The 55,495-nt window shown below is 61.7% G+C and carries 54 protein-coding genes (2 of these 54 cut by a window edge); 27 read left to right on the forward strand and 27 right to left on the reverse strand.

Features of this window, described 5'->3' with window-relative positions; genetic code table 11:
• Positions 1-308: the 5' end (the start) of an aldo/keto reductase gene (locus ABK249_RS10570; RefSeq protein WP_227702362.1), read on the reverse strand. 736 nt of this gene lie to the left of the window's left edge; only the first 308 of its 1,044 coding nucleotides appear in the window; the start codon lies at positions 306-308; its stop codon lies beyond the left edge, outside the window.
• 164 nt (positions 309-472) lie between these two features.
• On the opposite strand from ABK249_RS10570, the gene fabD reads away from it, so the two are divergent.
• The 8 genes from fabD to ABK249_RS10610 all read left to right on the forward strand — a co-directional run bounded on the left by fabD (position 473) and on the right by ABK249_RS10610 (position 8,107).
• Positions 473-1,429 (forward strand): ACP S-malonyltransferase, encoded by a 957-nt coding sequence (gene fabD, locus ABK249_RS10575; RefSeq protein ID WP_037150522.1) that lies wholly within the window; start codon positions 473-475, stop codon positions 1,427-1,429.
• Positions 1,430-1,547: 118 nt separating this feature from the next.
• Positions 1,548-2,285 carry a 3-oxoacyl-[acyl-carrier-protein] reductase gene (fabG, locus tag ABK249_RS10580; RefSeq protein ID WP_037150525.1) on the forward strand — a complete coding sequence of 246 codons (738 nt, stop codon included), beginning with the start codon at positions 1,548-1,550 and terminating at the stop codon, positions 2,283-2,285.
• A gap of 287 nt (positions 2,286-2,572) precedes the next feature.
• Positions 2,573-2,809: an acyl carrier protein gene (locus tag ABK249_RS10585; protein WP_003502080.1), complete on the forward strand. Its 237-nt coding sequence runs from the start codon at positions 2,573-2,575 to the stop codon at positions 2,807-2,809.
• Between the two features lie 123 nt (positions 2,810-2,932).
• Entirely contained in the window at positions 2,933-4,195 is a 1,263-nt protein-coding gene (gene fabF, locus ABK249_RS10590) for a beta-ketoacyl-ACP synthase II (protein WP_037150526.1), read from the forward strand.
• Positions 4,196-4,321: 126 nt separating this feature from the next.
• Positions 4,322-5,518, forward strand: a complete 1,197-nt coding sequence (gene mltG / locus ABK249_RS10595) for an endolytic transglycosylase MltG (protein ID WP_227702364.1) — start codon at positions 4,322-4,324, stop codon at positions 5,516-5,518.
• Positions 5,519-5,570: 52 nt separating this feature from the next.
• Positions 5,571-6,458: a YicC/YloC family endoribonuclease gene (locus tag ABK249_RS10600; protein ID WP_348862834.1), complete on the forward strand. Its 888-nt coding sequence runs from the start codon at positions 5,571-5,573 to the stop codon at positions 6,456-6,458.
• Positions 6,459-6,461: 3 nt separating this feature from the next.
• Complete coding sequence (gene gmk, locus ABK249_RS10605; RefSeq protein WP_348862835.1) at positions 6,462-7,142, forward strand: guanylate kinase; 681 nt, start codon at positions 6,462-6,464, stop codon at positions 7,140-7,142.
• A gap of 104 nt (positions 7,143-7,246) precedes the next feature.
• On the forward strand, positions 7,247-8,107 hold the full coding sequence (locus ABK249_RS10610; RefSeq protein ID WP_348862836.1) for a DMT family transporter: 861 nt from the start codon (positions 7,247-7,249) through the stop codon (positions 8,105-8,107).
• Positions 8,108-8,200: 93 nt separating this feature from the next.
• On the opposite strand, the gene ABK249_RS10615 is transcribed toward ABK249_RS10610, so the two are convergent.
• The 8 genes from ABK249_RS10615 to ABK249_RS10650 form a co-directional block, all read right to left on the reverse strand.
• Positions 8,201-8,821 carry a YdeI/OmpD-associated family protein gene (locus tag ABK249_RS10615; RefSeq protein ID WP_227702367.1) on the reverse strand — a complete coding sequence of 207 codons (621 nt, stop codon included), beginning with the start codon at positions 8,819-8,821 and terminating at the stop codon, positions 8,201-8,203.
• A gap of 160 nt (positions 8,822-8,981) precedes the next feature.
• Complete coding sequence (gene rsmA, locus ABK249_RS10620) at positions 8,982-9,815, reverse strand: 16S rRNA (adenine(1518)-N(6)/adenine(1519)-N(6))-dimethyltransferase RsmA (protein WP_227702368.1); 834 nt, start codon at positions 9,813-9,815, stop codon at positions 8,982-8,984.
• The gene (pdxA, locus tag ABK249_RS10625) at positions 9,815-10,840 is read right to left on the reverse strand and encodes a 4-hydroxythreonine-4-phosphate dehydrogenase PdxA (protein WP_037150544.1); all 1,026 of its coding nucleotides are present in this window, start codon (positions 10,838-10,840) and stop codon (positions 9,815-9,817) included. Before pdxA ends, rsmA begins: the two co-directional genes overlap by 1 nt.
• Positions 10,841-10,854: 14 nt before the next feature.
• Complete coding sequence (locus ABK249_RS10630; RefSeq protein WP_152601115.1) at positions 10,855-11,796, reverse strand: SurA N-terminal domain-containing protein; 942 nt, start codon at positions 11,794-11,796, stop codon at positions 10,855-10,857.
• A 144-nt stretch (positions 11,797-11,940) separates the two neighbouring features.
• A complete protein-coding gene (locus ABK249_RS10635) occupies positions 11,941-14,277 on the reverse strand; it encodes an LPS-assembly protein LptD (RefSeq protein ID WP_348862837.1) in 2,337 nt (778 codons plus the stop codon).
• Positions 14,277-15,365 carry an LPS export ABC transporter permease LptG gene (gene lptG / locus ABK249_RS10640; RefSeq protein WP_037150549.1) on the reverse strand — a complete coding sequence of 363 codons (1,089 nt, stop codon included), beginning with the start codon at positions 15,363-15,365 and terminating at the stop codon, positions 14,277-14,279. The genes ABK249_RS10635 and lptG overlap by 1 nt, the downstream gene beginning before the upstream one ends.
• Complete coding sequence (lptF, locus tag ABK249_RS10645; protein ID WP_037150552.1) at positions 15,362-16,534, reverse strand: LPS export ABC transporter permease LptF; 1,173 nt, start codon at positions 16,532-16,534, stop codon at positions 15,362-15,364. The genes lptG and lptF overlap by 4 nt, the downstream gene beginning before the upstream one ends.
• A gap of 110 nt (positions 16,535-16,644) precedes the next feature.
• A complete protein-coding gene (locus tag ABK249_RS10650) occupies positions 16,645-17,565 on the reverse strand; it encodes a phosphatase PAP2 family protein (RefSeq protein ID WP_348862840.1) in 921 nt (306 codons plus the stop codon).
• A gap of 104 nt (positions 17,566-17,669) precedes the next feature.
• Here ABK249_RS10650 and ABK249_RS10655 point away from each other — a divergent pair, with 104 nt between their 5' ends.
• Entirely contained in the window at positions 17,670-19,160 is a 1,491-nt protein-coding gene (locus tag ABK249_RS10655; RefSeq protein WP_348862841.1) for a leucyl aminopeptidase, read from the forward strand.
• Positions 19,160-19,609, forward strand: a complete 450-nt coding sequence (locus ABK249_RS10660; protein ID WP_037150556.1) for a DNA polymerase III subunit chi — start codon at positions 19,160-19,162, stop codon at positions 19,607-19,609. The genes ABK249_RS10655 and ABK249_RS10660 overlap by 1 nt, the downstream gene beginning before the upstream one ends.
• A 37-nt stretch (positions 19,610-19,646) precedes the next feature.
• On the opposite strand, the gene ABK249_RS10665 is transcribed toward ABK249_RS10660, so the two are convergent.
• The 3 genes from ABK249_RS10665 to ABK249_RS10675 form a co-directional block, all read right to left on the reverse strand.
• Entirely contained in the window at positions 19,647-21,689 is a 2,043-nt protein-coding gene (locus ABK249_RS10665) for a prolyl oligopeptidase family serine peptidase (RefSeq protein ID WP_348862842.1), read from the reverse strand.
• Positions 21,690-21,795: 106 nt separating this feature from the next.
• Positions 21,796-23,679 carry an ABC-F family ATP-binding cassette domain-containing protein gene (locus ABK249_RS10670; RefSeq protein WP_348862891.1) on the reverse strand — a complete coding sequence of 628 codons (1,884 nt, stop codon included), beginning with the start codon at positions 23,677-23,679 and terminating at the stop codon, positions 21,796-21,798.
• A gap of 76 nt (positions 23,680-23,755) precedes the next feature.
• Positions 23,756-24,784, reverse strand: a complete 1,029-nt coding sequence (locus ABK249_RS10675) for a GGDEF domain-containing protein (RefSeq protein ID WP_348862843.1) — start codon at positions 24,782-24,784, stop codon at positions 23,756-23,758.
• Between the two features lie 226 nt (positions 24,785-25,010).
• Between ABK249_RS10675 and ABK249_RS10680 the strand changes: the two genes are divergently transcribed.
• Together ABK249_RS10680 and ndk are read left to right on the forward strand one after the other, a co-directional pair.
• The gene (locus ABK249_RS10680) at positions 25,011-25,700 is read left to right on the forward strand and encodes a glutathione S-transferase family protein (protein WP_037150560.1); all 690 of its coding nucleotides are present in this window, start codon (positions 25,011-25,013) and stop codon (positions 25,698-25,700) included.
• Between the two features lie 80 nt (positions 25,701-25,780).
• The gene (ndk, locus tag ABK249_RS10685; RefSeq protein WP_037150562.1) at positions 25,781-26,203 is read left to right on the forward strand and encodes a nucleoside-diphosphate kinase; all 423 of its coding nucleotides are present in this window, start codon (positions 25,781-25,783) and stop codon (positions 26,201-26,203) included.
• Between the two features lie 142 nt (positions 26,204-26,345).
• On the opposite strand, the gene ABK249_RS10690 is transcribed toward ndk, so the two are convergent.
• Together ABK249_RS10690 and ABK249_RS10695 are read right to left on the reverse strand one after the other, a co-directional pair.
• The gene (locus ABK249_RS10690) at positions 26,346-26,852 is read right to left on the reverse strand and encodes a hypothetical protein (protein ID WP_407720880.1); all 507 of its coding nucleotides are present in this window, start codon (positions 26,850-26,852) and stop codon (positions 26,346-26,348) included.
• Positions 26,849-27,397 carry a CGNR zinc finger domain-containing protein gene (locus ABK249_RS10695; RefSeq protein ID WP_037150565.1) on the reverse strand — a complete coding sequence of 183 codons (549 nt, stop codon included), beginning with the start codon at positions 27,395-27,397 and terminating at the stop codon, positions 26,849-26,851. The genes ABK249_RS10690 and ABK249_RS10695 overlap by 4 nt, the downstream gene beginning before the upstream one ends.
• 65 nt (positions 27,398-27,462) lie before the next feature.
• Here ABK249_RS10695 and ABK249_RS10700 point away from each other — a divergent pair, with 65 nt between their 5' ends.
• The 3 genes from ABK249_RS10700 (at position 27,463) to ABK249_RS10710 (ending at position 29,083) form a co-directional block, all read left to right on the forward strand.
• On the forward strand, positions 27,463-28,359 hold the full coding sequence (locus tag ABK249_RS10700) for a branched-chain amino acid ABC transporter permease (protein WP_037150567.1): 897 nt from the start codon (positions 27,463-27,465) through the stop codon (positions 28,357-28,359).
• 104 nt (positions 28,360-28,463) lie between these two features.
• The gene (locus ABK249_RS10705; RefSeq protein ID WP_227702378.1) at positions 28,464-28,697 is read left to right on the forward strand and encodes a type II toxin-antitoxin system Phd/YefM family antitoxin; all 234 of its coding nucleotides are present in this window, start codon (positions 28,464-28,466) and stop codon (positions 28,695-28,697) included.
• Positions 28,694-29,083, forward strand: coding sequence for a type II toxin-antitoxin system VapC family toxin (locus ABK249_RS10710; protein ID WP_227702379.1), 390 nt, complete (start codon positions 28,694-28,696; stop codon positions 29,081-29,083). Before ABK249_RS10705 ends, ABK249_RS10710 begins: the two co-directional genes overlap by 4 nt.
• Before the next feature lie 22 nt (positions 29,084-29,105).
• Here the strand turns inward: ABK249_RS10710 and ABK249_RS10715 are convergent, their stop codons facing one another.
• The 4 genes from ABK249_RS10715 to uvrC form a co-directional block, all read right to left on the reverse strand.
• The gene (locus tag ABK249_RS10715; RefSeq protein WP_227702380.1) at positions 29,106-29,570 is read right to left on the reverse strand and encodes a molybdenum cofactor biosynthesis protein MoaE; all 465 of its coding nucleotides are present in this window, start codon (positions 29,568-29,570) and stop codon (positions 29,106-29,108) included.
• A 123-nt stretch (positions 29,571-29,693) separates the two neighbouring features.
• A complete protein-coding gene (moaD, locus tag ABK249_RS10720; RefSeq protein ID WP_037150576.1) occupies positions 29,694-29,951 on the reverse strand; it encodes a molybdopterin converting factor subunit 1 in 258 nt (85 codons plus the stop codon).
• On the reverse strand, positions 29,948-30,535 hold the full coding sequence (pgsA, locus tag ABK249_RS10725) for a CDP-diacylglycerol--glycerol-3-phosphate 3-phosphatidyltransferase (RefSeq protein ID WP_037150578.1): 588 nt from the start codon (positions 30,533-30,535) through the stop codon (positions 29,948-29,950). The genes moaD and pgsA overlap by 4 nt, the downstream gene beginning before the upstream one ends.
• 274 nt (positions 30,536-30,809) lie before the next feature.
• Positions 30,810-32,840: an excinuclease ABC subunit UvrC gene (gene uvrC, locus ABK249_RS10730; RefSeq protein ID WP_227702381.1), complete on the reverse strand. Its 2,031-nt coding sequence runs from the start codon at positions 32,838-32,840 to the stop codon at positions 30,810-30,812.
• Between the two features lie 696 nt (positions 32,841-33,536).
• Here uvrC and ABK249_RS10735 point away from each other — a divergent pair.
• Entirely contained in the window at positions 33,537-34,175 is a 639-nt protein-coding gene (locus tag ABK249_RS10735; protein WP_037150588.1) for an outer membrane protein, read from the forward strand.
• Between the two features lie 60 nt (positions 34,176-34,235).
• On the opposite strand, the gene ABK249_RS10740 is transcribed toward ABK249_RS10735, so the two are convergent.
• Entirely contained in the window at positions 34,236-34,832 is a 597-nt protein-coding gene (locus ABK249_RS10740; protein ID WP_037150590.1) for a glutathione S-transferase, read from the reverse strand.
• Between the two features lie 21 nt (positions 34,833-34,853).
• Positions 34,854-35,477, reverse strand: a complete 624-nt coding sequence (locus ABK249_RS10745; protein WP_227705092.1) for a ribonuclease T2 family protein — start codon at positions 35,475-35,477, stop codon at positions 34,854-34,856.
• 191 nt (positions 35,478-35,668) lie between these two features.
• Here ABK249_RS10745 and ABK249_RS10750 point away from each other — a divergent pair, with 191 nt between their 5' ends.
• The gene (locus ABK249_RS10750; RefSeq protein WP_227702382.1) at positions 35,669-36,634 is read left to right on the forward strand and encodes a lysylphosphatidylglycerol synthase domain-containing protein; all 966 of its coding nucleotides are present in this window, start codon (positions 35,669-35,671) and stop codon (positions 36,632-36,634) included.
• 6 nt (positions 36,635-36,640) lie between these two features.
• On the opposite strand, the gene ABK249_RS10755 is transcribed toward ABK249_RS10750, so the two are convergent.
• Positions 36,641-37,489 carry a 23S rRNA (adenine(2030)-N(6))-methyltransferase RlmJ gene (locus ABK249_RS10755; RefSeq protein WP_348862845.1) on the reverse strand — a complete coding sequence of 283 codons (849 nt, stop codon included), beginning with the start codon at positions 37,487-37,489 and terminating at the stop codon, positions 36,641-36,643.
• An 83-nt stretch (positions 37,490-37,572) separates the two neighbouring features.
• Here ABK249_RS10755 and ABK249_RS10760 point away from each other — a divergent pair, with 83 nt between their 5' ends.
• The 3 genes from ABK249_RS10760 (at position 37,573) to ABK249_RS10770 (ending at position 41,186) form a co-directional block, all read left to right on the forward strand.
• Positions 37,573-39,711 carry a molybdopterin-containing oxidoreductase family protein gene (locus ABK249_RS10760; protein ID WP_227702384.1) on the forward strand — a complete coding sequence of 713 codons (2,139 nt, stop codon included), beginning with the start codon at positions 37,573-37,575 and terminating at the stop codon, positions 39,709-39,711.
• Positions 39,708-40,301, forward strand: a complete 594-nt coding sequence (locus ABK249_RS10765) for an NUDIX domain-containing protein (RefSeq protein ID WP_227702385.1) — start codon at positions 39,708-39,710, stop codon at positions 40,299-40,301. Before ABK249_RS10760 ends, ABK249_RS10765 begins: the two co-directional genes overlap by 4 nt.
• A gap of 63 nt (positions 40,302-40,364) precedes the next feature.
• Positions 40,365-41,186 carry an alpha/beta fold hydrolase gene (locus ABK249_RS10770; RefSeq protein WP_037150600.1) on the forward strand — a complete coding sequence of 274 codons (822 nt, stop codon included), beginning with the start codon at positions 40,365-40,367 and terminating at the stop codon, positions 41,184-41,186.
• Positions 41,187-41,281: 95 nt separating this feature from the next.
• Here ABK249_RS10770 and purN read toward each other — a convergent pair whose 3' ends face one another.
• Together purN and purM are read right to left on the reverse strand one after the other, a co-directional pair.
• Positions 41,282-41,956, reverse strand: coding sequence for a phosphoribosylglycinamide formyltransferase (gene purN, locus ABK249_RS10775; RefSeq protein ID WP_227702386.1), 675 nt, complete (start codon positions 41,954-41,956; stop codon positions 41,282-41,284).
• Positions 41,953-43,026, reverse strand: coding sequence for a phosphoribosylformylglycinamidine cyclo-ligase (gene purM / locus ABK249_RS10780; protein WP_227702387.1), 1,074 nt, complete (start codon positions 43,024-43,026; stop codon positions 41,953-41,955). The genes purN and purM overlap by 4 nt, the downstream gene beginning before the upstream one ends.
• A gap of 221 nt (positions 43,027-43,247) precedes the next feature.
• Here purM and ABK249_RS10785 point away from each other — a divergent pair, with 221 nt between their 5' ends.
• The 5 genes from ABK249_RS10785 to ABK249_RS10805 all read left to right on the forward strand — a co-directional run bounded on the left by ABK249_RS10785 (position 43,248) and on the right by ABK249_RS10805 (position 49,316).
• Complete coding sequence (locus tag ABK249_RS10785; RefSeq protein ID WP_227702388.1) at positions 43,248-44,441, forward strand: AI-2E family transporter; 1,194 nt, start codon at positions 43,248-43,250, stop codon at positions 44,439-44,441.
• Entirely contained in the window at positions 44,438-45,157 is a 720-nt protein-coding gene (hdaA, locus tag ABK249_RS10790) for a DnaA regulatory inactivator HdaA (protein ID WP_227702389.1), read from the forward strand. Before ABK249_RS10785 ends, hdaA begins: the two co-directional genes overlap by 4 nt.
• A 61-nt stretch (positions 45,158-45,218) precedes the next feature.
• Positions 45,219-47,411: an RNA degradosome polyphosphate kinase gene (locus tag ABK249_RS10795; RefSeq protein WP_227702390.1), complete on the forward strand. Its 2,193-nt coding sequence runs from the start codon at positions 45,219-45,221 to the stop codon at positions 47,409-47,411.
• A gap of 5 nt (positions 47,412-47,416) precedes the next feature.
• Complete coding sequence (gene ppx, locus ABK249_RS10800) at positions 47,417-48,937, forward strand: exopolyphosphatase (RefSeq protein ID WP_037150615.1); 1,521 nt, start codon at positions 47,417-47,419, stop codon at positions 48,935-48,937.
• A 121-nt stretch (positions 48,938-49,058) separates the two neighbouring features.
• Positions 49,059-49,316 carry a lipoprotein gene (locus ABK249_RS10805; protein WP_227702391.1) on the forward strand — a complete coding sequence of 86 codons (258 nt, stop codon included), beginning with the start codon at positions 49,059-49,061 and terminating at the stop codon, positions 49,314-49,316.
• 259 nt (positions 49,317-49,575) lie between these two features.
• On the opposite strand, the gene ABK249_RS10810 is transcribed toward ABK249_RS10805, so the two are convergent.
• Positions 49,576-50,934, reverse strand: a complete 1,359-nt coding sequence (locus tag ABK249_RS10810) for an esterase-like activity of phytase family protein (protein WP_227702392.1) — start codon at positions 50,932-50,934, stop codon at positions 49,576-49,578.
• A gap of 126 nt (positions 50,935-51,060) precedes the next feature.
• Complete coding sequence (locus tag ABK249_RS10815) at positions 51,061-51,954, reverse strand: AraC family transcriptional regulator (RefSeq protein ID WP_348862847.1); 894 nt, start codon at positions 51,952-51,954, stop codon at positions 51,061-51,063.
• On the opposite strand from ABK249_RS10815, the gene ABK249_RS10820 reads away from it, so the two are divergent.
• Positions 51,953-52,360, forward strand: a complete 408-nt coding sequence (locus tag ABK249_RS10820) for a DUF2000 family protein (RefSeq protein WP_037150622.1) — start codon at positions 51,953-51,955, stop codon at positions 52,358-52,360. The two genes, ABK249_RS10815 and ABK249_RS10820, sit on opposite strands and share 2 nt — an antisense overlap.
• A gap of 9 nt (positions 52,361-52,369) precedes the next feature.
• Here the strand turns inward: ABK249_RS10820 and ABK249_RS10825 are convergent, their stop codons facing one another.
• Entirely contained in the window at positions 52,370-53,374 is a 1,005-nt protein-coding gene (locus ABK249_RS10825) for a DUF2891 domain-containing protein (RefSeq protein ID WP_348862849.1), read from the reverse strand.
• Positions 53,375-53,689: 315 nt separating this feature from the next.
• Here ABK249_RS10825 and ABK249_RS10830 point away from each other — a divergent pair, with 315 nt between their 5' ends.
• Positions 53,690-54,652: a phytanoyl-CoA dioxygenase family protein gene (locus ABK249_RS10830; protein WP_227702396.1), complete on the forward strand. Its 963-nt coding sequence runs from the start codon at positions 53,690-53,692 to the stop codon at positions 54,650-54,652.
• A 267-nt stretch (positions 54,653-54,919) separates the two neighbouring features.
• On the opposite strand, the gene rnd is transcribed toward ABK249_RS10830, so the two are convergent.
• Positions 54,920-55,495: the 3' portion of a ribonuclease D gene (gene rnd / locus ABK249_RS10835; RefSeq protein ID WP_348862850.1), read on the reverse strand. Its footprint extends 570 nt past the window's final position; only the last 576 of its 1,146 coding nucleotides appear in the window; its start codon lies off the right edge, out of view — the gene reads right to left on this strand; it ends in the stop codon at positions 54,920-54,922.

Below are 55,495 nucleotides of genomic sequence, written 5' to 3' on the forward strand. Positions count from 1 at the left end.
ATATCGCGGCCGCCGCGGATATGCGGCCGGCCGCTTCCGGCGATCTTGGAGGCGAGGATGATGTCCTTGCGCTTACCGCTCTTCCCGAGCCAGGTCCCGATGATTTCTTCCGTACGGCCGTAGGTTTCGATGCTGACCGGCGTCGTCGGGTAGAGTTCGGCCGTATCGAAGAAATTCACGCCCTGGTCGAACGCATGATCCATCTGCTCATGGGCTTCCGCTTCCGTATTCTGCGTGCCCCAGGTCATGGTGCCGAGGCAGATTTCGGACACGGTGATATCCGTACGGCCCAGTCTCTTATATTTCATGAAAGGAATCCTGATCTTGGAAGGTCGGCCGGACTTTAAGCGGGATTTGACATAGCGCAAGGGGGACAACCGGGCCTCGGGAACCTTCGAGATTGGCCTTGCCCTTGACTCAGGAAGCCCAAATGTGAATGGAGAGGCAAACATAAGGGAAGGAAATCATCCCCATGGGCACTTCAGCGAGCATCGCATTCACATTCCCCGGTCAGGGCAGCCAGTCCGTCGGCATGGGCAAGGAGTTGGCGGACGCTTATCCCGAAGCCCGCGCGGTTTTCCAGGTGGTCGACGATGCGCTCGGCCAGAAGCTCTCCGATATCATGTGGAACGGGCCGGAAGAGACGCTGACGCTGACGGCCAACGCGCAGCCGGCGCTGATGGCCGTTTCGATGGCTGCGATCCGCGTCATGGAAGCGCGTGGGTTGAACCTTGTCGAAAAGGTTGCCTATGTGGCCGGCCATTCGCTCGGCGAATATTCCGCGCTCTGCGCGGCGGGCACCTTCTCGCTTGCCGATACCGCCAGGCTGCTCCGCATCCGTGGCGACGCCATGCAGACGGCGGTGCCGGTAGGGCAGGGCGCCATGGCGGCAATCCTTGGTCTGGAGCATGGCGATGTGGAAGCCGCCTGCGCCGATGCGCGTGATGCCGGGGTCTGCCAGATCGCCAACGACAACGGCGGCGGTCAGCTCGTGATTTCCGGTTCGAAGGCGGCCGTCGAGAAGGCGGCGGCGCTCGCGACCGAAAAGGGTGCCAAGCGCGCCATCATGCTGCCGGTCTCCGCGCCGTTCCACAGCGACCTGATGGCACCGGCCGCCGATGCCATGCGCCATGCGCTGGACAGGGTGGAAAAGAAGAACCCGGTCGTACCGGTCGTCGCCAATGTCCGCGCGGCACCCGTCTACGATGCAGACGAGATCGCCAAGCTGCTCGTCACCCAGGTGACCGGCCAGGTGCGCTGGCGCGAGACGGTGGAGTGGTTCTCCGCCAATGGTGTCACGACGCTTTACGAGATCGGTTCGGGAAAAGTGCTGACCGGCCTTGCCCGCCGCATCGACAAGAATATTTCCGGCATTGCCATCAATACGCCAGCCGATATCGACGCGGCGCTCGCCGCTATCCTCGGCTGATTGGGAAAAGCGAATAACGAATAGGGAGTGGCGAATAGTAAAGAGATGGCGATGATGCGATGAAAAACTATTCGCTATTCGCTACTGGCTATTCGCTCCAAAAAAGAGGAACACCACCATGTTTGATTTGACCGGCCGCAAGGCATTGGTGACGGGCGCAACCGGCGGCCTCGGCGAAGAGATCGCCCGCATGCTGCACAAGCAGGGCGCCGTGGTCGGCCTGCACGGCACGCGTGTCGAAAAGCTGGAGGCGCTGGCCGCCGAACTCGGTGACCGCGTCAAGATTTTCCCGGCCAACCTTTCCGACCGCGCCGAGGTAAAGGCGCTCGGCGAGAAGGCCGAAGCCGAACTCGGCGGGGTCGACATTCTCGTCAACAATGCCGGTATCACCAAGGACGGCCTCTTCGTGCGGATGAGCGACGAGGATTGGGATTCGGTACTCGAGGTGAACCTGACGGCGGTCTTCCGCCTGACCCGCGAACTCACCCATCCGATGATGCGCCGCCGCCATGGCCGCATCATCAACATCACCTCCGTCGTCGGCGTTACCGGCAATCCGGGCCAGGCGAACTACTGCGCCTCCAAGGCCGGCATGATCGGCTTTTCCAAATCGCTGGCACAGGAGATCGCCACCCGCAACGTGACTGTCAACTGCGTCGCACCGGGCTTCATCGAGAGCGCCATGACCGGCAAGCTCAACGACAAGCAGAAGGAAGCGATCCTCGGCGCGATCCCGATGAAGCGCATGGGTGCGGGTTCGGACATCGCCGCGGCGGTGCTTTATCTCGCTTCCGACGAGGCGGGTTACGTCACGGGCCAGACGATCCATGTCAACGGCGGCATGGCGATGATCTGAGCCGAGCCGGGAAGGTTCCAAAATTCCGTTGCAATCGGTTGTTGGCGGCGGTGGAATGGAACAAATTCTGGCTTTGCGGAACAGTCAAACCGTGTTAAGCGGGCCATGACTGTGAGAAGTCACCCTGAAATGCAGGCCTTCATATTGCGTGAGCAAGACATGATTGGAGCCTGACGAGGGGCGAACAGGTTTGCCGGCATCGGCCTTGCGAAGGCGGCGATTGCAGGCTTTAACAGGATGCGGATGCCAAGCGGGCATCCGATAAGACAAAGGTCGAGGAAACCGACATGAGCGATATCGCAGAACGCGTGAAGAAAATTGTTATTGACCATCTCGGCGTCGATGCCGACAAGGTTGTTGAAGGCGCAAGCTTCATCGACGATCTTGGCGCAGACTCGCTCGACACCGTCGAACTGGTCATGGCTTTCGAGGAAGAATTCGGCGTCGAAATCCCGGATGACGCTGCTGATTCCATTCTGACCGTCGGCGATGCCGTGAAGTTCATCGAGAAGGCCCAGGCCTGATCGATCCGATAGACTAGGGATAAAGCCGCAAGGCAAATCCCGACAACGGCCCGCTCGCACGGGCCGTTTCAGCAACTGGGGGCTTGCCCCTGGAACATGAAAATTCAGGGTGGAACGCTGGCGATGAGACGTGTCGTTATCACCGGTACCGGCATGGTATCTCCTCTTGGGTGCGGAACGGAAGTGAGCTGGCAGCGGTTGCTTGCCAGCCAGAACGCTGCCCGTCTCGTGACCGAGTTCGAAGTCGAGGACCTTCCCGCCAAGGTCGCTTGTCGTATTCCGACAGGCGATGGCTCCGATGGCACCTTCAATCCCGACGACTGGATGGAGCCGAAGGAACAGCGCAAGGTCGATCCCTTCATCATTTACGGCATGGCTGCCGCCGACATGGCGCTTAAAGATGCCGGCTGGCATCCTCAGACGGACGAAGATCAGATCGCCACGGGCGTGTTGATCGGTTCCGGCATCGGCGGCCTCGAAGGCATCGTGGAAGCCGGCTACACGCTGCGCGACAAGGGCCCGCGCCGTATTTCGCCCTTCTTCATCCCCGGCCGCCTGATCAACCTCGTCTCCGGCCAGGTGTCGATCCGCCACAAGCTGCGCGGCCCGAACCATGCCGTCGTCACGGCCTGTTCGACCGGCGCACATGCGATCGGCGACGCGGCCCGGCTGATCATGCTCGGCGATGCCGACGTGATGGTCGCAGGCGGCGCGGAATCACCGATCTGCCGCATTTCGCTCGCGGGCTTCGCGGCCTGCAAGGCGCTGTCCACCAAGCACAACGACGATCCTGAGAAGGCCTCGCGCCCTTATGACCGCGACCGTGACGGGTTCGTCATGGGCGAGGGCGCCGGCATCGTCGTCCTGGAAGAGCTGGAACATGCCAAGGCGCGCGGCGCCAAGATCTATGCCGAAATCGTCGGTTACGGGCTTTCCGGCGACGCTTTCCATATCACCGCGCCGTCGGAAGACGGCGACGGGGCCTATCGCTGCATGACCTCGGCCCTGAAGCGGGCCGGTATTTCGGCATCGGACGTGGATTACATCAATGCCCATGGCACGTCGACCATGGCCGACACGATCGAGCTTGGCGCGGTCGAACGGCTCGTCGGCAATGCGGCGTCGAAGATCTCCATGTCATCCACGAAATCGGCGATCGGCCACCTTCTGGGGGCTGCCGGCGCCGTCGAGGCGATCTTCTCGACGCTGGCGATCCGCGACAATATCGCGCCGCCGACGCTCAACCTCGACAATCCCGATGTCGAGACGGCGATCGACCTCGTGCCGCACAAGGCGCGCAAGCGCGAGATCAATGTGGCGCTGTCGAATTCCTTCGGCTTTGGTGGCACGAACGCCTCCCTCGTGCTGCGCCGTTACGACGCGTAGTCGAAGCGCTGCTTTTAATGCGGCTGGACTTTCGGGTCCGGCTCGTATCATCTTCTGGACCTGTTTTTTGCCGCATTGCTTGGCCAAACAGCGGTCGAACGTGTTTGAGTCTCTTGGGGGGCGCGGTTGAGCGATACGAATCATGTCAATGAACAGCCTCCCGGCAATGGCAGGGGGCCGATCATTCCGAAATCGCCGAATGAAGCCCTGAAGCCGGAGCGCGTGCCCGAGCCGCCGCGCCGGTCCAAGAAGGCGCGCAGCCAGCTCGTCATCTTTTTGAATTTCGTGATGACGATGGTGGTGGTCATCTGCGTGGCTGCAGTCGCCGGCTTCTACTACATGATTTCGGCCTTCCAGGAGCCCGGCCCGCTGGAGGCGAACACGCATTTCATGGTTCGTCCCGGCGCAGGTTTGGCCGAGATCGCCACCAATCTCGAGCGCAACGGCATCGTCTCCGATGCCCGCATCTTCCGCTACGTAACGGCCACCTATCTGCGCAGTGGCGAGACGCTGAAGGCAGGCGAATACGAGATCAAGGCGCATGCGTCCATGAAGGACATCATGGGCGTCCTGGAATCGGGCAAGTCGATCCTTTATTCCGTCGTGCTGCCGGAGGGCCTGACGGTCCGGCAGATGATGCTGCGGCTGGCGGAAGATCCGGTGCTGGAAGGCGATCTGCCGGCCGAACTGCCGCCGGAGGGCAGCCTGCGCCCCGATACCTACAAGTTCTCGCGCGGCAGCAAGCGGGCCGATATCATCCAGCAGATGCGCGTGGCGCAAGAGAAGATGATCGACCAGATCTGGGAAAAGCGCGATCTGGACCTGCCGATCAAGACGAAAGAAGAGTTCGTCGTGCTCGCCTCGATCGTCGAGAAGGAGACGGGCAAGGAAGACGAGCGCGCTCATGTCGCATCCGTTTTCATCAACCGGCTGCAGAAGGGCATGCGCCTGCAATCGGACCCGACCATCGTCTACGGACTTTTCGGCGGCGAAGGGAAGCCGTCCGACCGGCCGATCTTCAAGTCGGACCTTGCCAAGCCGACGCCCTATAATACCTACCAGATCAAGGGCCTTCCGCCGACGCCGATTTCCAATCCCGGCCGTGCTGCGTTGGAAGCAGTCGCCAACCCCTGGCGCACCAACGACCTTTATTTCGTAGCCGACGGCACCGGCGGCCATGTCTTCGCTGCGACGCTGGAGGAACACAATGCCAATGTCCGTCGTTGGCGAAAGGTGGAAGCCGAGCGCGCGGCCAACCCCGACATCGCCGTGGACGGCCAGCCGGACGGCGAGGAAGCGGAAAAGCCGCCGAAGAGCAACTGACCGCTTGTTTTCAGGCCGCAGATCGTGGCCTGAGCATTATCTGGAGACGTCAATGACCTTGCAGTCCATGACTGGTTTTGCTCGCAGCGAAGGATCGAGCGGGCGCAACCGCTTTGCATGGGAACTGCGCTCCGTGAATGGCAAAGGCCTGGATATCCGGCTCCGCCTGCCGCCGGGCCTCGAACGGCTGGAGCCGGAGGTGCGCCGGCTGATCTCGGAAAAATTCTCTCGCGGCAATCTGCAGGCGTCCCTCAACCTGACCATCGCCGAAACCCAGCTGGAGGCGGTGCTGAACCGCGATGCATTGGCGGCAGTGCTGGCATTGCGCGAGGAACTCGGAGATCTCATCGATCCGTCGCCCTTGAAACTTGATACGCTGCTCGGCATCCGCGGGCTAGTCGACATCAGGGAGCCGGAAGAGGGTGAGGAGGCACTTGCTGCCCGTGACGCCGCGATCCTCGCCGGCCTCGACGAGGCGATCGGTCGTCTTGCGCGCATGCGCGGGGGGGAAGGGGCGGTCCTCGCCGATGTGCTGAAGGGACATGTCGCCCGGATTGCGGAACTGACCAGGGCCGTGGAAGCCGATCCTTCCCGCACGTCGGAAGAGATCGCCAAGCGGCTTTCCATGCAGCTTTCGGCACTTCTGCAGGAGGCGCCGACGCTCGACCGCGACCGGCTGCATGCGGAAGCGGCTCTTCTCGCTACCAAGGCAGATCTGCGTGAGGAAATCGACCGGCTGAAGGCGCATGTCGCCGCGGCCGGCGAACTCATCGACAAGGGCGGGCCGGTGGGGCGCAGGCTCGATTTTCTTGCACAGGAATTTAACCGGGAATCGAATACGATCTGTTCCAAATCGAATTCTGCTGCTGTAACCGCAGCCGGTATCGAGTTGAAAGTCGTCATCGACCAGTTCCGTGAACAGGTCCAGAATCTGGAGTAGGCCATGAGCCCGGCACCGTCGTCCAAGGGCAAGCCATCCTCGCCCGTGAAGATCGCCCGGCGCGGGCTGATGCTCGTCCTTTCGTCGCCCTCCGGCGCCGGCAAGTCGACGATTGCCCGCAACCTGCTCGAATCCGACTCGACTCTCGGCATTTCCGTCAGCGTCACGACGCGCCAGCGCCGCCCGAGCGAGATCGCCGGCAAGCATTACCACTTTATCAGCACCCGGGAGTTCGAGCGGCTGAGGGATTCCGATTCGCTGCTCGAATGGGCCGAGGTGCACGGCAATTTCTATGGCACGCCGCGCGAGCCGGTCGAGGCCGCCATGGCGGAAGGCCGCGACATGCTGTTCGACATCGATTGGCAGGGAGCGCGCCAGCTCCAGGAGAAGATGAAGGCGGATGTCGTATCGATTTTCGTGCTGCCGCCGACCATGACGGAGTTGCAGTCGCGCCTGCACCGCCGCGCCGAAGACACCGAGGAGGTGATCCGCACGCGGCTCCTGAATTCGCGCGCCGAGATCGAGCATTGGCGGGAGTACGATTACGTCATCGTCAATGACGACCTCGACAATGCCTTCCACGCGGTGAGCAACATCATCGGTGCCGAACGCATCCGCCGCGACCGCCGCCATGGCCTGTTCGACTTCGTGCAGGGGCTTTTAATGGAAGAGCCGGAGTTATGAGATTGTCGCCGCCAGGGCTTGCCAGGTCTTGATTGAGGGCTGGCTGCCGCCGCCCATGATGCGCGCCTGAAAGAAGATCATACGTGGAAAATAGTCCTTCAACCATGAAGGCGGCCGCATGGATGATGGCCTCCATCGCACTCCTTCTGCTCATGGCCGTTTCGGGTCGTGCCATAACGCGTGAAGTCGATGTTTTCCAGGTCATGGAGATGCGCTCCATCATCGCCTTTTTCATGCTGTTGCCGCTCGTCTATCGCGAAGGTGGCTTCAGGGCCATGCGAACCAGCATCCTGCCAAGTCATATTGGCCGCAACGTTGCCCACTACATCGGCCAATTCGCGTGGCTGATGGGGTTGACAATGATCCCGATGGCGCAAGTCATCGCCATTGAGTTTACCGCGCCGATCTGGGCAGCTTTGATGGCTGCAGCGTTCCTTGGCGAGAAGCTGACCTGGCGCAAGGGCGTCGCTATTCTGTTTGGGCTGGGTGGCGTCGTATTGATCGTGCGACCGGGTGCTGCACCGCTCAACCCAGGCCATCTGATCGTGCTGGGAGCAGCCTTTGTATTCGCGATATCCTTCATTGCCACCAAGATCCTGACGCTTTCGGACAGCCCAACGAAGATCATCTTCTGGATGCTCATCATTCAATCAGTCGTCGGATTTATCCCGGCGCTGGAAGTCTGGGTATGGCCATCCGCAGCAATCTGGCCGTGGATCTTTCTGATCGCGTTTTCAGGTACGTTCGCGCATTTTTGCATGGCCAAAGCATTGACCCACGCTGAAGCGACAGTGGCGATGCCGATGGATTATCTGCGTGTGCCGTTGTCGGCGCTATTGGGCTATCTGTTGTATGCCGAGGCGATCGACGGCCTTACCGCAATCGGTGCTGGATTGATTCTTGCCGGCAACCTTTTCAACCTGCGCAGACCGAACGCAAACCGGATACAGGCCACGCCGACCTGAAACACATCGCCTGCCTGTATCCCCCGGAGGCAGGAGGCTGGCCGGCGGATTGACCGGCCGCGCGGCTTGCTTGCCGCCATTGGAAATTTCGGCTCACCGCTCCATCGCACCCTTTCCTGCAAGGATGTGATTGCGGAATTTGGCAATGCGCGAAATTCGCGTTTCGGACTTCTTCACCGAGCTGAGATTGATCGCATAGCTTTTCTGCCGCCCCGGCGTCAGGTTGTGAAAGGCCTCTGCAAGTTCGGGATCGGAATCCAGAGCCTCGACCAGTTCGTCAGGCAGTTCGATATCGCCTTGTTCTTTTGGCGGTTTGATGCCCGCCTCCGCATAGCCCATCGCCTCGTTCAGATAGGACAGGATGACCGGCTCCATCTTCGCCACCTGTGCGTTGTCGACAAAGCGGATCATGTCGGGGTGCCGGGTATTCGGCCCCTGTTTTTCAAGCACGCCTTCGGGGTCTTTCATCAGCGCTGCGTTAAAGAAACTGAGGCGAAAATCGCCGCGGAAGGCACCGAAGATCACGATATTGCGACCTTCATGCATGTAACACGGATGCCCCCATTTCACCGTCTCGACGAGGCCTGAACTGAGACAGATCCGGCGAAGTTCACTCAGTCCATGGGCCCATTGCCGCGTCGAGCAATCCGGTGTCGCAAAGCGTTCGCAGCGTCCGCATCCCTTCGTAAAGAAGTCTTCGATTTCAGTGATCATTTCCCTTGCCCAATATCCCTTCGTAACTTTGGCCGCTTCAAGCATCTCAAGCCGATGCGTTAGCCTGCTGGCCGGAAGCGGAATACCGGCGAACTCCGTGACACGCCGAAGCCATCCGCCGCTGGCGGGTGGCTTGGCGGTAAGCTACGAAGTCGTGGCCTCAGAGGCAATTCGCCAGCCGCACGAACTCTTCCACGGATAATGTTTCCGCCCGTCTCGACGGGTCGATGCCCGCCTTGACGAGCAGGGACTCGCCGCCGAGCGGTTTAAGGCTCTGGCGCAGCATTTTCCGCCGCTGGCCGAAGGCGGCTTGCGTCACCCGTTCCAGCTTGCCCACGTCGCAGGGCAGAGGATTCTGCCTTGGCGTCAGATGTACGACGGTCGATGTCACCTTCGGTGGCGGGCTAAATGCCTGCGGCGGCACGTCGAAGACCATGCGCGCCTCCGTCCGCCAGCCGGCGAGCACGCCGAGGCGACCGTAGTGGTCGTCGTCCTCGTCGGCGACGATCCTGAGCCCCACTTCCCTCTGGAACATCAGCGTCAGACTTTCCCAGAAGGGCGGCCATTGCCCGTTTTCCGGAAGCAGCCAGTTGAGGAGAAGCTGTGTGCCGACATTGTAGGGCAGGTTGGCGATGATCTTCACCGGCCCTTCGGGCGCGAGCGCCGCGAAATCGGTCTTCAGCGCGTCGCCTTCGATGACCTCCAGCCGGCCGGGATAGTGGTCGCCGATCTCGGCGAGTGCCGGCAGACAGCGGCTGTCACGCTCGATCGCGATGACCTTCTTCGCGCCGAGCGACAGGATCGCGCGGGTCAGCCCGCCGGGGCCGGGGCCGACCTCGAAGACGGTGACGCCGTCGAGCGGTCCGGCGCTGCGGGCGATCTTCTGGGTGAGGTTGAGGTCGAACAGAAAATTCTGGCCGAGCGCCTTCCTGGCGTCGAGCCCGTAACGCTGGATGACGTCACGCAGCGGCGGCAGGCCATCGAGTGTAGCCATCAGGCGGAGGCTTTCGAAGCGAGATCACCGGCGAGCTTGAGCGCCTCGACAAGGCTGGTCTCGCGGGCAATGCCCTGGCCGGCAATGCCGAAGGCGGTGCCGTGATCCGGTGAGGTGCGGATGAAGGGCAGTCCGAGCGTCACGTTGACGGACGTGTCGAAGCCGAGCGCCTTGGCCGGGATGAGCGCCTGGTCGTGATACATGCAGATCGCCACGTCGTAACGGGCGCGCGCCTCGTCGTGGAACATGGTGTCGGCCGGCAGCGGCCCGAAGACGTGGATGCCCTCGGCGCGCAGCTTGAAGACCGCCGGATGGATGACCTCCTGGTCCTCGCGCCCGATCGCTCCGTCCTCGCCCGCATGCGGGTTGAGCCCCGCGACGGCAAGCCGCGGCCTCTCTATGCCGAAGCGTGTCCTGAGATCGTGATCGGCGATCCGGCAGGTCTCTTCGATCAGCGTCTGGGTGAGCACCGTCGGCACGTCCTTGATCGGGATGTGGATCGTGACTGGAATGGCCCTGAGCTTCGGCCCGGCCAGCATCATCACCGGCATCGTTTTTTTACCGGTCGCTTTTTCGGCAAGATCGGCCAGGAACTCCGTGTGTCCCGGGAAACCGAACCCTGCCTGATAGAGGATCGACTTGGCGATCGGATTGGTGACGGTGCCGGCAGCCTTGCCTTCGAAGCAGAGGGATACCGCCTTTTCGATCGCGTCGATCGTGCCTTTTGCAGTCGCCACATGCGGTTCGCCGGCTGCAACCTCCGCGCCGGCCGGGATGGGCAGGACGGGGAGCGCATCCTGAAAGATGGAGATGGCTCTCTCGGTATCCGCTTCCCGGATCGGCACGTCGAGGCCAAGCAGCGCGGCGCGCGATTTCAGGACCGCCGGATCGCCGAGGAAAAGGAATGGCGGCAGGCTGTGCCGTTCGCGCGAAACCCAGGCGGCAAGCGTGATGTCGGGGCCGATGCCGGCGGGATCGCCCTGGGTCAGCGCCAAAGGGCGGTCGAGCGGACGATCAAGCGGCATGGGCACTCCGGTTGTCAGCGGTATTCGATCTGCGCCTTGCCGCGCAGTTCGTCGAGATACTTCTTGTCGTTAGGGTTCTGCCCTTCCTTCTGCGCCTTGGTGAGGTCTTCGGCTCGGAAGACCACTTCAGCCGCGAAGTCGTCGGAAACCTGGCGCTGGTTGCAGATGGCGAGGAACTCGACACCGCGCTCGGTGACGCGAGTAGCCGTGGTTCCGCCGGAAGCCTTCTCGACCAGTGGCTTCCATTCCGCCGGCAGTTCGGGGGCGAGGATGCGGCCGAGATCGCGAACGGAAACGTCCAGCATCGTTGCTGCGAACTGCTTGGACTGTTCACAGCCCGGGAACTTGGAGCGGGAGGCGTTGGCTTCCTTCTGGCGTTTGCCGAGGATGGCGTTGCGCTTGGCCGGCGGCACGACGAAGATGATCTGCTTCAGGAAATATTCCGTCGTCACCGGCTTTTCCTTGTTCTCCATCATGCGCGTGACGAGTTCCTGGCTCGACATGCGGCCGCGGCCGCTGCCATAACGGGCGTTGACAAGGCGCGGCCAGCTCATCTGCACGGCGATGTAGTTCTTGAAATGCTCCACCCCGACGCCGGCCCGATCAAGGATCTGGCCCATCTGCTGCGCGTTCATCTTGTTGCTGGCGGCGAAGCGCTCGAAGGCCTTGTCGACGTCGTCGGTGCTGACCGACATTCTCATCCGGGCGACCTCCTGGCGCTTCAGGATTTCCTCGACCATCGCCTCCCGGGCCGTCTTGGTGTCGGCCTTCTGGCGCTGCAGCCGAAGGAAGGCTGCGCGGCGAGCGACATCGGTGCTGGTGATCGGCGTTCTATTGACGACCGCTGCAATCTCGCTGGCGGCCTGGGCCTGTTGGACGACCGGCTGAACGACGACGGAGGCGGCCAGTACGGCCACGGCCAGCGCCAGCCTGCGCGTTGCGGTCATTGCAAACATGATACCAATTCCTTTCCCGCCCCGGTCGGCACTCTGCCCGACCGGCCTCGTTCTCATACTATATTTGCGCCCGCTTGCACAATTCTTGCGGCGAAACGATGACGCCGATCAGTCCGGACCCGGGGTTTTCGTATTCACGACGGGTTACTGGTACTGGTAATCCTGGTCGTAATCGGCAGTGTTCGAGCCGATATTGATGTCGCCAAGCGTGCGGAAGCTGAGGCGGGCGCTGACGGTCCAGTCGTTGGCCGCCGTGTCCGACGGCTTGTCCGTATAGGCGAGCGTGAAGATCGTGCACTCGTCCGCATAGCTGACGCCTATCCCGCGCTTGATGATCTCCTTGTCGGCGAGATCCCAGGTCGCCGTGCCGGCGATCGCCCAATTCTCGTTGATGCGGAATCTCATCGACTGCTTGAGCACGTCGTTCGCTTCGTCGGAACCATATTCCGGCTGCGGATCGACCTGCGTGTAGACGAGCGTCCCCTGCAGGCGAGGCATCGTGTAGCTGAGCGAAGCATCGGTGCGTTTGACTGCGAAGGTCTTCTCGTCGAACCGGGTGTTGACGCCGATCGTGAAGCCCTGCGGCAGGTCGACGGCTGCCATGGCAACATAGTCGGAAACGTCGGTTTCCAGGCCGGAATTGGCGCCCGCGTGCACGAGGTCCTCGGTGGCAAAGGAATTCTGTCCGCCGAGATGATAGGATTGACCGAAAATGCTTCTCACGCCGATGCCGTTCGCAAACAACCCGGTGTAACGAATGCCGACATTGGCGCGCGTGCCGCCTTCGATCCGATCGAAGCCGGAGAACTTGTCGCGTTCGAAGAGGGTGGTCGCGTCGAAGACGAAGCTCTGGGCATCTTCGTTTGGCAGGCCTCCGGCCATCTGTTCGTCGGGGCGCACGAAAATCTGCGTGATCGGTTCGATGATATGGCTGCTCTCGCCGTAAGTCATCAGGATCGGATAGCGGGCTTCGAGGCCGGCTGTGACCATGTAGCGGCCATCGCTGCCTTCCGACTCGAGGTCGCCGAGATAGATGCCGCCCGGAACGTTCGATGCAGTGTGGCGCAGTCCGTCTGCCCGCGCGGCCAGAATCGGCGTCAGCAGGAGGCCGTTGAACGTGTTGAAGGTGCGCTTCCATTCGGTCTCGACGGTGAAGCGGCTGTAGCTGCCTTCGAGGCCCGGAAAGCGGTCGGTCGTGCCTTCGGTATACCAATCGTCCTCGCGGCGGGACAGATTGGTGAGGTTGGCGGTGATGGAGAACTCGCCGCCCAGGATCGGCTCCGGAGCGTAATAGCTGTAGTCGAGCGACGGGTAGACGATCGCCTGCTGTTGTTCGACCGTACTGAGCGATGCGTCGTCCTGCACGTCGAAGTAATAGGCGTGCAGGTCGAAATAGTTCCGGGTACCGAGTCCCGTCAGGTAGACGTCGTTGGTGAACGTGTCGGCCTTGACACCCGTAAGATCGTAGGTACGCGAAAAATTGTTGTCGCTCTGGACCATGACATCCCAGCCGAAGGTCCAGCGGGGATTGATCTGAAATTCGCCTTTCGAGGCGGCCATGAAACGGTTTTCCGCCTGTGCGTCGCTGCTGCCGAGGTCGAAGGCGTCCGGATTCTGCTGATGGATTCCGGCGAAGCGGAAAGTATGGTCGCCGCTCTCGAACTTGTTGCGGATCTCACCCTGGAGCAGCAAGCCCTGGTTGGAATAGTAGGTCGGGCTGAGCGTGGCGTCCATGCTCGGCGAAAAGACGTGATAGTAAGGCACCGTCACGCCGAAGCCGAGATTGTCGCTCGCGGAAAATTGCGGGAAGAGGAGGCCGGACTTGCGCTCGACCGTTTCGTCCGGCACCTCGATGGCGAAGGGCAACCTGCCGATCGGCAAACCAAAAAGTTCGAACTGTGCGTTCTCGAGGCGAATCGTGTGGGTCTGGCCGTTGCGGACGACCCGTTCGGCCTTGACCTGCCAGAGCGGCGCCTTGCCGGGCGTCCGGGTACAGGGAAGGCACGCGGTATAGACCGAATTGTTCAAGACCATCAGGTCGCCGGGCTGGCGTTCGGCGCTTTCGGCCGCAAGACGGGTATTGTCGGTCGTCTCGACGCGGAGCGCATTGATGAAGCCTTCGCCGAAATCGTCCGTCACATCGAGCGCGTCCGCATAGACGCGGTTTCCGCCGGACTCGACCAGCTCGATATTGCCGGTCGCCATGACGCGGCCGGTCTTCTGGTCGTACTGAACGCGCTGCGCCACCATGCGGTAACGGTTGTAATACATCTGCACGCCACCGGAGGCGGTGACCTGCTGGGCATCCTGATTGTAGATGAGTTCATTGGCACGCAGGAGAAGCTTGGCGTCATCCGCGGGCGCAGGAACCAGACTCTGTGCATGCACAGTCGTTGCCGATACGCCGAGAACGCATAAAGACACACCTGTCAGCAGGGCGGCGGCGAGCCGTCTTATGTTTTTGCGGTCACTTGCCGCCACTAGCCATCCTCCTGGTGAAGCAGAATAGTCATCCCCAACGCCGTCGCGACGATGACTGGAACCCAGACTGCCACGAAGGGAGGAATCGCCCCGCTGCTCCCAAATGCCTTCACAAGCACGGTTACGACATAAAGCACGAAGCCGGAAACTATTCCACCCAGAATCATGGAGCGGGACTGGGCGAACCGGCTGAATTTTAATGAGACTGTTGCAGCAATGAGAGTCATCGCCATGAGCAGGATCGGCATGGAGAGCAGGGAGTGATACTGCGTCTCGAGCGCCTTGGTGGATATGCCGAAGGATTTGCTCACCTCGATTTTTCTGGAAAGATCAAAGAACGCAACGGTTTCCGGCTGCGCCAGGCTCTCCTGGATATATTCCTGCCTCAAGTTGGTGCGAACCTGTGCAGTCTCGCGACGGGCGGGGATTTCTCCAGGCCGGTTTTCCAGAACGTCGTTAAGAAGCCAGTAACCATTTTCCAATTTTGCGGTCTTGGCGTCCTGCCGCATGATGACGCGGCCATCCTTGTCGAAGTGGAACACGACGACGTCGATGAGGAATGTTCCTTCCTCCTGATAGCTCTTGGCGCCGATGATCGTATCCTCGTCGCCGCTGATCTGACGGATCCACGGAACGAATTTTGAGGCACGGGAACGGTTGCTCGCCTCGCGCCAACTCGCCTCCATCGAGATCGATTCGCGCTGGCCCCAGGCGGCGAGCGGATTGATGATGAGAAGCGTGGCAAGGCCGATCAGGAAGGCGCCGGCGATGAAGGGCGCTATGAACTGCCAGACCGAGATGCCGGCAGCCCGGGTCACCACCAGTTCGTAGCGCCGGTTGAGCGCGATCAGCACTGTCATGCCGATGAAGAGGCTGAGTGTCGGGATGGTCTGCTGCAGGATGAGCGGCACGCGCATCGCGGTCATCAGGAGGCCGCTATAGACCGTATAGCCTACGAAGCCGGACATGCGGCGGCTCGTTTCGCTGAAATCCGCAAGGAAGATGATGGCGCTGACGCCGAGCAGGAACCAGAGCGCAGTCGCGATATAGCGGCGGAAGAAATACCGCCCCAGCGTCGAGAAGATCATGCCGCGCCTCCATCCGGGGTGCGGGAAGCGAAGCGGCGTTGCAGGTTGCCCGTGAGGTGCGAGATGCCACGGGCGAGGATGCCGGGAATCGCAAATTGTCGGTTGGTGGCCAGCATGTAGATGGCGATCAGGGAACTGATCAGCGGAACCATGTAGGGAAGGGGAGCATAAAGCGGATGACGCTCCACGAAATTGGTTGCGGAGAAACCCAGCCACCGGATGAAGAAGGCAAGGAAGAGCGCATGGACCATCGGATGCACCCGCGCCTGGCGGTGCGAGCGCGTGCTGCCCGCGGCGACCAGCGACAGAAGCGCGAAGGTGATCGGGTATAGCCAATCCGAGAGGCGGCGATGCAGCTCTCCACGGAAGGAAGCGGGCGATTTCTGGTAGAGCGGGTCGTTCGGATCCGGATTGAGCAGGAAGGCAAGGCTGCGATCGGCGGAATATTGCGGCAGTCCGCCTTCCGACTTCGCCATGGCCGAAAGATCGAAGGCATAGGAGACGAATTTGATGATCGAAACGCGCCCGTCGGCGGATTTGCGATGCACTTCGCCGTCGCGCATGGTGAGCGTCGTGCCGTTTTCGTCGATCGATCCTTCACGGGCATAGTAGATAAGGTCGAAGTTCGGGTCGCGATAGTCCACCACGAACAGGCCCTTGAGAACACGGCCGGAATGGCGCTCCGAAATCTGGACGTAAAGCCCGTCCTCGATGCTGCGGAAGGTCTTTTCCTCGATCACCGACGAAAGCAGGTCGGCGTAAGCCGCAGCGACCATCTGGCGGGCTGCCACACGCGAGGGCGGCTCGACGAAGTTCGTCACCAGGAAGGAGAACAGGCTGAGCACGATTCCGAGCATCAGCACCGGCCGGTAGATGATGTCGCGAGAGGCTCCTGCCGCATCTATGACCGGCAGTTCCGAATCGTTGTTCATTGCCGTCAGCGTCTGGGTGATGCCGATGACGAGCGCGAAAGGCACGACGACGGGAATGATGGTCGGCAGGATATAGGTGGCAAGCGTCGCGAACGAGCCCATCGACTGGCCGGTGTCGGTGACCAGATTGATGCGTCCGAGCACCTGGATGGTCCAGATGATGGTGAGCACGGGAACGAGCGTCACCAGGAACATCTGGAAAATCCGGCGCAGTATGTAGCGTTCGAGAAGCTTCATCGAGGCCTAGACATGTTACGTTGCACCACCCGGGTGATGACCTCGTCACACCACTGATGGCAGCCGCGCCTATCTAAGCGATCCAGAGCGGGTTTGCGACAGGGGTGGTGTCACAAATTTGTTTGAAGCTCTCGTTTTCTTTCGCGTTGTGACATTTCGAAACACGCTGCCACGCAGGCATAGATGACCAGCGAGGACAGCCAGCCGAGCGTGACATCCGAGAAATAATGGCCGCCGAAGGCGACGCGGAGCGCCGGCGAGATCAGTGAGATGGTGATGAGCGGCGGTCCTAGAATCGGGCGCAACGGCTTCGGTATCAGCACGACCAGGCAGGCCAGCCATCCGGCGCCGGCGGCCTCGCCGGAAACGAAGGAACAGTTGTTGGCGCAGGCACCCTGGAAGTCTCCGGCCGGCATGAAGACGTGCCTGCCGCCGAAGAAATCGGTTTGATAGGGGCGCGGCCGGTCTGATATCTCCTTCAGGATCATGTTGACCACCACGAGCGGGCCAAGCAGGAAGCCGGTCAGGGCGATCGAGTAATCGCGTGTCTTGCGTCTGCAATATGTGGTGCCATGGTGCTGAAGATTGGCGAGCAGGCGATAGAGCAGATAGATCGCAACGAGCGCAGGCAGGTAAAAGAATATGCGCCGGATGACGATGAATACGGCCTGCGTACCGTAGGGAAAGCTGCCGCAGATCTGGCCTTGGATGTCCAAGCCGCCGCAAACGGATTTGATGAAGAAGGCGTGCGCGACCCAGATATCGATCTGTGGAAACAGATAGAAGATTGCCAGCAGCGACCACCAAGCCCCGAAGAGCACGATAAACCAGCCTGAAGGTCTCGAAAGGAACTGTCTGACGGTCATGGCTAGAATTTCTTGAACAGCTGGTTGTGCCGAATTGTTGATTTCCGATAAGGGCCCCCGCGCGGAACTTAGTACAACATTGATCGGAATGAAATCGGGTGATTCTATTTCTTCGTTTCGCATGCGAATGTGAAAGGTTTTTGATGCTCGCATACGAATCGCCATGAAACGTTCTCGCGCCTGTGAAGGCGGAAGCGGATCGCCACCTTGCGTTCGCGCTGAAACGGTGATGATCTCGGCTCCTTCTTCGAGAGTCTTCTGGAGCCGCAATGTCCGTGAAATTCGATATCTCCTTCGCCAAGTCCGCCAAGATCGACGGTGGACTTGCCATCCAGCTCAAACTTGCCGGCGATGGACCGGCGGCAGGTGCTGCCGACGTCGATCCGGCCGGCATCGTCGCAAGGGCGGCGGAGATTGGAAAATTCTCCGGCAAGGCGATGACGACACTAGACATCATCGCGCCGCAGGGCTCGCCGGCCGACCGGCTCGTCGTGCTGGGCCTCGGCAAGGCGGATGCCTTGACGGCTTATGACTGGCTGAAGGCGGGTGGCGTTGCCGTCGCCGCGGTCAAATCGATGTCCAAGGTGACCATTTTTGCGGATGCCCCCGGTTTGCAGGTCGGCGGCGAACAGGTGGCAGGCCTTGCGCTCGGCATGCTGCTGCGCAGCTACAGTTTCGATGCTTTCAAGACGAAGAAGCAAGATGACGAAGACAAGGCGCCGAAGACGGTGAAGGTAACGATCGTCACCGGCGAGCATGCGGCCGCCAAGAAGGCCTTCGCCGAATCGGAAGCGATCGCCGGCGGGGTCACCCTGGCGCGCGAACTCGTCAATCTGCCGCCGAACGCGCTCGGCCCGGTCGAATTCGCCGACAGGGCCAGGGATCTGGAAAAGCTCGGCGTCGATGTGGAGATCCTGACCGAGAAGGAGATGAAGAAGCTCGGCATGGGCGCGCTGCTCGGCGTCGCCCAGGGCTCGGCGCGGCCTCCGCGGCTTGCGATCATGCAATGGAAGGGCGGCAAGACGAAGGACGCGCCGGTCGCCTTTGTCGGCAAGGGCGTCGTCTTCGATACCGGCGGTATTTCCATCAAACCCGGCGCCGGCATGGAGGACATGAAGGGCGACATGGGCGGCGCGGCTGCCGTGATCGGCCTCATGCACACGCTCGCCGCCCGCAAGGCGAAGGTCAACGCGGTCGGCATTCTCGGTCTCGTTGAGAACATGCCGGACGGCAATGCACAGCGCCCGGGCGACATCGTCACCACGATGTCCGGCCAGACGATCGAGATCATCAATACGGATGCAGAGGGCCGTCTCGTGCTTGCCGATGCGCTCTGGTACTGCAACGACCGCTTCAAGCCGCGCTTCATGATCAATCTTGCGACGCTGACGGGCGCGATCGTCGTGGCGCTCGGCAACCTGCATGCCGGGCTCTTCTCGAACGATGACGCGCTGGCGGGCCAGCTCAGCGCTGTCGGCGAAGTGACGGGCGAAAAGCTGTGGCGCATGCCGCTCGGCAAGGATTACGACAAGCTGATCGATTCGAAGTTCGCCGACATGAAAAACACGGGCGGCCGCCAGGCCGGGTCGATCACCGCGGCGCAGCTCCTGAAGCGCTTCGTCGGCGAGACCCCCTGGGCGCATCTCGATATCGCCGGCACGGCGATGAATTCGCCGGCAAACGAGATCAACCAGTCCTGGGGCTCGGGTTACGGCGTGCGCCTTCTGGACGAACTGGTGCGGGCGCACTACGAAGGCTGATGACTGAAATCCTGTTTTACCATCTGACCGAGTCCAAGCTCGAGGACGCTCTTCCGGCGCTGCTCGAAAAGAGTGTCGAGAGAGGCTGGAAGGTGGTTGTGCAGACGAGCGGAGAGGCGCGGCGGGATTTTCTCGACGCGCATCTCTGGACCTTTCGCGAGGACAGCTTTCTGCCGCATGGCACGGATACGGCGCCGATGGCCGAGGCCCAGCCGGTGCTTTTGACCGCCGAAGCGGAAAACGGCAATGGCGCCAACGTGCGTTTCCTGGTCGACGGCGCCGAGCCGCCGTTGGTCGAAACCTATCAACGGATCGTCTTCATGTTCGACGGCTACGACGCCGCGCAACTCGAAAATGCCCGCGCCCAATGGAAGAAGCTGAAGGGCGAGGGGCATACGCTCACCTACTGGCAGCAGTCGGAGGAAGGGCGCTGGGTCAAGAAGGCTTGATACGGTCCGTGCTCACGTCGCGCGGTCGCCGTTCCGGTCAGCCGCTCATGATCGTCTGGCGCAGAAAGCTGTAGCCCATCGCCAGGCGGGCGGCTTGCTCCGAGGAATCACCCGCGCCGCCATGTCCGCCGGAACCATATTCATGGAACAGCGGTGTATGTCCCGCCTCGATCAGCCGCCTGGCGAAGCGGCGGGCGTGGGAGGGATGGACCCGGTCGTCATTGGATGAGCTTTCGATATAGACCGGTGGATAGCTGATCTCGGCGGTCGGCTTCACCTGGTGCAGCGGCGAATAGCCGAGCATGTATTCAAGATCGGCTTCGACGTCGGGATTGCCGTACTCGTCCATCCAGGCTTTGCCGGCGGGGAAGACGTGGAAGCGCGACATGTCGATTACGGGCACGCGGGTCCAGACAGCGCCGAAATCCTCTGGGTATCGCGTCAGCATAACGGCCGTCAGCAGGCCGCCATTGCTGCCGCCGGTGCAAGCGATGCGCGACGGTTTGGTGTAGCCCCGCCTGACGAGATCTCGGGCGACCGCCACGAAATCCTCGAATGCCTTGTGACGACCGCGGCCCTTGGCGACGTGGTGCCAGTCAGGCCCGAGTTCTCCGCCGCCGCGTATATAGGCCTGCACATAGGCGCCGCCATGTTCCAGCCATAGGCCGTTATTGCCCGAATAGTAGGGCGCGAGGGGCGAGGCAAAGCCGCCATAGCCATACATCAGCACGGGCAGTTCGCCCTTGGTCCAGGTCTTGGGGAAAGCGATGTGATAGGGCACTTTCGTCCCGTCTTCCGACGTGGCTTCCAGGAGTTCGGTGCGCATGCCTTCGGCATCGAAATAGGCCGGCGCTGTGCCGGTCAGAACGAGTTCCGGCTTTCGGCTTCGCCCGGTCAGGTCCAGGCGGTAGGTGCTGTAGGGCAGGAGAAAACCCTGGCCGATGACGGTCAGCACTTCTTCACCAAGCGTCAGGTCCGCATCGAGCAACCGGAAGTTCACGGTCTGCAATTCGGGCGGCAGCGGCAACTCCTCCGGTTCGGCATCCGCCTTGGTCAGATCGAACAGGTAAAACTTCGGGACCATCCGGTCGCTGACGATGAAGAGGGCCCATGTCTTGAGTAGCGCCATCTGGGCGATCGATTGCCCGTCTCTCGGCGTGAACAGCACGCGCGGTTCCCCGAGCAAATTGTCCGAGAACGGCGCAATGCCCTGCAGGATAAGGCTGCCGGTCGGGAAACGCTCGTCCGTCTTGACGCGCCAGAGGATATGGCTGTGATTGATCGAGTAGTCGATCTCGGTCGGCAGGTCGAGGCGGCGGATCTCGCCCTTGCCGTCACGCAGATGCACGCTCACCTTGCCGATCTCGTGGCCAATGAAGAAGACTTCTATTGGCCGCTCGCCCGGCTTGCCGCGCCAAAAGAGGGGATCGATGGAGAAGGCCGACCCGTAGACGTCGTCTTTGCCGGCCTCGAAATAGACAGGTGCATCCTGGGGATTCTGCCCACGCCTCAATCGGCGACCGACCCGCGGCCAACCCGAGCGGGTGGCGGAGTTCTCGTCAACCGAACCGAAATAGGCGATCTCGTCGCGGCTCAGCCAGCTTGCATGGGCGCGCGCGGCGGGCGTATCGAAGCCGCCTTCGACAATCGCCCTGGCCGCCGTGTCGAATTCGATGAGCCGCAAAAGATCGGAGCCACCGTCCGAGAGAATGAGCAGCACCAGCGTTGGCTCGAACGGACAGGTGATCGCGCCGTAATAGATCCAGCGTTTGCCCTCTTGCCTGCAGAAGGCATCGAGGTCGAAGACCGTTTCCCAGTCAGCGTCTGAACGCGGCTCCTGATCCGCCGGGAGCCGACGCCAGATGCCGAGCGGATTGTCTTTGGTGCGATGATAGTCGAAGAGCCAACTGCCGCGCCGGCTGGGCACGATCAGCCGGTCCTCGCGTTCGAACATCGCCTTGACGATGTCGCGGTCCTTCTCGAATTCCGGTGTCTGCAACTGCTCGTCGGAAGCCTTGTTCAGCTCCGCCACAAAGGCAAGTGTCTTCGGATCGTCATCGGTTTCAAGGAAAAGGTCCATGGCGGGTCTCCAGTCAGGAAGCCATACGTATGGTCCAGAAGCGCGATGGGCAACCGCTGCGATCGTCATTCCGGGTTGAGCGGTGCAGGTTTTGATGAGGCGGCGCTCAGCCCGCCATCGCATCTTCGTATTCGGAAGAAAGCATCAGCCATTCTTCTTCTGCAGCCGAGAGCTTTGACGCCGCTTCGCCGCGCTCCTTGGCCTTCTGCGCAGCCTTGGCGGGAGCCTTGTCGTAGAGCGCCGGATCTGCAAGCTCTTTATCAAGAGCCTGAATCTGCTTCTCCAGCTTCGCGGTCAAGGCCTCGATTTCATTGATCTTTTTCTTGAGCGGCGCGAGCGAGGCGCGCTTTTCGGCATTCGCCTTGCGCTGATCCGATTTCGAGGCGGGCTCATCGGCAGCCTGCGGCTTGTCATCCTTCCTGCGGCCGGCCGAGACGATCAGGTCGCGATATTCCTCAAGGTCGCCCTCGAAAGGTTTCACCGTGCCCTCGTTGACCAGCCAGAGGCGATCGACCGTCGCTTCGATCAGGTGTCGGTCGTGCGAAATCAGGATGACGGCGCCATCATAATCGTTAAGCGCCTCGATCAGCGCCCGGCGGCTGTCGATATCGAGGTGGTTGGTCGGTTCGTCGAGGATCAGCAGATTCGGCGCGTGGAAGGCGGCAAGCCCCATCAGCAGGCGCGCCTTCTCGCCGCCGGACAGGTCTTTCGCCGCGGTCGCCATCTTTTCGGTAGCAAGCCCCATCTGGGCAACGCGGGCGCGTACCTGCGCTTCTCCCGCCTGCGGCATCAGCCGGCGGACATGATCGACGGGCGTCTCATTGGGGATCAGGTCGTCGAGCTGATGCTGGGCGAAGAAGCCGATCTTCAGGCCAGGAGCCAGCTTCATCTCGCCTCCGTCTGCCTGAAGGCGGCCGGAGATGAGTTTCGCGAAGGTCGATTTACCGTTGCCGTTCGAGCCGAGCAGCGCGATGCGGTCGTCATTGTCGATCCTGAGCGTGATGTTCTTCAGGATCGGCTTGCCGGGAACATAGCCGACCGCACCCTTGCTGATCGCGACGATCGGCGAGGCAGGCTGTTTCTCCGGCTCGGGAAAGGTGATCGGCTGGACGTGATCTTCGATGACAGCCGAGACCGTGCCCATCCGCTCCAGCGCCTTGATCCGGCTCTGCGCCTGACGGGCCTTGGAGGCCTTGTAGCGGAAGCGGTCGATATAGCTCTGGATATGTTTCCGCGCCGCGTCGCTCTTGGCCTTCGCCTTCATCTGCAACTCGTCGGCTTCCGCCTTCTGCCGTTCGAACTGGTCGTAGCCGCCGCGGTAGAAAGTGAGCTTCTTCTGGTCGAGATGGACGATCGAGTTGACGGCGTTGTTCAAAAGGTCGCGATCGTGGCTGATGATGATGACCGTATGCGGGTAACGCCGCACATAGTCCTCCAGCCACATGGTGCCTTCGAGGTCGAGATAGTTGGTCGGTTCGTCGAGCAGCAGCAGGTCCGGTTCGGCGAAAAGCACCGCCGCGAGCGCCACGCGCATGCGCCATCCGCCTGAGAACGAAGAGGCGGGACGGTGCTGGGCCTCATGGTCGAAGCCGAGGCCGGAGAGGATGCTCGCCGCGCGCGCTTCCGCCGAATGGGCGTCGATATCGACAAGCCGCATCTGGATCTCGGCGATGCGATGCGGGTCGGTTGCGGTCTCTGCCTCCTGCAGAAGGGCGGTGCGCTCCTTGTCGGCGGAAAGCACGATCGAGATCAGCGACTCCTCGGTGCCGGGCGCTTCCTGCGCCACCTGGCCGATGCGGGCGTTCTTCGGGATGCTCACAGATCCGCTTTCGGCCGCGAGATCACCGGTGATCACCCGGAAGAGCGTCGATTTGCCCGCGCCGTTGCGGCCCACGAGCCCGGCCTTCGCGCCCGCCGGAAGCGTTACGCTGGCATGATCGAGGAGAAGGCGCCCGGCCACGCGGGCGGAGAGTTCGGTGATCGTAATCATGGCCGGCGTTTTGGCCGAAACCGGCCGCGAAGGCAAGACGGGTGCAGGCACCCGCCGCTCCGATTTCGACGCGAAGCTAACGTCTGGCCTGGTCGGGGACGAAAACGGCCGGCCGGCCGTTGGCCTTCGCTGTCTGCAGAGCAGCCGTTGCCTGCAGGCGCAATTGTTGCGGCGAGAACGCGTCCTGCGCCAGGGCAACGCCGATTGAAAGCTCGAGCGTGGCCGCTGTTCGGTCGGAGGCGGCAAAGACCAGGTTGTCGGCGATCGTGGTCATCAGACGCTCGGCGATCGGTTGCACGCTGTCGCGGCTCACGTTGCGGAGCAGGAAGGCGAAATCGCCGCTGCCGATGCGCGCGACGAAATCGTTCTTCTTGATCGCCCTGCGGAAGGTCGTGGCAGCCTTTCTGACAATCCGGCCGGCCGCTGCTTCGCCATAGGTCCGGCTGATGTCCGGAAGATCGGGGATCGTGATCAGGAAGAGTGCCATGCCGTGGTCGTCGGCCGGGGAAGCATAGAGAGCCTCGAGACGTTCGGCGAATGCGGCATGGTTCGGCAGCGAGGTCAGCCGGTCCGTCAGCGTGATGGCGCGGGCGGCTGCAGCTTTCTGGCTGGCGCCGGCAAGGCGGTCTATGCCTGCCTTGAGCGCGGCCTCCAGTTCCGTTTCGGCCACCACCGCATCCGACAGGGAGACGCTCAGGTATTCGATTTCGGCAAGAATATCTCCTGGGCCTGCATCGCTGTCTTCGCGAAGGCTGCGGGCGACGGCTTCGAGGACACGTGTGAAGCCTTGCTTCTGCGTCACGCCGCTCGCCATCTTTTCCTTCAGATCCCGAAGAAGCCTGATTTCCTGATCGCGGGAGGTGGATGGCGCAAGCGCGATGAAGCCCGGCAACTGGTATCTGAGGCCGATCTCATCAAGCAGCGCTTGGGACGGCGAGGAGGGGAGCGACAGCAATTCGCGGGAAAGCGTCGCATCGGCGCCGGAAAGCGCTTCGTGGAAAAGCTCGTAATTGCGCGGCAGACCGCCGACATCCAGCTTCGCCATGCGGCTTACCACCGCCTGCAGGCTTCCGTCCCTCGCTGCCTTGCTGACTTCACCCGCCATATCTCGCTCCCGCGCTCGATCGGATTTATTCGATATCCGCGAAAACTCATGCGTGATCTCCATTTAATATCTCCTGAAAACGGCGCCGCGGCTCGATGACAGGGTTAAAAGAGAGTGGACGGCGCGGCCGGTATGGTTGCCGCGTGATGGGATCCATGAAATTTCCTGACTGGATTTGACGGCCCGTTTGCCTTCACTATTTGCGACCGAAGATCAGGAGCCTGACATGACCCGTATCCTCTATTCCCTCTGCGGCGCCGACGAGAGCCGCCCATTCTCGCCCCATTGCTGGAAGGTCGTGCTGGCGCTTCGCCACAAGGGGCTGGACTTCATCGAGAAGCCGACGCCCTTCACGGAGATACCGGCGCTGGAGAACGGCTTTTCGAAGACCGTGCCGATCCTGAGGGACGGCAACGAACTGATCCGCGACAGTTTCGACATCGCGCTTTACCTGGAGGAGACCTATCCCAACCGGCCGACGCTGTTCGGCGGCGAAGGCGGCAAGGCGCTTTCCCGTTTCGTCGAGCGCTTCTCCCAGACCATCATCCATCCTGCCGTCACCAATATTGCCGTCGCCGACATCCATGACATGCTTGATGAGACCGACCGGATCTATTTCCGCAAGAGCCGGGAGGCCTTCCTCGGCAGGACGCTGGAGGAGATGAGAGCGGGCCGCGACGAGGCGATCGCCGCCTTCGCCGCAAAGCTGGAACCCGTGCGTCAGACGCTGAAATATCAGGAGTTTATCGGTGGTGACGGCCCGCTGTTTGCCGACTACATCCTCTTCGGCGCGCTACAGTGGATGAGGGTTACCACCGGCGCCAAGGTATTTGCCGACGACGATCCGGTCGGGCAGTGGTTCGAACGCTGCCTGGACCTCCATGATGGCGTCGGGCGGCATGTGACAGCCGCGTGAAATTGCCGGAACCCCCTTGTTTCCAGTGAAAGGGGCGGGTAAACACCGCCCACTTTCCGTTGGAGATGAAGGATAGAACAATGGCGATTGAACGCACGTTTTCGATGATCAAGCCGGATGCCACCAAGCGCAACCTGACGGGCGCCATCACCAAGGTCTTTGAGGACAACGGCCTGCATGTCGTAGCATCCAAGCGCGTCTGGATGAGCAAGCGCGAAGCAGAGGGTTTTTACGCAGTCCACAAGGAACGGCCCTTCTTCGGCGAACTCGTTGAAGGCATGACCTCCGGCCCGACCGTCGTTCAGGTCCTGGAAGGCGAAAACGCCATCCTCAAGAACCGCGAGATCATGGGCGCCACCAACCCGGCCCAGGCCGCCGAAGGCACGATCCGCAAGACCTTCGCCCTTTCGATCGGCGAAAACTCGGTTCACGGCTCCGACGCGCCGGAAACCGCCGCTCAGGAAATCGCCTACTGGTTCTCGGAAACCGAAATCGTCGGCTGATTGCTTCAGTCAGCGATGGAACAGGAAAAGCCGGGGCTCGCGCCTCGGCTTTTTGCTCTTTGCCCCTTATCTCCCTGCCGGGACCCACTCCCCGCATGCGGGGAGTGGGTTAGGGTGAGGGGCTGCTTCCCCTTTCAGGATTTCATGCCGGACAGTTGGCTTGCTTGTCATAGTCGACGCTGCCGTCCGCCTTGAAAACCTCCGGATTCGGCGTGTAGATCGGTCCGACCACCAGCGGCTTGCCCGGCATCATTGCCGTCTGGTCCATGTTGGAGGTGATGCTCGTCTCGATCGTCTGCAATGGCCTGTCGTCCGCGCCGACGAGGCGGATTTTCACCGAATAGGGCTTGTCCTTCCTGACGCATTTGAGATCCGGGCTTTCGAGAACGATCTTTTCCATGGCTGGGAAAAGCTTCTGCCGCACCACGAGCGCCGCACCGCCCTGCGGGTTTTCGAACTCGGCTTCCGCATAACTGTTTTCAGGGAAGGGCGCTGTCTTTCTGAGCGTGACGACGTAGTTTGCCGCCGCCACCCGGTAGTTGAAGATGAACACCCGCCCGGAAAGCTCGGCCAACGGTTCGTCCGCCTCGCGCTGGCAGGCGGTGAGCAGGAGCGCGGCAAGGGCGCAGAAAACAAGCCGGCGCATCATGTCGCGGCCTCCTTCTTCTTGCGGTGATAGTGGCGGTTGGCTTTCACGCGATTGCCGCAGACGGCCATGTCGCACCAGGTGCGGCTGCGGTTCCTGCTGCGGTCGATGAACAGCCAGCCGCAATTGCCGCAGATTTTCAACCGGGCCATTTCCTCCTCGGCGAGCAGTCGAAGGGCGGAATGCGCGGTAGCGGCCTCAAGCGAGTCCTTCTCCGCAAGGCGCAGGATCGAGGCCGTGGCTTCGAGGAAGTCGGCAAGCAGTGTATGTTCCTCTTCGCCGAGCACGCGGGCGCGGAAATAACGGTCGATCGCCTCGCGCAGAGCCAGGAAAGGCTTGTGATTTTGGGGTTTCACCGGTGCGAGCTTGCCGAACAGTGCTCGTTCGGCCGAAAATTCCTCGGCTGCCTTCGGAAAGGCATTCATCTGCTCGGGCTTCGCGAAACGGTCGATGCTGCGCTTGAGGTCGAAGCGCATAATGACGCTGTTGGCGACATCCAGCGCCAGCGCGCCTCCGACGAAACGATGCGGGGTCCAGGAAAAGCTCATGCCTGAGATTATAACTGGCAAAATGCGATTGGCCAGTTATATTTGAAGCTGCTTCCGGAGTGTCCATGGCCTATCTGTTGCAGCAACTGGCGAATGCGATTCCGCTGGCGGCGCTTTATGCGGCGCTCGCCTTCGGTTATGCGATCGCCTTTGCCGTGACGAAGCGTGCCGACATCACCTATGGGGCGATCTTCGCCTTTTCCGGCCATCTCTATCTGCTCATTGCCCATATCGGCTGGGACCGGTTCTGGCTGATCCTGCCGGCGGCGCTGGCCATGGGAGCCATGGTGGCGCTGATCGGCGGAGTAGGGGCGGGCGCGACGGTCGGGCAGTTGGTGATGCGGCCGCTGGCAAAGGTTTCTCCCAATGCGATGATCGTCGCATCGCTCGGCGTTCTCATGGTGCTGATGGAGGGCGCGCGGCTCGCTTCCGACACACGCGAACTCTGGCTGCCGCCTTTCCTGAACCGGGTCGTGGTTTTCTGGCGGGGCGGCGGTTTCCCCGTGACGCTGACGCTCATCCAACTCATCAACGTGGCGATCATGCTCGCCATGATCGTCGCAGGCACATTCGTGCTTTCCCATACCCGTTGGGGGCGCATCTGGCGGGCCGTTGCCGACGATCCGCTTGCGGCGGAGCTTGCCGGCACAAATTCCGCCCGCGTCTTCGTGACGGCTTATGTGTCCGCAGCGCTCTTTGCCTCGATCTGCGGCGTTCTTGCGACCTCCCATTACGGCACGATGGATTTCGGCGCCGGCCTGTTGTTCGGGCTGAAAGTGGTGCTGATCGCAGCGGCAGGCGGCCATTCCAATCCGTTGCGATCGGCGGCCGGTGCCGCGGTGATCGGTTTTGCGGAGACACTCTGGAGCGGCTACGGCCCGATCGTCTGGCGCGATCTGGTGATCGTCTCGGCGCTGGTTGCCGTGCTGGTCATGAGCCGGCGGGAGAGGGTGGTGCCGTGAGCGGCTTCCCGTTGCCGCAGACGGCACCGTCATTTCGACTTTGCCGAGGCTGGATTTTATAAGCCAAAACGACTAAATTTAGCTAAGTTAGCTAGGACATCCCCATGCAAGTCACAATCCATTCGGCCAAGACCAATCTGTCAAAGCTCATCGAGCTGGCGAAAGCCGGCGAGGAAGTCATCATTGCGAAGGGAAAAGTCCCTGTTGCCAAGATCGTACCGATCCCGCAGCACGGGTTCACGATCGGATTGCTGAAGGGCAAGATCAAGCCTGGCGGTCCCGATTTCTTTGAGCCAATGGGGGAGGATGAATTGGGCCTGTGGGAAGGCAAGAATTGACTGCAATCTTGCTCGATACCCATGCTTGGGCCTGGTCCTTGACCGGAGACGAACGCCTGTCCGGGAGAGCGGTTGGGGCGATTCTGGAAGCGGACGCCGTGTTTGTCAGCCCTGTCAGCTTTTTCGAGATCGGCCAGAAGGTCCGCCTCGGCAAATGGCCCGAGATAGCGCCCTATGTGGAGGAATTGCCCGCGCTGCTCGAAGAGCAGGGCGGCAGGGTGGCGACGCTTGCGCCGCAAATCTGTTTACAGGGTGCCATGATGGCTTGGGAGCACCGCGATCCTTTTGATCGGCTCCTGGCGGCAACGGCTTTGCATTCCTCCATCCCGCTCGTCTCCGCCGATGAGATATTCGATACGCTTCCAGGCTTGATCCGTCTGTGGTGACGAGCAGAGGCCGGTCGCGTCATCACCGCCATTTGTCGCGGGCCTTGTCGTCCGCATCCTTGGCGGCGACCCAGTCGCCCGTCGCGCCGTCGGCGCCATGCTCCTTTTTCCAGAAGGGGGCCGAGGTTTTCAGGAAATCCATCATGAAGCTGGCCCCGTCGAAGGCGGCCTGCCGATGCGGGGCTGCGGCGACGACAAGCACGATATTCCCGCCCGGCAGGATCTTTCCGTGGCGGTGCACGGCCGTGAGGTCAAGCAGCGAGAAGCGCTCGATGGCGAGTTCGGCGATGCGGCGCATCTCTGCCTCCGCCATGCCGGGATAATGTTCCAGTTCCAGCGCCGACAGCGCGCCCTGTTCATCGCGGCACAGGCCGGTGAACGTGACAACGGCTCCGATATCCTTGCGGCCGGCAGTCAGCGCATCGATTTCGGCTTGCAGGTCGAAGTCCTGCGCCTGGACGCGGATGGTAGGGATGATTTTCGACATCTGATATCTCCGCTGCCGTGAGCCGAGTTGCCTCACCGGCGCCCGCCCGTCGCTTTGGCTCCGGGCGTTCGTCACTGAAATCGATTCACAGGATCGATTTCTCCGGCTTCGCCGGACCGCTCCTCACCCTCCGGTCATCGGCGGAAATATCCCGATCTCGCGCGCGCCTGCAATCCTTTCGGAATGTTCCACATGCTCCTGGTTGATCGCCACGCGGATCACGTCCGGATATTGAAGCGCATTCTCGTATTCTTCGCCCAGGCCCTTCAGATGATTCAGCAAATCGCGCACGGTGACGACATCGGCCGGAAGCTCGATCTCTTCCTCCGGCTTGCCGATCCGCTCGCGCACCCAGGCGAAATAGACGAGTTTCGTGGTCATTCCTCATCCACCAGATGTTTCAGCCCGGCCTTGAAATAGTCGTAGCCGGTATAGAAGGTCAGGATCGCTGCGATCCACAAGAGCGCAATGCCGAGCTCGGTAATATAGGGCATGATCTTGTCGCCCGCAGGGCCGGCAAGCAGGAAGGCGATTGCCACCATCTGGATCGTCGTCTTCCACTTGGCGATCCGCGTTACCGGTACGGAGACCTTCAGTGCCGCCAGGTATTCACGAAGTCCTGAGACGAGGATCTCGCGGCACAGAATGGTGATTGCCGCCCAGAGCGACCAGCCGGCGATCGTCCCGTCGGCGGCCATCAGCAGCAGCACGGACGCGACCAGCAGCTTGTCGGCGATCGGATCGAGCATGCGGCCGATATTCGATGTCTGGTTCCAGATGCGGGCCAGGTAACCGTCGAGATAATCGGTGATCGAGGCGACGACGAAGATGGTAAGCCCCGTCCAGCGGGCGAAATCCGAGCTTTCGAGCCGGCCTTCGATGAAAAAGCAAAGGACGATCACCGGCACGGCCAGGATACGCGCATAGGTGAGCAGGTTGGGAATGTTGTATGCGCGGGAAGCCATGGATGACCTATTGCGATGTTTGTCCCTAGTTGAGGCTTTGGAGGCTGAGCGTCAACATGTTCCCGCGGCTTTTTTGTAGCAGAATGCGGCGGCCCGTCTGCTCCCGCTTTTATTGCCCTTCTTCCGCCCTGTCGGGCAACGCCTCCCCGTACTTACGGGGAGAAAGGCATGTGCCGCACCGTTTTCCTCCACCCCCCGACGTTGCGCATGGCACGTTCGCTCTCCCCGTCTGCGGGAAGAGGGTCAGGGTGAGGCGCAACTTACGTGGATAGTTTCACCCCGCCCGGCTCTCGTGAAAGTGATTGTAGATCTGCTTTGCGACGGCCTCGGAAATGCCTTCTACCGCCATCAGGTCGGTGAGGCCTGCGCGGGAGACCGCTTTCGCCGTGCCGAAATGCTGCAGGAGCTTGCGCTTGCGGCCAGGTCCGATGCCGGAAATCTCGTCGAGCGGGTTCTTGACCATCTCCTTCTTGCGCCGAGCCCGGTGCGAGCCGATAGCGAAACGATGCGCCTCGTCGCGCATGCGCTGAATGAAATAGAGAACCGGATCGCGCGGCGGCAGTGAAAAGTCGCTTTTCCCGTCCGCGAAGAAACGCTCGCGGCCGGCCTCTCGGTCGACGCCCTTGGCGACTCCGATCGCGGTGACGACATCGCGGATGCCGAGCTCGTCGAGGATGGCACGCACGGCGGTCATCTGGCCTTGGCCGCCATCGATCAGGATCACGTCCGGCCACGCGGGGAAGGCGGCATCGGCCGCGTCCTCCTGGGTGGCGACGCTACGGTCCGGCAGGCCTTCTTCCTTGAGAAGACGCGAGAAGCGGCGGGTCATCACTTCGCGCATCATGCCGAAGTCGTCGCCGGGGGTGATGTCCGTCGATTTGATGTTGAACTTGCGGTACTGGTTCTTCACGAAGCCTTCCGGCCCCGCCACGACCATGCCGCCGACGGCATTGGTGCCCATGATGTGCGAGTTGTCGTAGATCTCGATGCGGCGCGGGACCTGGGCCAGGCCGAAGGTCTCGGCGAACCCGTGCAGCAGCCGCGCCTGCGATGAAGTCTCGGCGAGCTTGCGACCGTGGGCCTCGCGGGCATTCGCCAGCACGTGATCGACAAGGTCCTTCTTCTCGCCGCGCTGCGGCACGGAGATTATCACCCTATGGCCGGCCTTTTCGGAAAGCGCTTGCGCCAGCAGGTCCTGTTCCTCGACGGTTTCGGAAAGCAGGATCTGCTTCGGCACCGGCTTGTCGTCGTAGAACTGCGCCAGGAAGGCGTTCAAGACCTCCGTGCCGGGCATCTGCGGATCGGCTTTCGGGAAATAGGCCCGGTTGCCCCAGTTCTGGCCGGTACGGAAGAAGAAGACCTGGATGCAGGAGAGCCCGCCCTCGTGATGGATGGCGAAGACATCCGCCTCCTCGACGCCCGCCGGATTGATGCCCTGATGGCTCTGGACATGGGAGAGCGCAGCAAGACGATCACGATAGACCGCTGCGCGCTCGAAATCGAGGTCTTCCGAGGCTTCCGTCATCTGGGCGGCGATCGCGGATTTCACGTTCTGGCTCTTGCCGGAGAGGAAATCCTTCGCCTCGCGCACAAGGCCGGCATAATCCTCGTCGCTGATCTCGTGGGTGCACGGGCCGGAACAGCGTTTGATCTGGAAGAGCAGGCAGGGGCGGGTGCGCGTCTCGAAGACGCTGTCGGTACAGGTGCGCAGCAGGAACGCCCGCTGCAGCGAATTGATCGTGCGACCGACGGCGGCGGCGGATGCGAAGGGGCCGAAATAATCGCCCTTGCGGGCGCGGGCGCCGCGATGCTTGAAGATGGCTGGCGCCCGATGGTCGCCGGTGATCAGGATATAGGGGAAGGACTTGTCGTCGCGCAGAAGCACGTTGAAACGTGGGCGCAGACGCTTGATGAGATTGGCCTCGAGCAGCAGCGCCTCGGTCTCCGTCCGCGTCGTGACGAATTCCATATGCGTGGTTTCGCGCACCATACGGGCGATGCGGTTCGAATGGACGCGGCCCTGCGCATAGTTGCCGACCCGCTTCTTGAGGCTGCGCGCCTTGCCGACATAGAGCACGTCGCCCGCCTCGTTGAACATGCGGTAGACGCCAGGCTGGTTCGGCAGGTGCTTGACGAATTCGCCGATAAGCTCGGCGCCTTTCAGCCCGCTCTCGTTCCGGAGAGCCTCGTTCCAGTCGATCGACACAGCGAGGCCTGCGCTCGGCTCGCTCACCGGAGCGTCGTCGTCATCGTCTTCCGTCTCGTCGTAGAGAACGCCGCCGTCGGGCAGCTTCGTTCCGTTCATTTCCAAAGTCTCCGCCAGATACGACCTGCGAACTCGGCTTTCCGTTCGCGATCGATGCCTGACCATTGCCGATTCGAACCATGGGCTCGTCATCGGCGGCTTGTCAAAAGATTGCGGGATAGCCGGCCGGGCTCCCGATCGGCCGTTGCGACAGACATAGTGACTCAGGCCTGATTTTGAAAGCGTGGCAGGCGAATGCCTTGCCTTCGTGCTTCGAGGCCGAAACGCCGCCTTTGTCGGGGATGATTTGAGGCAGAAATCCGGCAAAGCGTTTCGTCGATCGGGTCCTTGTCCCGGATGGCGCCTGAAGGTCTTTATTTCCCATGTCTAAAATCTCCTTCTGCTCGCGGCAGGCGCAGACTTTTCTGAAGATAAAAGTCGAAACCGCACGAGGGCGGCCGCGAGTGGCTGCCTGTCAAGATATATTGACGAAGCTGTTCTTGCGTTTTAAGAAGTATTTCACGAAGGTAAAGAAATTTATATTTAAAGTAAGGAACAGTTAAGGTTAATGAATTACATGTTGCGGTACAGCAACATCAAACTTTCGCCTTCTGTCTGCCGCAATCAATTCACATTTCGGCTCTTTCAATTCCTCATTTGGCATCCACATTCGCCTCCAGTGGGTAGGGAACAAATGCGTCGACTATCGTGTTGTCGCGACGAAATTCCCGGCACAGCAGTAAAAGGAGAAAATGTATGCGTACTCTTATCGCAACTCTGATGGCCTCGGCAGCCAGCTTCATCGCAATCTCCGCGGCCAATGCCGCTGATGCCGTAGAGCAGATTCCGCAGGCTCCGGTCGCGGTCGAAGAGCCGGCACCGGCCGCCACCTGGCAGGGGTTCTATCTCGGTGCTTACGGTGAATATGACTGGGGCCGCTTCGGTGGTGGCGACTATGACGCCGACGGTCTCGGCGGCGGAGCCTTCGCAGGTTACAACTTCCAGACCGGTCCGGTCGTCTACGGTATCGAAGCTGATGTCGGCTACAACGGCCTCGACGGTCCGAGCCCCAATGGCTACACCGGCGAAGGTGGTTGGAAGGGTTCGGTCCGCGGCCGCGTCGGTTATGACCTCAACCCGTTCCTGATCTATGGTACGGCCGGTGTCGCCTTCCAGAACAACGAACTGAGCGACGGCATCTCTTCCGACGACAAGACTTCGGTCGGTTATACGGTCGGTGCAGGTGCGGAAGCGTTCGTCACCAACAACATCACCGCTCGTATCGAATATCGCTATACCGACTTCGCGGCCGAAGATTACGACCTCGCCACGGGTTCGGTCTCGAAGGGCTTCGACGACCACAGCGTCAAGGTCGGTATCGGCGTCAAGTTCTAAGTTCGAAAGCCTTCACAGGCTGGGGAAGCCCGGAGCGTCGCTCCGGGCTTTTTGCCTTGTTTATCCGGACGATTTCATCGCGCCGTAATCGGCAAACCGCTTGGCGAAGGTATCGGGCCATGAGGCGAGTTCCGGACGGCCTTCCGCCCATTGCCCGTTGAAGCGCAGGTCGAGATAGCCGATCAGGGCGGCGAGCGCGAAATGGCCGCCATTGAGCTTCTTGCCGGTCTTCGGCAGGTTGTTTTCGAGATAATCCAGGCCGCGCATGACCTTTTCCCATTGCTTGTCGATCCAGCCCTGGTGGATCTTTTCCTCCGGGCGGAAGCGACGCTCGTAGACGATTGCGAGAAGGCAATCCATGATGCCGTCGCACAACGCTTCCAGCACTTCCGCTTCCGTGCGTTTTCCATCCTTCTTCGGATAGAGCTTTCCGCCGGACAACCGGTCGAGATAGTGCATGATGGCGACGCTGTCATAGATCGGCGGCTCGCCGTCGCGGATCAGCACCGGGATCTTGCCGAGCGGATTGCTGTCGACGAGTTCCGGCGGATTGGAGTTGGTATCGGTCTTCACCTCGGCGATCCCGATGCCGAGATGACGTGCCGCCATGCGCACTTTGGCGGAATAGGGCGAGGCCGGCGAATAAAGCAGCTTCATGGTCTTTCCTCTTTATGAAATTCAGCGCACCGGCGGCAGCGTGATGCTGCCCGCGCGGCAGCCGTCACCATCCACCTCGGCGCAATCGCGGAACTGCAGGTCCTTGGTGAGGCAGATACGCACCTCTTCCAGCCGACGGCCCTCGCAGCTTGCGGAAATGCCGCGGCGGCTCATACCGGGGTTTGCCCAGACGAACTTCTCCTCGATCTGATCGACCGAAAGCGTCACGGCGCTGTCGCCGCGGGAGAGATCGGAGGGCAGGCGGATACGCTCGAAAGCCCGGCGGGTCTCGTTGAAATACTCCCGCTGGCCAAGGCCGGTGCAGCTTCCATGCTTGCGCCACTGATGGCCGATGAGTCCCATGGACGGCATGATGTCGAAAAGCGGTTCGCCGACCGAGCGCGGCACACGGCCCGGCTCGCGGGTCTCGCAGAAATCCGGATAGCCTTTCTCGTATTGTGGCCAGAGCCCATGGACGATGAAGCGGAAATCCCTGGTCTCGCCGCATTGCTGATCGCTTTCGTTGCCGCGTTGCGAGGCACAGAAGGTTGGCGACCACGAGAGCGAAAGGACGTAGAAATCGAACTGCCCGGCGCGATCGTCGTGACGTTGCTGGGCCAGGGCGATGGTGGCTGTTACCGGCATGAAAAAAAGCGCTGCGGCGATGATGCTCTTGGCTGTCGCTTTAAAAATCGGCGTCATTGTCGGAAATCTCGATCTTCGGAACAGGCATCGGTCTGAACGGTTGAACAATCAGAGTTTCGGCGAATAGAGTAACCCTTCGCGGAAAGCGGAAAGCCCGGATAGAGGCAGGGAGTAAAGAGCGACGTGACTGGATGACATTCAAGAAATACCTGTGGCCGACGATAGGCGGACTGACGATAGCGCTTTCGGCGTGGCTTCTCTACAAGGAATTGCGCGGGCTGTCTCTGGACGATCTGTGGCTCAGTCTGGAGGCGATATCGTCGACCCATTGGATGCTGGCCGGCCTCTCGACTCTGCTTGCCTATGCGGCGCTCGCCGGATACGACCGTATCGCTCTGATGCATCTCGGGCGCAAGGTCGACTGGTGGTTCATCACGATCTGCTCGTTCACGACCTACGCGCTGTCCCACAATGTCGGCGCGTCCGTCTTTTCGGGAGCGGTGGTCCGCTATCGTGCCTATTCTTCCAAGGGCCTGACACCGGCCGAAATCGGCGTTCTGATCGCCATATGCTCCTTCACATTCGTCCTTGGAACCCTCCTGCTCGCAGGTCTGGTGCTCGTCATCGAACCGGACCTTACCGAACGTTTCGGCGATGTCGTGCCGGTCGAAGCCTCGACGGGAACCGGACTGGTCATTCTTTTCCTCATCGCGCTCTATGTCGCAGCGAGCTTCCTGAAGCTCAGGCCGCTCAAGATCGGCTCGATCAGCATCTTCTATCCGGCACCGCGGGTCGTGCTGCCGCAGCTCATCATCGCGCCGGTGGAGCTGGTCGGTGCCGCAGGCATCATCTATTTCGCGCTGCCCGAGGCGGGAAATCCGGGCTTCCTCGTCGTGCTGGGCATCTTCCTGATTTCCTTTTCGGCGGCGCTCATCTCCCATGCGCCGGGCGGGCTCGGCGTCCTCGAACTCGTCTTTGTCATGGGATTGCCGGACATGGATCCGGCGGATGTCATCGCCGCCCTGCTGGTCTTCCGGCTGTTCTACCTGCTCATCCCCTTCGCCATGGCACTGGTGGTGATCCTGGTCTTCGAGCGGTCGCGGTTCCGCGCCGAGCATCCGCCGGATGTGGAGAGAGGCAAACGGGAGACCTCGTGAATCGGATTATTCGCCCCGAAGCCAGAAGGTGCGCTGCGAGGCGAAACGATCCTGGGCGAGGATTGTCCTCAGGACCGGCAACAGCACGTGCAACTCATCCTTCAAGGTGAAGGGCGGATTGACGATGACGAGACCGGAGCCGGTGAGGCCGGTGGTCTCGCGATCACTGCGGACGGTGAGTTCCGTACAGAGCATTTTCGGGATATCGAGCGCCTGCAGCTCCTCGTGGAAGACCTTGATCGGCGCGCCCTTCTTGATCGGATACCAAAGGCAGTAGGTGCCGCCGGGGAAACGCTTGTAGGCATTGGCAAGACCCTTCACCAGCCGTTGGTATTCCCCTTCTTCCTCGTAAGGAGGGTCGACCAGGATGATTCCCCGTTTCTCCTTCGGGGGCAGATGCGCGCCAAGTGCAAGCCAGCCGTCGAGTTCGGTGACGCGCACCTGGAAGTCGCCCTCGAACAGGTTATGCAGGCGATTGAAGTCTTCCGGGTGCAGTTCCATCGCCGACAGACGGTCCTGCGGGCGAAACAGCATGCGGGCGAGCTTTGGCGAGCCGGGATAGAGTTTCAGCGCGCCGTCGGGGTTCAGCTCTCTGACGGTCGAGAGATAAGGCTCCAGCAGTTCGGACACATTCGCCGGAAGCTCTGCTTCCAGGAGCCGCCCGATGCCATCGCGCCATTCGCCGGTCTTCTGCGCCTCTTCGGACGAAAGATCATAAAGACCGATCCCGGCATGGGTGTCGAGCACGCGGAACGCCTTGTCCTTCTTCTGGGCATAGCGGATCAGCCGCGCCAGCACCGCGTGTTTCAGGACGTCGGCGAAATTGCCTGCGTGATAGATATGCCGGTAGTTCATTGTGACTGGAGTCTCGCTTGAATAAAATTGATGCGCCGCAAATCGCGCTTTTTGTGGCCCTCTGCTTGCAATATAGAAAAGCCATGAACGTTGCGACCCCGATCTCCGCCAAAACCGCTGTCAGTCATACGACTGTCGGCCACACCGTCTGTCCGCACGACTGTCCGTCCGCCTGCGCATTGGATGTCGACCTGACCGCCGACGGCCGTATCGGCCGCGTGCGCGGCGCGGCCGACAACACCTATACCGCCGGCGTCATCTGCGCCAAGGTGGCGCGTTATTCCGAGCGCATCTACCATCCCGGCCGGCTGATGGTGCCGAAGCGCCGCAGGGGTGCCAAGGGCGGCGGCGATTGGCAGGAACTTTCCTGGGAGGCGGCGCTCGACGAGATCGCCGATGCCTTTTTGAAGGCCGAGGCGAAGCACGGCTCGGAAGCCGTCTGGCCGTATTTCTATGCCGGCACGATGGGCCAGGTGCAGCGAGATTCGATCGAGCGGCTACGTCACGCCAAGAAATATTCCGGCTTTTTTGGCACGATCTGCACCAACATGGCCTGGACGGGTTATGTGATGGGGACCGGCGCGCTTCGCGGCCCCGACCCGCGCGAGATGGCGAAATCCGATTGCGTGGTGATCTGGGGGACGAACGCCGTCTCGACCCAGGTCAACGTCATGACCCATGCGGTGAAGGCCCGCAAGGAGGGCGGCGCGAAGATCGTCGTCATCGACATCTACGACAACCCGACCATGAAGCAGGCGGATATCGCGCTGACAGTCAGGCCGGGGACAGATGCCGCGCTCGCCTGCGCCGTCATGCATGTCGCCTTCCGCGACGGTTATGCCGACCGCGCCTATATGGAAAAATATGCCGACGATCCGGCTGGGCTCGAAGCCCACCTGAAGACGAGAACGCCGGAATGGGCATCCGCGATCACGGGCCTGTCCGTCGATGAGATCGAGAATTTCGCCAAGCTCGTCGGGACGACCAGAAAGACCTTCTTCCGATTGGGTTACGGTTTTGCCCGCCAGCGCAACGGCGCGGTCGCTATGCATGCTGCTCTTTCGATCGCAACCGTGCTCGGTTCCTGGCAGTACGAGGGCGGTGGCGCCTTCCATAACAACGGCGAGATCTTCAGGCTCAACAAGTCGGAATTGATGGGTACGGCCTATGCCGACCCGGACATCCGCCAGCTCGACCAGTCGCAGATCGGCCGCGTGCTGACGGGCGATGCGGAAGCCTTGCGCTATGGCGGGCCGGTGACTGCCATGCTGATCCAGAACACCAACCCGATGAACGTCGCGCCGGAACAGCGCCTTGTGCGCCGGGGCTTCATGCGCGACGACCTGTTCGTCGCCGTCCACGAGCAGTTCCTGACCGATACGGCGGAGGTCGCCGATATCGTCCTGCCGGCCACCATGTTCCTCGAACATGACGACATCTATCGCGCCGGTGGGCAGCAGCACATCCTGCTTGGGCCGAAGATCACGGAACCACCGCCGACCGTGCGCACCAACCTCTTCGTTATCGAGGAACTGGCAAAGCGTCTCGGCGTCGATCATTACCCCGGTTTCGGTCTCAACGAGCGAGAGCATATCGATCACATTTTGAAGGCAAGCCACTGGCCGGGCGTCGACGTGCTGGAACGGGAAAAATGGATCGACGCGCAGCCGGATTTTGAAACGGCCCATTATATCAGGGGCTTCGGCTATTCGGATGGCAAGTTTCGTTTCAGCCCGGACTGGGCGAACGGCCCGTCGCCGGACAAACCGCCGAAGAATGTCGGGCCGATGGGGCCGCTCTCCGAACTGCCGGTCTTTCCCGATCAGGTCGACGTCATCGAGGTGGCGGACGAAGCGCATCCCTTCAGGCTTGCGACATCGCCGGCGCGCAGCTTCCTGAACTCTTCCTTCACCGAGACGAAGAGTTCCTACGAGCGGGAAGGGAGGCCGGAGGTGATGATCGAACCGTCCGATGCGGCCCGGCTTGACATTGCGGACGGCGATATCGTCCGGCTCGGCAACCAGCGCGGCGAAATCCGCCTGCATGCCAGGATCGTACCGGGCGCGCGGCCGGGTGTGCTGATCGCCGAAGGGCTTTGGCCGAACCGGAAGCATCTCGATGGCGAGGGTATCAACGTGTTGACCGGCGCCGACGCAGTGGCGCCCTATGGTGGCGCGGCCTTCCACGACAACAAGGTCTGGCTTCGCAAGGACGCCGCATGACGGATGATGGTGCGCGAGTGAAGATCGTCAGCGAAAAGACGCTGTCGGATGGCTGGACACGGCTGTCGAACTACGAACTCGATTATATGGACCGCAACGGCGAGACCCATCGCCTGCACCGGGAAATCTACCACCGCACGCCGGCGGCCTGCATCCTGCTCCATGATCCGAAGCGCGGCATGGTGGTGTTGGTGAAGCAGTTCCGCCTGCCGGCCTATCTCTCCGGCGAACCCGGCTGGATGATCGAAGTGCCTGCCGGCCTTCTCGACGAGGATCATCCCGAGGACGCGATCCGCCGCGAGGCGATGGAGGAGACAGGCTACCGTTTGCGCGAGGTGCGCCACCTGTTCAAGGCTTTGACCTCGCCCGGATCGGTGACGGAACTCGTGCACTTCTTCTATGCACCGATCGACCTTGCCGACCGCATCAACGGCGGCGGCGGGCTGGCGGAGGAACATGAGGACATCGAGGTGGTGGAACTGCCGCTCGATGAAGCCGTGGCGATGATTGAAAGCGGCGAGATCTGCGACGCCAAGACGATCATGCTGCTGCAATGGGCGGTGATCAATCGGACGGCGATTTCGGGCTGAATCCCAGGAACAACGGCATTGCCGCACCGTTTACGGAAGATCCCATCCAGCGAGGACTTTCCGATGACGATGATCAAGACGCGCGACGACACCGAACTCTACGTCAAGGACTGGGGCAGGGGCCGTCCGGTCATCCTGCTGCACGGTTGGCCGTTGACCTGCGACACATGGGATGATTTCGCCATGGTTGCGGCGGAGTCGGGGTTCCGAGCGATCTCCTACGACCGCCGCGGTTTCGGCCGATCTGACCAGCCCTGGCAGGGCTATGACTACGACACGTTCTCCGATGACCTCGCGGACGTGATCGCCGCGACCGAAGCCGAGGATGCGGCGCTCCTCGGCTTTTCCATGGGCGGCGGCGAGGTCGCCCGCTATATGTCGCGCCACGGCGGCAAGGGTATTTCCAAGGCGGCGCTGATCGCTTCCGTCGTGCCCTACATGCTGCAGACGTCCGACAATCCGGCCGGCGTGCCGCAATCGGTTTTCGATGAGATGGCCAAGGGTATCAGGGAGGACCGGGCGCATTTCTTCGCGGACTTCTTCAAGAGCTTCTTCGGCGTAGGTGTCTTCACCGGTTCGGTGAGCGATGAAGTGCTCGACTGGTCCTTCAATCAGACGATGATGGCGGGGCTCAAACCCACGCTTGCCTGCGCCAAAGCCTTCGCGACGACCGATTTCCGGCCCGACCTGACGAGTTTCAGGGTGCCGACGCTGATCATTCACGGGACGAGCGACCAGACCGTCCCGATCGACATTTCCGCTCGCGCCGCTGCCGCGATGATCCCCGGCTCGAAGCTGATCGAATATGATGGCGCACCGCACGGCCTCTTCGCCTCGAACAAGGAACAACTGGCGAAAGACCTGATGACGTTTTTGAGGAGTTGACGAGGTCGATATCCTCGCCCGTGCGGGCAAAGGCAACCCGCCGGTGAAAGGAGATGAACTGGAGGAGTGATCCGCCGGATCAGATCGAGCGGCTTTTAGACTGCCGGCGAAATGAGCTTCGCCTCGTCCTTCGCTGGCAGGTTGCTGAAAACCGCCTTGTCCCCCTCCATCCGCACCCTGCCTTCCGCCAGCAGCTTCAAAGCCAGCGGATAGAGCTTGTGCTCGACGGTCAGCACCCGGGCGGCGAGCGTTTCCGCCGTATCATCGGCAGGCACCGGAACTGCCGCTTGCGCGACGATCGGTCCTTCGTCCATGCCTTCGGTCACGAAATGCACCGTGCAGCCGGCGATCTTGACGCCGGCATCGAGGGCGCGCTGGTGCGTATGAAGGCCTGGAAAGAGCGGCAGAAGCGCAGGGTGGATGTTGAGGATGCGGCCTTCGTAGCGGCTGATGAATTCGCCGGAAAAGAGCCGCATATAGCCTGCCAGGCAGAGGATGTCGGGCTTTATCTCGTCGAGCGCGACAAGGATCGCTGCCTCGTGCTCGGCCTTGCCTGCGAACTGCTTGCGCTCGAAGACGAAGGTCCGGATGCCGCGTGCTTTTGCCTTGGCGATGCCGCCGGCCGAAGGCTTGTCGGAGATGACCGCGACGATCTCGGCCGGAAAATCCGGCGCCGCGCAGGCGTTTGCGAGAGCCAGCATGTTGGAGCCGCCGCCTGAAACGAAGACGGCAACGCGTTTGCGCGCCGACGGTGCGGAGGTTGCCGTCATAGGCCGAGCGTGCCCTTGTAGATGACGCCGGCGCCGCCTTCGGGACGCTCGACCATGCGGCCGAGCGGCACGACGATCTCGCCTTCGCCGGTAAGGATATCGCTGACCATCTGGGCGTTCTCGGCGGCGGTGACGATGATCATGCCGATGCCGCAGTTGAAGGTCCTGAGCATTTCCTTCGCCTCGACACCGCCGGTCTTGGCAAGCCAGGAGAAGACGGGCGGAACCGGAATGGAATCGAGATCGATTTCGGCGGAAAGGTTCTTCGGCAACACGCGCGGGATGTTCTCCGGAAAGCCGCCGCCGGTAATGTGGGCGAGAGCCTTCAGCGCACCGGTTTCGCGGATTGCCTTGAGCAGCGGCTTCACGTAGATGCGGGTCGGCACGAGCAGCGCCTCACCCAGAGTCATGCCGTCACGGAAAGGGGCGGGCGCATCCCATGCGAGGCCGGAGATCGCGACGATCTTGCGGACCAGCGAATAGCCGTTGGAATGGACGCCGGAGGAGGTGAGGCCGAGGATGACGTCGCCCGAACCGATGTCGCCGACCGGCAGCAACTGGCCGCGTTCGGCGGCCCCGACCGCAAAACCCGCGAGGTCGTAGTCGCCGTCGGAATACATGCCCGGCATTTCGGCCGTTTCTCCGCCGATCAGCGCACAACCCGCCTCGCGGCAGCCGGCGGCAATTCCACCGACGATCGCGGCACCCTGGTCGGGATCGAGCCTGCCGGTCGCGAAATAGTCGAGGAAGAATAACGGTTCGGCGCCCTGCACGACGAGATCGTTGACGCACATGGCGACGAGGTCGATGCCGACGGTGTCGTGGAAGTTCGCGTCGATGGCGATCTTGAGCTTGGTGCCGACGCCATCATTCGCCGCAACCAGAACCGGATCGGTAAAGCCCGCTGCCCTGAGGTCGAAGAGCCCGCCGAAGCCGCCGATCTCGCCGTCGGCGCCGGGGCGGCGGGTGGAGCGCACGGCCGGCTTGATCTTCTCGACCATGAGATTACCTGCATCGATATCGACACCGGCATCGCTGTAGGTGAGACCGTTCTTGCCCGCCTCGCTCATCTTCCATCTCCAGTGGGGACCACCGCATGTCCCCCGAAAAGTGTGAAGCGCTTTCTGGGGGCATGCGCAATATATCTGGCCGCCATTGCACGCCACGCCCCGATATGCAAGCGTTCAGGCTGCTTTTGAAGGCTTTTCACAGCCCAACGACCGGACTCTTGACCTGATACGCCCGCTTCCATATGCCTTGATCGGCCCGGCCAATACCAGGGGAAGCAGAGATGCCATACCATATCAGCGGCGCGAGCCTGAAACGCCACATCCTGTTCTGGATCGGTGTGCTGGTCGTCTTTATCCTGTTTCTGTGGTTCTTCCGCACGATTCTCCTGCCCTTCGTGGCGGGCATGGCGCTTGCCTATTTCCTCGATCCGGTCGCAGACTGGCTGGAGCGGCGGGGTCTCAGCCGGCTGATGGCGACGGTCGTCATCCTTGTCTGCTTCGTGCTGGTCTTCGTGCTGTCCCTGATGCTGGTGATCCCGATCATCATCAGCCAGTTCACCGGCTTTGCGGCGGCGCTGCCGGGCTATATCTCGCAATTGCAGCAGATCATCTCCAGCCCTGAGACTTCCTTCCTGCCAAGCTGGGTCGGTGCGCAGATCGAGACGGTCAAGCAGAACTTTTCCGAGGTGCTGAGCCAGGGCGCCGGCTTTCTCGGCTCGCTGCTCACGCAGATCTGGAATTCCGGCAAGGCGATCGTCGACGTCGTATCGCTGCTGATCGTGACGCCGGTGGTCGCTTTCTACATCCTGCTCGATTGGGACCGCATGGTCGCCAGAGTGGATAGCTGGGTTCCGCGCGATCAGGTCGACACCGTCAGGCAGATCGCCCGCGAGATGGATCAGTCGGTCGCCGGTTTTATCCGCGGCCAGGGCTCGCTCTGCCTCATCCTCGGCATCTTCTACGCGGTAGGCCTCTCGCTTGTCGGCCTGAATTTCGGCCTGCTCATCGGCTTCATCGCCGGCATGATCAGCTTCATCCCCTATATCGGCTCGCTGGTCGGCCTCGTGCTTTCGGTCGGGGTTGCATTCGTGCAATTCTGGCCGGATTACGCGTGGATTGTTGCGGTCGCCGGCGTCTTCTTCATCGGCCAGTTCCTCGAGGGCAATATCCTGCAGCCGAAGCTGGTCGGCAAAAGCGTCGGACTTCATCCGGTCTGGCTGATGTTCGCGCTCTTTGCCTTTGGTGCGATATTCGGTTTCGTCGGGCTCTTGATTGCCGTGCCGGCCGCAGCCGTGGTTGGCGTCCTTGTCCGCTTCGCGCTGGCGCGGTATCTTGACAGCGATATCTATTACGGACGAACGACCACGCTTCCCTGGGAAGGGGCGCCTCCGCCCCGAGTGCTGGAACACCGTCAGGATGGCAGCGGAACCAGCGCAGCAAATGATGCTCAAGAGAGCAGTTCGAAAGACCAATGAACGAGACCACTGAGCGCGAGCGGCGGAGAAGCGAGCAATTGCCGCTCCAATTCATTCATGATGCGGCGAAGAGCCGGGATGACCTCCTGGTCTCCGAACGCCTGGCTGCGGCCGTCGCGATCGTCGACGAATGGCCGGCCTGGCCGTCGCCGGTCGTCGTGCTGGCGGGGCCGATCGGCTCGGGCAAATCGCATCTCGCGCATATCTGGCGGGAGAAGGCCGGCGCCACGGACATCCATCCGGTGGTCGGTTCGAATGCCGCGGACCTTGCAGCCGCCGGCCCGGTCCTGTTCGAGGATGCCGATAGACGCGGTTTCGACGATGCGGAGCTCTTCCACGTCATCAACAGCGTGCGCGAGAATGGCCATAGCCTCCTGTTGACCTCGCGCTTGTGGCCAATATCGTGGGGCGTGACGCTGCCGGACCTCAAGTCGCGGCTCAAGGCGGCGACCATAGTCGAGATCGGTGAGCCGGACGAGGACCTGCTCGCCCAGGTGATCGTGAAACTTTTCGCGGATCGGCAGCTTTATATCGATGACAAACTTGTCGGCTATATCGTCAACAGGATGGAGCGTTCCCTCGGGGCGGCCCAGACGATCGTCGACCGGCTGGACCGGCTGGCGCTCGCCCGCGGCACCAGGATCACCCGTCCGCTGGCGGCCGAAGTGTTGAACGATGTCGGAAATTCTGGCGCCGGCGCCAAGGACGGTGATTGACTGTGACACTTTCCTCGCCGAACTTGGCGTTCGAACCCAAAGGGTTAGCGGAGGATGCGAAATGGATTCGATGACGACGGAAACCCAGCAGGCCGAAATCGCAGCGGTCGATTCCGCCGCTGAGCTGCTGACGAGCCCGGACCGGTTCATCAACCGCGAATTCTCCTGGCTGCAATTCAACCGCCGCGTTCTGGAAGAAACGCTGAACACGGCCCATCCGCTTCTGGAACGGGTGCGCTTCCTGTCGATTTCCGCAGCCAACCTCGATGAATTCTTCATGGTCCGCGTCGCCGGTCTGGAAGGCCAGGTGCGCCAGGGCATCATCGTGCGCAGCCCGGACGGCAAGACGCCCGCCGAACAGCTCGACGCCATCCTTCGGGAAATCGACAATCTGCAGATGGAACAGCAGGCTTCGCTCGCCGTGCTGCAGCAATATCTTGCCAAGGAGGACATTCTGATCGTCCGTCCGGCGGCGCTTTCGGCGGAAGATCGCGCCTGGCTGGCCACGTCCTTCGACGACGAACTCTTCCCCGTCCTGACGCCGCTCTCGATCGACCCGGCCCATCCGTTCCCCTTCATCCCGAACCTCGGCTTCTCCATGGGCCTGCAGCTTCACAGCAAGCACGGCAAGGAGCCGATGACGGGGCTCCTGCGCCTGCCGACCACGCTCGATCGCTTTATTCGCCTGCCGGACGAAGGCGCGGCGATCCGCTACATCACGCTGGAGGACGTCGTCGGCATGTTCACCGACAGGCTCTTCCCCGGTTATGAGGTGAAGGGCGCCGGTACCTTCCGCATCATCCGCGACAGCGATATCGAGGTGGAGGAAGAGGCCGAGGACCTGGTGCGCTTCTTCGAGACGGCGCTGAAGCGCCGCCGCCGCGGCAAGGTCATCCGCATCGAGACCGATTCGGAAATGCCGGCGTCATTGCGTCAGTTCGTGGTGCAGGAACTCGGCGTGCCGGATAATCGCGTTGCGGTTCTGCCCGGCCTTCTGGCGCTCAACACCCTTTCGGAAATCACCAGGGCGCCGCGCGACGACTTGAGGTTCGAGCCCTATAACGCCCGATTTCCCGAGCGGGTTCGCGAACATGCTGGCGACTGCCTTGCGGCCATCCGCGAAAAGGACATGGTGGTTCACCACCCTTATGAATCCTTTGACGTGGTTGTGCAATTCCTTCTGCAGGCGGCGCGCGACCCGGACGTGCTCGCCATCAAGCAGACGCTCTACCGAACCTCCAACGACAGCCCGATCGTCAGGGCGCTGATCGATGCGGCCGAGATGGGCAAGTCGGTGACGGCGCTGGTCGAATTGAAGGCCCGTTTCGACGAGGAGGCAAACATCCGCTGGGCCCGCGACCTCGAACGTGCCGGGGTGCAGGTCGTCTTTGGCTTCATCGAACTGAAGACGCACGCCAAGATGTCGATGGTGGTGCGCCGCGAAGAGGGTAAGCTCCGTACCTACTGCCATATCGGCACGGGCAACTATCATCCGGTCACCGCCAAGATCTACACGGACCTGTCCTTCTTCACCTGCAATCCGAAGATCGCCCACGACATGGCGAACGTCTTCAACTTCATCACCGGCTATGGCGAGCCGGAAGAGAGCATGAAGCTGGCGGTCTCGCCCTATACGCTCAGGTCGCGCATCCTCAGGCATATCGAGGAGGAAATCGTCCACGCGCAGAGCGGCAAGCCCGCAGCGATCTGGATGAAGATGAACTCGCTCGTCGATCCGGACATCATCGATGCGCTCTACCGGGCAAGCCGGGCGGGCGTCGAGATCGACCTCGTGGTGCGCGGCATCTGCTGCCTGCGCCCGCAGGTGCCCGGCCTTTCCGAGAATATCCGCGTCAAATCGATCGTCGGCCGCTTCCTGGAGCATAGCCGCATCTTCTGCTTCGGCAACGGTTACGGCCTGCCATCCGACAAGGCGCTCGTCTATATCGGCTCGGCCGACATGATGCCGCGCAACCTCGACCGCCGCGTCGAGACGCTCGTGCCGCTCCTCAATCCGACCGTGCATGAGCAGGTTCTTTCACAGATCATGCTGGGCAACTTGATTGACAACCAGCAGAGCTACGAGATATTGCCCGACGGCACGTCGCGGCGCATGGAAGTGCGCAAAGGCGAAGAACCTTTTAACGCGCAGCACTATTTCATGACCAATCCAAGCCTCTCGGGGCGCGGTGAGGCTCTGAAGTCGAGTGCTCCCAAACTGATCGCCGGCCTGATGTCCGGACGCAAGAAATAGGCAATATGGTACGATCCGAAGCCCAGGGGCGCCTTCCGGGGATTGCCCCTGTTTCCGTCATCGACATTGGCTCGAACTCCGTTCGTGTCGTCGTTTATGAAGGCCTGTCCCGCGCGCCGACGATTCTCTTCAACGAGAAGGTTCTCTGCGGGCTCGGCAAGGGGCTTGGATCCAGCGGCCGGATGGACGAGGAGGCCGTCCAGCGCGCGCTTTCGGCACTGAGGCGCTTCAAGGCGTTGTCGACGCAGGCGCGCGCCAACGAAATCTATGTGCTGGCGACGGCGGCTGCCCGTGAGGCGTCGAACGGACCGGACTTCATCCGCGAGGCGGAGGATATCCTCGGCCAGGAGATCCAGCTTCTCTCCGGAGAAGAGGAGGCGCGTTATTCGGCGCTCGGTGTCATCAGCGGCTTTCATGATGCGGACGGGATCGCCGGCGATCTTGGCGGCGGTTCGCTGGAACTCATCGACATCAAGGGCAATGATTTCGGCCGCGGCATCACGTTGCCGCTCGGGGGACTGCGATTGTCCGAGTCCTCCGGAAATTCTCTCTCCAAGGCGCGCACCTTCGCCCGTAAGCAGGTGAACACCGCGCGGTTCCTTGAACAGGGCGCAGGCCGCACCTTCTATGCGGTCGGCGGCACCTGGCGAAATATCGCCAAGCTGCACATGGAGATGACGAAATATCCCTTGCACATGATGCAGGGTTACGAACTGCCGCTCGCGGACATCCAGAAATTCCTCGAAGAGGTGATCGCCGCCAAGGACTCCAAGGACCCTGCCTGGCAGGCGGTTTCCAAAAGCCGCCGTTCGCTGCTGCCCTACGGCGCCATCGCCATGCAGGAAGTGCTGAGTGCGATGAAACCCGCCAGGGTGAGCTTCTCCGCGCAGGGCGTGCGCGAAGGCTATCTCTATTCACGGCTTTCCGACGGAGAGAAGGCAAGTGACCCGCTGCTCGCCGCGGCCGGCGAACTGGCGATCCTGCGCGCCCGCTCGCCCGAACATGCCCGCGAGCTGGCGGAATGGACGGGCCGCATGGTGCCTGCTTTTGGCATCACCGAGACGGAGGAAGAAAGCCGCTATCGTCAGGCCGCCTGCCTGCTCGCCGACATAAGCTGGCGCGCCCATCCGGATTATCGCGGTCTGCAGGCGCTCAATATCATCGCTCATTCCTCTTTCGTCGGCATCACCCATGCAGGCCGTGCCTATCTGGCGCTCGCCAACTACTATCGCTTCGAGGGACTGAACGACGACGGCGCGACAGGCCCCTTGGCGACGATTGCCACGCCACGCATGCTCGATCTTGCCAAGCTGCTCGGTGGCCTGCTGCGCGTTGTCTATCTCTTCTCGGCCGCGATGCCGGGCATCGTCCACAACTTGACGTTCCGCCCATCATCCGACCCCGATCTCGATCTGGAATTCATCGTGCCGCCGGCCTACCGCAATTTTGCCGGTGAAAGGCTGGATGGTCGCCTGCAGCAACTGGCGAAGCTGACCGGCAAGCGGCTGGCGTTCCGGTTCGAATAGATTTCGGGAAACTTTATCGCTCCCCGATTGTAAATCACGTCGGCAATCCCGACATCCACCGTGAGGCAGACCATTTTGGCTGCCCGGCGTGCAGGAAATTGCGGGACAGGGGAGACGAGTGATGAAGAAGATAGTTGCAGTTGCCCTGCTGACGGCGGCCCTTGCAGGCTGCACCGCCGTTGCATTGGAGCCCATTCCGGGCAGCATCACCTATGGCGGACAGCCGCGCAGCAAGCTAACGAAGTCGCCGGTCGGCAGTCCCGTCACCCATCAGTTCTACGGCCAGGACGGTCGCCGGTATTACGAGACCTACATCATTCAGTCGGACCGGAGCCTGAAACTGGTCGACCGCTATGCGATCGACATACCGGTCAATTGATTGAATGCATTAGCCCCGGCGGATGCCCGGGCTCAGGCTGCTGACAAAGGGCGGCAACTCCTCTTCGGTCATGCTCGGGCCTGTCCCGAGCATCTTACCACCTCTATACTCTCGAAATTATCCCAACATAACCAATGATTTGGCAAGGGATGGCAGATCCTCGGGACAAGCCCGGGGATGACGTCTTGCATGCCGGAAGGTTTGCCAACAAACTGAGCCCCGGCGGATGCCGGGGCCTGTTGTCCGAGGCGGATCTGGACTATTTCGCCGCCAGGAATTCGCCGACTTCGAGCAGGCTGAATTCGTTGTCGTCGGCCTTGTCGACGGCGCGGCCGGCGGAGAAGGGCAGGTTGTTGTCGTTGCCGATGATGATATGCGTCGCATCGACCACGTCGACATTCTCGATCGTCACGAAGGGCATGTCGTAGACACCCTCGACATTACCCGCCTTCTTCTTCTCGTCCGGATCCTCAATCTTCATGAGATCGATGTAGCCGATCTTGCGGACGGCCTTGCCGACATTCCCGTCGGTCATCTCGACCTTATAGACGCGCTTGTGCTTAGCAGGCGCGTTGAAGCAGGTCGGCTGGGGCTTGGCCGGATCGGCGCAGGCCTTGTCGGCGGAGCCGGCGCCGTTGTCACGCTCGATGACGAGGGCGGTCGTGGCGTCGACCATATTGAAGTCACCGATCGCTTCGCCGCCCTGGGATAGGGGATAGAGCCAGGAGCGGCCGGTCCATGCCTTCGAGGCGACGTCGAATTCGACGATGCGCAGCGCCGTCATTCCGTCCGCCTTCTCGACCGAACCGTCTTCCAGATAGAGCGGGCCTTCCAGCAGGCCGTAGAGCTTCGAGCCGTCCTTCGACATGGCCATGCCCTCGTAGCCGCCCGAGCGCTTCAGGTTGAAGGCAACCATTTTCGCGGCCGGGTTGGCCGGCGTGGTGAGCGTCGGATTGTCGGGCGACTTGACCGGCTTGCCATCGATCACGGTCGCGATCACGTCGGTCAGGCGGCCTTCGGTGTCGAACTTCAAGAGATAGGGGCCGAATTCCTCGCCGAGCCAGAAGCCGTCGGCGACCGGCTGGATCGATTCGATATCGAAATCGGCGCCGGTCAGATAGCGGGTGTCGGAACCTTCCATGGTGATCGGGAAGGGCGCGATCCTGTTCGGATCGGAGAGGAAAATATTCTTCACGACTTCCGCCTTGTTGGCGGCCCAGTCGAATTTCATCTGGTGCAGGAAGAGCATGGCGTCGGAGGAATTGGCCTTCGAGCCGAAACCGTTGTCCGACAGCGTCCAGAACGTGCCGTCGGCCATCGTCTTGATGCCGGAGAAGCCCTGCAGCGGCTGGCCGTCGAACGGCAGCTTCACATCGGTGACGCGGACGCCGTCCTTGCCCGGCAGCGTGCCGAGGGCCTCGGTGCGCTTGCGGTCGGGCGTGGTGAACTTGCCGGACGTCTTCAGGAAGGCTGGCGCGTCGGCCGGAGCCGGAACGATCGTGTTGGCGGGCAGGATTGCCTGGCCGACGAGTTTGGCCGGGAAGGCTTTTTCTTCGGCAGCAGCAGAACCGCCGATCAGCGCAGCGAGAGCAACGGAGGCGAGAAGGGGTCGGATCATGAGATCACCTGTTGGTTGGCGTGTCAAAGACGCCTACCGCATAGGGAGCGGTCGTGACGGCCGGGTGATGGAACATTGAAGCTTCGATGAAGCTTTGATGACGGGATATCGAGGTCGATTTGAACGTCAGGCGCTTCTCTTGAGCGCCACCCAGCGGCCCGGCGTCATGCCGAAGGTTTTCTTGAAGTGCCGGGTGAAATGGGCCTGGTCGGCAAAGCCTGCGCCGAAAGCGGCATCCGCCAGGCTTCCGCCTTCGAAGAGCAGTTGTTTTGCCCGGTCGAGTCTGCGCATGACCAGATAGCGGTGTGGGCTTGTCCCCAGGAGCTTCCGGAATTGCCGTGAAGTCGTGTAACGATCGAGGCCGCTGACGGCTTCCAGTTCCTGGGAAGAGACGGCGCGGTCGCAATTGTCCTGGAGATAGTCGCGGCAGCGGAGCACGGCTTCGCGCGAGGTCGATTTGTCCGGCAAAGTGCCGCGACTGTCCGCGTGACGCCAGAGGCTTGCCGTCAGACGGGCGATCAGGTCATCCAGCAGAAGCTCCTGCGGCGTGGCGTCAAGATCGTCGAGCGCCTCGGCGAGGCAGTCGCGGAAGGCATCGTCTGCCATGACGGGCTCGGGCACGAAGGGCAGTCCGGCCACACCGCCCGCCGCCTCGATCAGCCGTTCCGGCGGCAGGTAGAGCATGCGGTAACGCAAACCGTCGTCGGTGCCGGCGGCGCCGTCATGCACCTCGTCCGGATGCAGGACGATGACATTGCCGGGCAGGCTGACGCGGACCGAGCCGCGATAATGGAACGTCTGGACGCCGGAAAGCGTGATTCCGAGCGCATAGGTGTCATGCCGGTGCGGCGAAAAACCGTTGCCGTGGAACCGCGCCTCGATCCGCTCGATGCCGCATGAGGAGGGAGCCTGGACGATGCCGTCCGGCTTTTCCTCCGCCTTGCACGAACGTTCAAGACCGGCGGTGCTTGCTGCCGCTATCGCGTCGGTCCTTGCATAACCTTCGACGGAGTTCTTCATGTTCGACACCAAGATCGCGCTCGTGCTTCGCGATGACCTCGCCCCCTGGCAGGAGCTCAATGTGACCGCTTTCCTGATGAGCGGCATCGTCGCCCAATCTCCCGCGATCATCGGTGAAGCATATCGGGATGCGGCCGGCCATGTCTACAATCCGATGAGCATCCAGCCGGTCGTGGTCCTGTCTGCCGAGCAGGAGACGTTGCGCATGATCCACCGGCGCTCGCTCGAACGGGAAGTGACAACATCGGCCTATATCGAGGAGATGTTTGCGACAGGCCACGATGCGGCGAACCGCGCGGTGTTCGCCGAGTTTGCGCCGGACGACGCCAGGCTGGTCGGGATTGCGCTGCGGGCCGAGAAGAAGATCGTCGACAAGATCACCAGGGGAGCGAAGATGCACCGGTAACTTCTCCGCTCATGCCTCCAGCGCCAGCGTCGCGAAACTCGCCAGCCAGTGCTCGCCCATATAGTCGCCTTCCACATGGGGAAGTGCGCTTGCAAGATGGTCTTCCGCCGCCTTCTCCATGATCGGCCGCCGCGGATCGCCTTGCGGCAGGGCTTTCGCGAGCGACCGCCAGCACCAGGCGCGGGAAAGATTGAGACCGTCGAGATGGGCGATCTTGCCGTCCGAGCGGTCGGAGACGGAGGCCGGCGAAAACAGCGTCGCGGGCCTCCGCGCCACGATCTCAGGCAGGAAACGGTCGAACCAGGGCAGGAAACCCTCCGCCGGCATCAGCCGCCGCATGCATTCGGCTTCCACGAGCGCTGAAGAGAGAAAATCGTCGCCGGAGGGTTCGCCCCAGGCCGGGCAGGCCTCGTCCTGGCCATACCAACGGAGCGCCGTCTCCGTTAGCAGTCCGAGCAACGCGGTATCGCCGATCGTCTCGGCATAGTCGGCTGCAAGCCGCATGGCAAAGGCGGTGTTGAAATGTGTGCCGACCCGGACCGGATAGGTGGCGACCGGCAGGAAATCGGTGAAGCGACCGGTGAAGACATCCGACAGAGGTTTAAGGTTCTCGAACCAGCACCGCTCATCGAGCAGCGACAGTTCGGCGGAAAGTTTCAGGAGCCAACCCCAGCCATAGGGCCGCTCGAAACCGCGCGATGTGGGCTTTGCCTGATAGGCGCATTCGCCCGCCACCTTGTCCGGCACCAGCATCGCGTCGAACAGCGCCCGGATGTTCCTTGCCGCCGGGATATCCGGGAATGTCCGCAGGATATGCGCCATCATCCAGTAGCCGTGCACGCAGGAATGCCAGTCGAGGCTGCCGTGGAAGATCGGATGAAGCTCGCTCGGTGTTTTCGCATCTTCCGGGCCTGAAAACACGTTGGCCGGCTTGTTTGGATATTCGCGCCCGACGTGCCCGAGCGCGATCGCGGCAAAATGCTGGGCGGTCTCGGCGGTGAGGGACTGGCGCATGTGGATTGGCTCGCTTTGAAGGAGCGGCGATGCGCGGACATCGTCGCGTCGGGGTAAGATGATGGGCGAGATCACCATACGAAACCGGCCGGATCAAGCCGGAAACGGGTGCGGGCATATGCTCGGCGGCAATCCCGTGTGATCGAGATGGCCAGCCGCGTCAAGTTTCTCTTAACGAAGGCGGCGGTTTTCATCGGATGTTTTATGCAAAAATTCTTATGCTGCATTGCGATAGCGGCGAGTGCGCGTTACCGTGAATGGGGGCCGCCAAGATTCATGAATTCGCTCTAGCAAAGATTTCGTAAAGGATATCAGATGCTTGACGCTTCCAAATCCAAGCCGAAAGATCTCGAGACCATTGCCCGTTCCGGCGGACCGCTTCGCCGCATCACCGCACGCATACCGACCTATCTGACCGACGTGCGCGAAAATCCCGCATGGTTGCCGATGTTTCTTCTGGCGCGGACGATGCCGTTCCGCCGGGCGCATTGGCTGACGGCGAAGCCGGTCCGAGCGGCAACGCCGGGACCTTCGATGTTCGGCGATTTGGATGCGCGGACCATTGCGGCGGAGCTGAAAGGCGCGGGGATATTTGCCGGTCTTACCCTGCCGGACGACATCCACCGGGAGATCGCCCGCTTTGGCCGGGAAACGCCGTGTTTCGGCAATTTCGAACGCAAGCTCGAATTTCTGGCCGGCGAGCATGCAGAAGCCGAGCGGCGTTTCGGTCGCCCGATCCTGAGCGGCCATCACTTCGAACGGGTCCTGCAATGCGAGGCCGCCGTCGCGGTGCAACAGGACCCGCTTCTCATCGACGTGGCGCGGCACTATCTCGGCGGCGAGGCGAAACTGATTACCACCCGGATCTGGTGGAGTTTCCCCACCAAGGCGGCAACCGACGCGGATCTCAGCCGCGCCTCGTTCAAATACCACTTCGACCTGGACGACTGGCGCATGCTGAAATTCTTTTTCTACCTGTCGGACGTCGATGCCGATGCCGGCCCGCATATATATGTCCGGGGCAGCCACAGGCGCCGGCGCATCAAGCATCAGCTGACTCTGCTGGTCGGTCATCCGGCGGAAGAGGTGCTGGAGTTCTACGGCGAGGAAAACGCCGTCACTTTGACTGGCCGCGCAGGAACGGGCTTTGTCGAGGACCCGTTCGGCTTTCATATGGGCACGCTCGCGAAGCAGAGCCCGCGCCTGATGATGGAAGTCGGATTCGGCGTCTCGAAACCGTCGAAACGCCGCTATCACGGCGAGCCGGTCATTCGATAGGGGGCTGTCGGATGGCTGCGCCGGAATGACCTGGCGCGAAATATACGACGCTCCGCTCTTACCCCCTCTGTCCTGCCGGACATCTCCCCCTCAAGGAGGGAGATCGGCTGGACGCATCGGCTTCCCCAAACAACAACGACGAAGTCCGGCAAGGGGGTAGTTTGGCGGGGAAAGAGCACGCCGCTTGTGATCTCCCTCCTTGAGGGGGAGATGTCCGGCAGGACAGAGGGGGTGAAGCAGGGGGATAAGCGAAAATGCCGTAAGCCCCTAAAGCTCGACCGCCTCGACCTTCTTGTTGACGAAGCGGAGCGCCACGTCGCCGTCGATCAGCTTCAATGCGGTATCGCCGAAGAGGTCGCGACGCCACCCGGAGAGGGCGGGAACGTCGGCCTTTTCGCCTTCGGCGGCGATCTTCTCCAGGTCGTCCGTATTGGCAATGACCTTGGCGGCAACGCCCTGCCTGTCGGAGATGAGTTTCAGGAGAACCTTGAGCAGCTCGACGGCCGCGGCCGTGCCCTCCGGCACATGCGCATGCTTCGGCGGATGTGGCATCTCGGTTTTCGGCAGCGCCAGCGCGGCATTGACCTGCTCGATGACCGCAGCACCCGAGGCCGAGCGCTCCCAGCCTCTCGGAACCGTGCGCAGCCTGGACATCGCTTCCGCATCCTTCGGTTGCTGCTGCGCGATCTCATAGATCGCATCGTCCTTCAGCACGCGGGAGCGCGGGACGTTGCGGCTGCGCGCCTCGCGCTCGCGCCAGGCGGCGACGAATTTCAGGATGGCAAGCTCGGTCGGTTTCCTGAGCCGCGCCTTGAGCCTCAGCCAGGCATCATCCGGATGCAG

The sequence above is a fragment of the Neorhizobium phenanthreniclasticum genome (genome assembly GCF_040066075.1).
Lineage (GTDB): Bacteria > Pseudomonadota > Alphaproteobacteria > Rhizobiales > Rhizobiaceae > Neorhizobium > Neorhizobium petrolearium.

What these genes read in the sequence shown, in the direction of transcription:
- fabD (WP_037150522.1), top strand. Translation starts at nt 473, where the DNA reads ATGGGCACTTCAGCGAGCATCGCATTCACATTCCCCGGTCAGGGCAGC.
- fabG (WP_037150525.1), top strand. Translation starts at nt 1,548, where the DNA reads ATGTTTGATTTGACCGGCCGCAAGGCATTGGTGACGGGCGCAACCGGC.
- ABK249_RS10585 (WP_003502080.1), top strand. Translation starts at nt 2,573, where the DNA reads ATGAGCGATATCGCAGAACGCGTGAAGAAAATTGTTATTGACCATCTC.
- fabF (WP_037150526.1), top strand. Translation starts at nt 2,933, where the DNA reads ATGAGACGTGTCGTTATCACCGGTACCGGCATGGTATCTCCTCTTGGG.
- ABK249_RS10600 (WP_348862834.1), top strand. Translation starts at nt 5,571, where the DNA reads ATGACCTTGCAGTCCATGACTGGTTTTGCTCGCAGCGAAGGATCGAGC.
- gmk (WP_348862835.1), top strand. Translation starts at nt 6,462, where the DNA reads ATGAGCCCGGCACCGTCGTCCAAGGGCAAGCCATCCTCGCCCGTGAAG.
- ABK249_RS10610 (WP_348862836.1), top strand. Translation starts at nt 7,247, where the DNA reads ATGAAGGCGGCCGCATGGATGATGGCCTCCATCGCACTCCTTCTGCTC.
- ABK249_RS10615 (WP_227702367.1), bottom strand. Translation starts at nt 8,821, where the DNA reads ATGATCACTGAAATCGAAGACTTCTTTACGAAGGGATGCGGACGCTGC.
- rsmA (WP_227702368.1), bottom strand. Translation starts at nt 9,815, where the DNA reads ATGGCTACACTCGATGGCCTGCCGCCGCTGCGTGACGTCATCCAGCGT.
- pdxA (WP_037150544.1), bottom strand. Translation starts at nt 10,840, where the DNA reads ATGCCGCTTGATCGTCCGCTCGACCGCCCTTTGGCGCTGACCCAGGGC.
- ABK249_RS10630 (WP_152601115.1), bottom strand. Translation starts at nt 11,796, where the DNA reads ATGTTTGCAATGACCGCAACGCGCAGGCTGGCGCTGGCCGTGGCCGTA.
- lptG (WP_037150549.1), bottom strand. Translation starts at nt 15,365, where the DNA reads ATGATCTTCTCGACGCTGGGGCGGTATTTCTTCCGCCGCTATATCGCG.
- lptF (WP_037150552.1), bottom strand. Translation starts at nt 16,534, where the DNA reads ATGAAGCTTCTCGAACGCTACATACTGCGCCGGATTTTCCAGATGTTC.
- ABK249_RS10650 (WP_348862840.1), bottom strand. Translation starts at nt 17,565, where the DNA reads ATGGCGATTCGTATGCGAGCATCAAAAACCTTTCACATTCGCATGCGA.
- ABK249_RS10655 (WP_348862841.1), top strand. Translation starts at nt 17,670, where the DNA reads ATGTCCGTGAAATTCGATATCTCCTTCGCCAAGTCCGCCAAGATCGAC.
- ABK249_RS10660 (WP_037150556.1), top strand. Translation starts at nt 19,160, where the DNA reads ATGACTGAAATCCTGTTTTACCATCTGACCGAGTCCAAGCTCGAGGAC.
- ABK249_RS10665 (WP_348862842.1), bottom strand. Translation starts at nt 21,689, where the DNA reads ATGGACCTTTTCCTTGAAACCGATGACGATCCGAAGACACTTGCCTTT.
- ABK249_RS10670 (WP_348862891.1), bottom strand. Translation starts at nt 23,679, where the DNA reads ATGATTACGATCACCGAACTCTCCGCCCGCGTGGCCGGGCGCCTTCTC.
- ABK249_RS10675 (WP_348862843.1), bottom strand. Translation starts at nt 24,784, where the DNA reads ATGGCGGGTGAAGTCAGCAAGGCAGCGAGGGACGGAAGCCTGCAGGCG.
- ABK249_RS10680 (WP_037150560.1), top strand. Translation starts at nt 25,011, where the DNA reads ATGACCCGTATCCTCTATTCCCTCTGCGGCGCCGACGAGAGCCGCCCA.
- ndk (WP_037150562.1), top strand. Translation starts at nt 25,781, where the DNA reads ATGGCGATTGAACGCACGTTTTCGATGATCAAGCCGGATGCCACCAAG.
- ABK249_RS10690 (WP_407720880.1), bottom strand. Translation starts at nt 26,852, where the DNA reads ATGATGCGCCGGCTTGTTTTCTGCGCCCTTGCCGCGCTCCTGCTCACC.
- ABK249_RS10695 (WP_037150565.1), bottom strand. Translation starts at nt 27,397, where the DNA reads ATGAGCTTTTCCTGGACCCCGCATCGTTTCGTCGGAGGCGCGCTGGCG.
- ABK249_RS10700 (WP_037150567.1), top strand. Translation starts at nt 27,463, where the DNA reads ATGGCCTATCTGTTGCAGCAACTGGCGAATGCGATTCCGCTGGCGGCG.
- ABK249_RS10705 (WP_227702378.1), top strand. Translation starts at nt 28,464, where the DNA reads ATGCAAGTCACAATCCATTCGGCCAAGACCAATCTGTCAAAGCTCATC.
- ABK249_RS10715 (WP_227702380.1), bottom strand. Translation starts at nt 29,570, where the DNA reads ATGTCGAAAATCATCCCTACCATCCGCGTCCAGGCGCAGGACTTCGAC.
- moaD (WP_037150576.1), bottom strand. Translation starts at nt 29,951, where the DNA reads ATGACCACGAAACTCGTCTATTTCGCCTGGGTGCGCGAGCGGATCGGC.
- pgsA (WP_037150578.1), bottom strand. Translation starts at nt 30,535, where the DNA reads ATGGCTTCCCGCGCATACAACATTCCCAACCTGCTCACCTATGCGCGT.
- uvrC (WP_227702381.1), bottom strand. Translation starts at nt 32,840, where the DNA reads ATGAACGGAACGAAGCTGCCCGACGGCGGCGTTCTCTACGACGAGACG.
- ABK249_RS10735 (WP_037150588.1), top strand. Translation starts at nt 33,537, where the DNA reads ATGCGTACTCTTATCGCAACTCTGATGGCCTCGGCAGCCAGCTTCATC.
- ABK249_RS10740 (WP_037150590.1), bottom strand. Translation starts at nt 34,832, where the DNA reads ATGAAGCTGCTTTATTCGCCGGCCTCGCCCTATTCCGCCAAAGTGCGC.
- ABK249_RS10745 (WP_227705092.1), bottom strand. Translation starts at nt 35,477, where the DNA reads ATGCCGGTAACAGCCACCATCGCCCTGGCCCAGCAACGTCACGACGAT.
- ABK249_RS10750 (WP_227702382.1), top strand. Translation starts at nt 35,669, where the DNA reads ATGACATTCAAGAAATACCTGTGGCCGACGATAGGCGGACTGACGATA.
- ABK249_RS10755 (WP_348862845.1), bottom strand. Translation starts at nt 37,489, where the DNA reads ATGAACTACCGGCATATCTATCACGCAGGCAATTTCGCCGACGTCCTG.
- ABK249_RS10760 (WP_227702384.1), top strand. Translation starts at nt 37,573, where the DNA reads ATGAACGTTGCGACCCCGATCTCCGCCAAAACCGCTGTCAGTCATACG.
- ABK249_RS10765 (WP_227702385.1), top strand. Translation starts at nt 39,708, where the DNA reads ATGACGGATGATGGTGCGCGAGTGAAGATCGTCAGCGAAAAGACGCTG.
- ABK249_RS10770 (WP_037150600.1), top strand. Translation starts at nt 40,365, where the DNA reads ATGACGATGATCAAGACGCGCGACGACACCGAACTCTACGTCAAGGAC.
- purN (WP_227702386.1), bottom strand. Translation starts at nt 41,956, where the DNA reads ATGACGGCAACCTCCGCACCGTCGGCGCGCAAACGCGTTGCCGTCTTC.
- purM (WP_227702387.1), bottom strand. Translation starts at nt 43,026, where the DNA reads ATGAGCGAGGCGGGCAAGAACGGTCTCACCTACAGCGATGCCGGTGTC.
- ABK249_RS10785 (WP_227702388.1), top strand. Translation starts at nt 43,248, where the DNA reads ATGCCATACCATATCAGCGGCGCGAGCCTGAAACGCCACATCCTGTTC.
- hdaA (WP_227702389.1), top strand. Translation starts at nt 44,438, where the DNA reads ATGAACGAGACCACTGAGCGCGAGCGGCGGAGAAGCGAGCAATTGCCG.
- ABK249_RS10795 (WP_227702390.1), top strand. Translation starts at nt 45,219, where the DNA reads ATGGATTCGATGACGACGGAAACCCAGCAGGCCGAAATCGCAGCGGTC.
- ppx (WP_037150615.1), top strand. Translation starts at nt 47,417, where the DNA reads ATGGTACGATCCGAAGCCCAGGGGCGCCTTCCGGGGATTGCCCCTGTT.
- ABK249_RS10805 (WP_227702391.1), top strand. Translation starts at nt 49,059, where the DNA reads ATGAAGAAGATAGTTGCAGTTGCCCTGCTGACGGCGGCCCTTGCAGGC.
- ABK249_RS10810 (WP_227702392.1), bottom strand. Translation starts at nt 50,934, where the DNA reads ATGATCCGACCCCTTCTCGCCTCCGTTGCTCTCGCTGCGCTGATCGGC.
- ABK249_RS10820 (WP_037150622.1), top strand. Translation starts at nt 51,953, where the DNA reads ATGTTCGACACCAAGATCGCGCTCGTGCTTCGCGATGACCTCGCCCCC.
- ABK249_RS10815 (WP_348862847.1), bottom strand. Translation starts at nt 51,954, where the DNA reads ATGAAGAACTCCGTCGAAGGTTATGCAAGGACCGACGCGATAGCGGCA.
- ABK249_RS10825 (WP_348862849.1), bottom strand. Translation starts at nt 53,374, where the DNA reads ATGCGCCAGTCCCTCACCGCCGAGACCGCCCAGCATTTTGCCGCGATC.
- ABK249_RS10830 (WP_227702396.1), top strand. Translation starts at nt 53,690, where the DNA reads ATGCTTGACGCTTCCAAATCCAAGCCGAAAGATCTCGAGACCATTGCC.